56 protein-coding genes (2 of these 56 only partly in view) are annotated in these 57671 nt (G+C 35.0%); 30 read left to right on the top strand and 26 right to left on the bottom strand.

All coding sequences use genetic code 11. The features are described 5' to 3' along the window. A protein-coding gene (locus J0M15_01105; GenBank protein MBN8535624.1) for a hypothetical protein crosses the window boundary here: on the top strand, positions 1–208 show its final stretch. 284 nt of this gene lie to the left of the window's left edge; 208 of the gene's 492 nt are visible here — the last part of the coding sequence; its start codon lies off the left edge, out of view; it ends in the stop codon at positions 206–208. Between the two features lie 25 nt (positions 209–233). Here J0M15_01105 and rsmG read toward each other — a convergent pair whose 3' ends face one another. The 8 genes from rsmG to rpmH are packed head-to-tail and all read right to left on the bottom strand — an operon-like array spanning position 234 to position 7473. Beyond that, the gene (rsmG, locus tag J0M15_01110) at positions 234–896 is read right to left on the bottom strand and encodes a 16S rRNA (guanine(527)-N(7))-methyltransferase RsmG (GenBank protein MBN8535625.1); all 663 of its coding nucleotides are present in this window, start codon (positions 894–896) and stop codon (positions 234–236) included. Between the two features lie 9 nt (positions 897–905). Next, positions 906–2795, bottom strand: coding sequence for a tRNA uridine-5-carboxymethylaminomethyl(34) synthesis enzyme MnmG (gene mnmG / locus J0M15_01115; GenBank protein ID MBN8535626.1), 1890 nt, complete (start codon positions 2793–2795; stop codon positions 906–908). A 56-nt stretch (positions 2796–2851) separates the two neighbouring features. After that, positions 2852–4426, bottom strand: a complete 1575-nt coding sequence (mnmE, locus tag J0M15_01120) for a tRNA uridine-5-carboxymethylaminomethyl(34) synthesis GTPase MnmE (GenBank protein ID MBN8535627.1) — start codon at positions 4424–4426, stop codon at positions 2852–2854. A 2-nt stretch (positions 4427–4428) separates the two neighbouring features. Then, positions 4429–4983 carry a hypothetical protein gene (locus J0M15_01125; GenBank protein ID MBN8535628.1) on the bottom strand — a complete coding sequence of 185 codons (555 nt, stop codon included), beginning with the start codon at positions 4981–4983 and terminating at the stop codon, positions 4429–4431. A gap of 36 nt (positions 4984–5019) precedes the next feature. Then, entirely contained in the window at positions 5020–6693 is a 1674-nt protein-coding gene (gene yidC, locus J0M15_01130) for a membrane protein insertase YidC (protein MBN8535629.1), read from the bottom strand. Further along, the gene (gene yidD / locus J0M15_01135; GenBank protein MBN8535630.1) at positions 6671–6907 is read right to left on the bottom strand and encodes a membrane protein insertion efficiency factor YidD; all 237 of its coding nucleotides are present in this window, start codon (positions 6905–6907) and stop codon (positions 6671–6673) included. The genes yidC and yidD overlap by 23 nt, the downstream gene beginning before the upstream one ends. A 52-nt stretch (positions 6908–6959) precedes the next feature. After that, positions 6960–7334, bottom strand: coding sequence for a ribonuclease P protein component (gene rnpA, locus J0M15_01140; protein ID MBN8535631.1), 375 nt, complete (start codon positions 7332–7334; stop codon positions 6960–6962). Next, a complete protein-coding gene (gene rpmH / locus J0M15_01145) occupies positions 7324–7473 on the bottom strand; it encodes a 50S ribosomal protein L34 (protein ID MBN8535632.1) in 150 nt (49 codons plus the stop codon). Before rpmH ends, rnpA begins: the two co-directional genes overlap by 11 nt. A 287-nt stretch (positions 7474–7760) precedes the next feature. Between rpmH and dnaA the strand changes: the two genes are divergently transcribed. The 10 genes from dnaA (at position 7761) to J0M15_01195 (ending at position 19114) form a co-directional block, all read left to right on the top strand. Next, the gene (dnaA, locus tag J0M15_01150) at positions 7761–9161 is read left to right on the top strand and encodes a chromosomal replication initiator protein DnaA (GenBank protein MBN8535633.1); all 1401 of its coding nucleotides are present in this window, start codon (positions 7761–7763) and stop codon (positions 9159–9161) included. 225 nt (positions 9162–9386) lie between these two features. After that, on the top strand, positions 9387–10493 hold the full coding sequence (dnaN, locus tag J0M15_01155) for a DNA polymerase III subunit beta (protein MBN8535634.1): 1107 nt from the start codon (positions 9387–9389) through the stop codon (positions 10491–10493). A gap of 9 nt (positions 10494–10502) precedes the next feature. Beyond that, on the top strand, positions 10503–11645 hold the full coding sequence (locus J0M15_01160) for a DNA replication/repair protein RecF (GenBank protein ID MBN8535635.1): 1143 nt from the start codon (positions 10503–10505) through the stop codon (positions 11643–11645). A gap of 30 nt (positions 11646–11675) precedes the next feature. Continuing rightward, a complete protein-coding gene (gene gyrB, locus J0M15_01165; GenBank protein ID MBN8535636.1) occupies positions 11676–14108 on the top strand; it encodes a DNA topoisomerase (ATP-hydrolyzing) subunit B in 2433 nt (810 codons plus the stop codon). A 13-nt stretch (positions 14109–14121) separates the two neighbouring features. Continuing rightward, positions 14122–16581 carry a DNA gyrase subunit A gene (gene gyrA, locus J0M15_01170; GenBank protein ID MBN8535637.1) on the top strand — a complete coding sequence of 820 codons (2460 nt, stop codon included), beginning with the start codon at positions 14122–14124 and terminating at the stop codon, positions 16579–16581. Positions 16582–16652: 71 nt separating this feature from the next. Continuing rightward, a complete protein-coding gene (locus J0M15_01175) occupies positions 16653–17453 on the top strand; it encodes a hypothetical protein (protein ID MBN8535638.1) in 801 nt (266 codons plus the stop codon). Next, positions 17450–17659, top strand: a complete 210-nt coding sequence (locus tag J0M15_01180) for a hypothetical protein (protein ID MBN8535639.1) — start codon at positions 17450–17452, stop codon at positions 17657–17659. Before J0M15_01175 ends, J0M15_01180 begins: the two co-directional genes overlap by 4 nt. A gap of 1 nt (position 17660) precedes the next feature. After that, complete coding sequence (locus J0M15_01185; protein ID MBN8535640.1) at positions 17661–18056, top strand: hypothetical protein; 396 nt, start codon at positions 17661–17663, stop codon at positions 18054–18056. Positions 18057–18069: 13 nt separating this feature from the next. Further along, complete coding sequence (atpB, locus tag J0M15_01190) at positions 18070–18756, top strand: F0F1 ATP synthase subunit A (protein MBN8535641.1); 687 nt, start codon at positions 18070–18072, stop codon at positions 18754–18756. A 25-nt stretch (positions 18757–18781) separates the two neighbouring features. Next, the gene (locus J0M15_01195) at positions 18782–19114 is read left to right on the top strand and encodes an ATP synthase F0 subunit C (GenBank protein ID MBN8535642.1); all 333 of its coding nucleotides are present in this window, start codon (positions 18782–18784) and stop codon (positions 19112–19114) included. 13 nt (positions 19115–19127) lie between these two features. Here J0M15_01195 and J0M15_01200 read toward each other — a convergent pair whose 3' ends face one another. The 9 genes from J0M15_01200 to J0M15_01240 all read right to left on the bottom strand — a co-directional run bounded on the left by J0M15_01200 (position 19128) and on the right by J0M15_01240 (position 28115). Next, on the bottom strand, positions 19128–20117 hold the full coding sequence (locus J0M15_01200) for a hypothetical protein (protein ID MBN8535643.1): 990 nt from the start codon (positions 20115–20117) through the stop codon (positions 19128–19130). Positions 20118–20412: 295 nt separating this feature from the next. Further along, the gene (locus J0M15_01205; GenBank protein MBN8535644.1) at positions 20413–21780 is read right to left on the bottom strand and encodes a phosphomannomutase/phosphoglucomutase; all 1368 of its coding nucleotides are present in this window, start codon (positions 21778–21780) and stop codon (positions 20413–20415) included. Between the two features lie 109 nt (positions 21781–21889). Then, entirely contained in the window at positions 21890–22852 is a 963-nt protein-coding gene (locus J0M15_01210; protein MBN8535645.1) for a 4-hydroxythreonine-4-phosphate dehydrogenase PdxA, read from the bottom strand. Positions 22853–22854: 2 nt separating this feature from the next. Then, a complete protein-coding gene (locus tag J0M15_01215) occupies positions 22855–23787 on the bottom strand; it encodes a peptidylprolyl isomerase (protein ID MBN8535646.1) in 933 nt (310 codons plus the stop codon). A gap of 16 nt (positions 23788–23803) precedes the next feature. Beyond that, positions 23804–24736 (bottom strand): peptidyl-prolyl cis-trans isomerase, encoded by a 933-nt coding sequence (locus J0M15_01220; protein ID MBN8535647.1) that lies wholly within the window; start codon positions 24734–24736, stop codon positions 23804–23806. A gap of 52 nt (positions 24737–24788) precedes the next feature. After that, positions 24789–25619 carry a peptidylprolyl isomerase gene (locus J0M15_01225; protein ID MBN8535648.1) on the bottom strand — a complete coding sequence of 277 codons (831 nt, stop codon included), beginning with the start codon at positions 25617–25619 and terminating at the stop codon, positions 24789–24791. 82 nt (positions 25620–25701) lie between these two features. Then, positions 25702–26355: a DUF374 domain-containing protein gene (locus tag J0M15_01230; protein ID MBN8535649.1), complete on the bottom strand. Its 654-nt coding sequence runs from the start codon at positions 26353–26355 to the stop codon at positions 25702–25704. A gap of 5 nt (positions 26356–26360) precedes the next feature. Further along, on the bottom strand, positions 26361–27329 hold the full coding sequence (locus J0M15_01235; GenBank protein MBN8535650.1) for an electron transfer flavoprotein subunit alpha/FixB family protein: 969 nt from the start codon (positions 27327–27329) through the stop codon (positions 26361–26363). A 9-nt stretch (positions 27330–27338) separates the two neighbouring features. Continuing rightward, positions 27339–28115 (bottom strand): electron transfer flavoprotein subunit beta/FixA family protein, encoded by a 777-nt coding sequence (locus J0M15_01240; protein ID MBN8535651.1) that lies wholly within the window; start codon positions 28113–28115, stop codon positions 27339–27341. A 220-nt stretch (positions 28116–28335) separates the two neighbouring features. Here J0M15_01240 and J0M15_01245 point away from each other — a divergent pair, with 220 nt between their 5' ends. From J0M15_01245 to J0M15_01265, 5 genes are all read left to right on the top strand, one after another. Further along, entirely contained in the window at positions 28336–29010 is a 675-nt protein-coding gene (locus tag J0M15_01245; GenBank protein MBN8535652.1) for a succinate dehydrogenase cytochrome b subunit, read from the top strand. Positions 29011–29046: 36 nt separating this feature from the next. Beyond that, positions 29047–30954, top strand: coding sequence for a fumarate reductase/succinate dehydrogenase flavoprotein subunit (locus J0M15_01250; protein MBN8535653.1), 1908 nt, complete (start codon positions 29047–29049; stop codon positions 30952–30954). A 9-nt stretch (positions 30955–30963) separates the two neighbouring features. Beyond that, the gene (locus J0M15_01255; protein ID MBN8535654.1) at positions 30964–31752 is read left to right on the top strand and encodes a succinate dehydrogenase/fumarate reductase iron-sulfur subunit; all 789 of its coding nucleotides are present in this window, start codon (positions 30964–30966) and stop codon (positions 31750–31752) included. Positions 31753–32001: 249 nt separating this feature from the next. Then, positions 32002–33624: a S8 family serine peptidase gene (locus J0M15_01260; protein ID MBN8535655.1), complete on the top strand. Its 1623-nt coding sequence runs from the start codon at positions 32002–32004 to the stop codon at positions 33622–33624. Positions 33625–33868: 244 nt separating this feature from the next. Next, complete coding sequence (locus J0M15_01265) at positions 33869–35665, top strand: hypothetical protein (protein MBN8535656.1); 1797 nt, start codon at positions 33869–33871, stop codon at positions 35663–35665. Between the two features lie 26 nt (positions 35666–35691). Here J0M15_01265 and J0M15_01270 read toward each other — a convergent pair whose 3' ends face one another. Beyond that, positions 35692–36570 carry an alpha/beta hydrolase gene (locus J0M15_01270; protein MBN8535657.1) on the bottom strand — a complete coding sequence of 293 codons (879 nt, stop codon included), beginning with the start codon at positions 36568–36570 and terminating at the stop codon, positions 35692–35694. 60 nt (positions 36571–36630) lie between these two features. Next, positions 36631–37323 carry an FHA domain-containing protein gene (locus tag J0M15_01275; GenBank protein MBN8535658.1) on the bottom strand — a complete coding sequence of 231 codons (693 nt, stop codon included), beginning with the start codon at positions 37321–37323 and terminating at the stop codon, positions 36631–36633. 166 nt (positions 37324–37489) lie between these two features. Here J0M15_01275 and rpsF point away from each other — a divergent pair, with 166 nt between their 5' ends. From rpsF to J0M15_01290, 3 genes are read left to right on the top strand one after another with little or no spacing between them, the layout of a single operon-like run. Then, positions 37490–37939: a 30S ribosomal protein S6 gene (gene rpsF / locus J0M15_01280; protein ID MBN8535659.1), complete on the top strand. Its 450-nt coding sequence runs from the start codon at positions 37490–37492 to the stop codon at positions 37937–37939. After that, positions 37939–38874, top strand: coding sequence for a DUF2232 domain-containing protein (locus J0M15_01285; protein ID MBN8535660.1), 936 nt, complete (start codon positions 37939–37941; stop codon positions 38872–38874). Before rpsF ends, J0M15_01285 begins: the two co-directional genes overlap by 1 nt. Before the next feature lie 21 nt (positions 38875–38895). Continuing rightward, positions 38896–39339, top strand: a complete 444-nt coding sequence (locus J0M15_01290; GenBank protein MBN8535661.1) for a 50S ribosomal protein L9 — start codon at positions 38896–38898, stop codon at positions 39337–39339. 56 nt (positions 39340–39395) lie between these two features. Here the strand turns inward: J0M15_01290 and J0M15_01295 are convergent, their stop codons facing one another. From J0M15_01295 to J0M15_01310, 4 genes are all read right to left on the bottom strand, one after another. After that, positions 39396–39593, bottom strand: a complete 198-nt coding sequence (locus tag J0M15_01295; GenBank protein MBN8535662.1) for a hypothetical protein — start codon at positions 39591–39593, stop codon at positions 39396–39398. Positions 39594–39696: 103 nt separating this feature from the next. After that, positions 39697–41100 carry a replicative DNA helicase gene (dnaB, locus tag J0M15_01300; protein ID MBN8535663.1) on the bottom strand — a complete coding sequence of 468 codons (1404 nt, stop codon included), beginning with the start codon at positions 41098–41100 and terminating at the stop codon, positions 39697–39699. Between the two features lie 47 nt (positions 41101–41147). Next, the gene (locus J0M15_01305; GenBank protein MBN8535664.1) at positions 41148–41480 is read right to left on the bottom strand and encodes a site-specific DNA inversion stimulation factor; all 333 of its coding nucleotides are present in this window, start codon (positions 41478–41480) and stop codon (positions 41148–41150) included. Positions 41481–41557: 77 nt separating this feature from the next. Then, entirely contained in the window at positions 41558–42196 is a 639-nt protein-coding gene (locus J0M15_01310) for a radical SAM protein (GenBank protein ID MBN8535665.1), read from the bottom strand. Between the two features lie 105 nt (positions 42197–42301). Here J0M15_01310 and J0M15_01315 point away from each other — a divergent pair, with 105 nt between their 5' ends. The 8 genes from J0M15_01315 to J0M15_01350 all read left to right on the top strand — a co-directional run bounded on the left by J0M15_01315 (position 42302) and on the right by J0M15_01350 (position 51249). Further along, positions 42302–44605 carry a DNA translocase FtsK 4TM domain-containing protein gene (locus J0M15_01315; GenBank protein ID MBN8535666.1) on the top strand — a complete coding sequence of 768 codons (2304 nt, stop codon included), beginning with the start codon at positions 42302–42304 and terminating at the stop codon, positions 44603–44605. A 23-nt stretch (positions 44606–44628) separates the two neighbouring features. Continuing rightward, positions 44629–45474, top strand: a complete 846-nt coding sequence (locus J0M15_01320; GenBank protein ID MBN8535667.1) for a hypothetical protein — start codon at positions 44629–44631, stop codon at positions 45472–45474. Between the two features lie 228 nt (positions 45475–45702). Then, positions 45703–46590 (top strand): diaminopimelate epimerase, encoded by an 888-nt coding sequence (dapF, locus tag J0M15_01325; GenBank protein ID MBN8535668.1) that lies wholly within the window; start codon positions 45703–45705, stop codon positions 46588–46590. A gap of 35 nt (positions 46591–46625) precedes the next feature. Beyond that, positions 46626–47504 carry a 4-hydroxy-tetrahydrodipicolinate synthase gene (locus J0M15_01330; protein MBN8535669.1) on the top strand — a complete coding sequence of 293 codons (879 nt, stop codon included), beginning with the start codon at positions 46626–46628 and terminating at the stop codon, positions 47502–47504. Continuing rightward, entirely contained in the window at positions 47501–48211 is a 711-nt protein-coding gene (locus J0M15_01335) for a 4-hydroxy-tetrahydrodipicolinate reductase (GenBank protein MBN8535670.1), read from the top strand. The genes J0M15_01330 and J0M15_01335 overlap by 4 nt, the downstream gene beginning before the upstream one ends. Then, positions 48208–48678 (top strand): hypothetical protein, encoded by a 471-nt coding sequence (locus tag J0M15_01340; protein ID MBN8535671.1) that lies wholly within the window; start codon positions 48208–48210, stop codon positions 48676–48678. Before J0M15_01335 ends, J0M15_01340 begins: the two co-directional genes overlap by 4 nt. A 43-nt stretch (positions 48679–48721) precedes the next feature. After that, positions 48722–49159, top strand: a complete 438-nt coding sequence (locus J0M15_01345; GenBank protein ID MBN8535672.1) for a hypothetical protein — start codon at positions 48722–48724, stop codon at positions 49157–49159. Positions 49160–49173: 14 nt separating this feature from the next. Continuing rightward, on the top strand, positions 49174–51249 hold the full coding sequence (locus tag J0M15_01350; GenBank protein ID MBN8535673.1) for a hypothetical protein: 2076 nt from the start codon (positions 49174–49176) through the stop codon (positions 51247–51249). On the opposite strand, the gene murD is transcribed toward J0M15_01350, so the two are convergent. Then, on the bottom strand, positions 51233–52534 hold the full coding sequence (murD, locus tag J0M15_01355) for a UDP-N-acetylmuramoyl-L-alanine--D-glutamate ligase (protein MBN8535674.1): 1302 nt from the start codon (positions 52532–52534) through the stop codon (positions 51233–51235). The two genes, J0M15_01350 and murD, sit on opposite strands and share 17 nt — an antisense overlap. Positions 52535–52545: 11 nt before the next feature. On the opposite strand from murD, the gene J0M15_01360 reads away from it, so the two are divergent. Then, the gene (locus J0M15_01360; GenBank protein ID MBN8535675.1) at positions 52546–53970 is read left to right on the top strand and encodes a metallophosphoesterase; all 1425 of its coding nucleotides are present in this window, start codon (positions 52546–52548) and stop codon (positions 53968–53970) included. 70 nt (positions 53971–54040) lie between these two features. Then, positions 54041–54241, top strand: coding sequence for an NFYB/HAP3 family transcription factor subunit (locus tag J0M15_01365; protein MBN8535676.1), 201 nt, complete (start codon positions 54041–54043; stop codon positions 54239–54241). A 41-nt stretch (positions 54242–54282) separates the two neighbouring features. Here J0M15_01365 and J0M15_01370 read toward each other — a convergent pair whose 3' ends face one another. Both J0M15_01370 and ligA read right to left on the bottom strand, forming a co-directional pair. Then, entirely contained in the window at positions 54283–54834 is a 552-nt protein-coding gene (locus J0M15_01370; protein ID MBN8535677.1) for a hypothetical protein, read from the bottom strand. Positions 54835–55048: 214 nt separating this feature from the next. After that, positions 55049–57085: an NAD-dependent DNA ligase LigA gene (gene ligA / locus J0M15_01375; GenBank protein MBN8535678.1), complete on the bottom strand. Its 2037-nt coding sequence runs from the start codon at positions 57083–57085 to the stop codon at positions 55049–55051. Between the two features lie 80 nt (positions 57086–57165). Between ligA and J0M15_01380 the strand changes: the two genes are divergently transcribed. After that, on the top strand, positions 57166–57671 hold the 5' portion of the coding sequence (locus J0M15_01380; GenBank protein MBN8535679.1) for an alpha/beta hydrolase. It continues 457 nt past the right edge of the window; only the first 506 of its 963 coding nucleotides appear in the window; its start codon is at positions 57166–57168; the stop codon falls past the right edge of the window.

Below are 57671 nucleotides of genomic sequence, written 5' to 3' on the forward strand. Positions count from 1 at the left end.
TCTTAAGTATGTCAGAAAATCAAGGTTGGCCCTAGATGAAGATTCTTGGAATAAAACTTCAGAACATGAATTTGAAAAGTACTATGCAGAAAAAAAATTAATTCGATCTAAACCTTATTGGGATATTAAAGACAGATTCAAAGAAAGCGGCTATAAATTTGACCCTACTCTTTTGGGTGAAGGAATTAAAACAGAAGAAAAAAAATAAAATATCTAATGTTCCACGTGGAACATTAAATCTTCGTAGTTGCAATAATTGCAAACTTAACAGGAACAACGGGAAGCCTATATTCTTTAACTAAAGCAGGTTCCCAAATAGAGCAAAGTTGAATAGGAATCTCACTCACTTCCAGTCCCCACTGTTCGCTTTTCATATGAAAATAAGTGCCTTTTTTAGAAAAACACTTTCTAGCTACAAGGATTGATTTAGAAATATTTGCTAATCCTCTTGATACTGCAAACTTCACAGAATCCTGTGGCAAATTTTCAATTGTAGAATTAATTGTAAAAACATTATCTAGATGTAAATTAGAAATAACATGTTTCAAAAACTCAATCTTTCTGGCATCTGAATCAATCAAAGTAACCTTTAATTTTCTATTTAAAATTCCAAAAACCAAACCAGGAAAACCATTTCCACTTCCAAAATCATAAATATGATCAATATGAGGAGAGTGCTCAGCGATAATGCGTTGGGCCATAATTGAATCAGAAAAATGAAGAGAATCTAAAAAGGGAATTGTCTTCGGTCCAACCAAATTAATTGTTTTGTTAAACTTAATAAGAATATCTGCATATAATTTCAATGCCGAAATTGCCTTGTCCTCGATGTCGGGGAACCATTCTTTGATTTTCCAACTATAGGTTGAACTGTCTTCAACTGGATTTGTGCTCATAATACATCCTTAAAGAATTTGATCAGACTTTTTTGAACCGTGTCCTTTAATATATATTACAATAGCTTGAATTGCGGAAGGATTAACACCACTTATGCGTTGAGCTTGGCCTAAAGTTAGTGGCTTAATTCGAGACAATTTTTCGATCTCTTCTCTCGATAATCCTTTAACCAAACTGTACTCAATATCCTTAGGAATTTGAAAATTTTCCGACAAAGCCATCTGATTGATTAATTCAAGTTGCCTTTTAATGTAACCAGAATACTTAATTTCAATTTCAATTGATTCTAAAATTGATGGTGATAACTTTAGATCTGGAAAAAACTCAAAGATAACATCATTAGAAATTTCAGGACGTCTCAGGAACTCTTCTAAGCTAATTGATTTCAATAATACCGATGTATTTAGTTTTCTCAATTTTTCTTGCGTTTCACCAGTCGGAGTTAAGCGAAAATTCTTAATATTTTCAATAGCTTGAGCTTTATTTTGTTTATCTCTTTGAATTTGATCTAACTCATTCCTACCAAGCAAACCAATATTTTTAGAACACTCATCTAACCTATCGTAAGTATTGTCTTCTCTTAAAACCAAACGATGTTCGGCTCTTGATGTGAACATCCTATAGGGTTCACTTGTACCCTTGGTAACTAAATCATCTATAAGAACTCCGATATAAGCTTGATCCCTTTTTAACACCAATGGCTCTTCACTTAAAATGCTTCTTGAGGCATTGATTCCAGCTATTAAACCTTGGGCTGCTGCCTCTTCGTAACCAGAAGTTCCATTAATTTGCCCAGCTAAAAACAAATTTCTAATAGGCCTTGATTCTAAACTGTGTTCAATCTGAGTTGGTTCAAAGTAGTCATACTCAACAGCATACCCATACCTAGCCACTTTAACATTTTCCAATCCAGGTATAGTTTGTAGAAACTCTTGCTGAATCCCCTCGGGTAAAGAAGTTGAAATACCCTGCAAATAAATTAAATCACTCTCTAAACTCTCTGGCTCTAAGAAGGTTTGGTGAGAATCCCTATCAGAAAATCGAGTAATTTTATCCTCAATACTTGGACAATATCTAGGCCCAATGCCTTCAATAATGCCACAAAACATTGGCGATTTATCGAGGTTTTTCCTGATAATTTCATGAGTTTGTTCTGTCGTTCTGGACAAAAAACAAGTAACTTGTGGTAAGACTGGAAAATTTTTTGTTTTTAAGCTGAAGGGAAAAAACTTATTATCTCCATATTGAGGACTCGTTTTTGACCAATCAATAGAATCCTTCAAAAGTCTTGCTGGAGTGCCTGTTTTAAGTCTTTTAACCGAAAATCCAAAATCTCGCAGCTGATCAGATAACCCGATCGAAGACTTATCCCCGATTCTCCCACCTGCAATTTGTTTCAATCCAAAGTGCATAACTCCATTCATAAAAGTTCCTGTAGTCAAAATCACCCTCTTAGCATGAACAAAAGAATGATCTTCTAGAACAACCCCTTCACACAAATTACCATTGAGAATCAAAGATTTAACTTCTGATTCCAGAAGAGACAGGTTCTCTTGAGAGTCTAAAATTTCAATCATTCTTCTGGAATACTTAATCTTATCAGATTGAACCCTTGATCCTCGCACAGCAGGACCTCTAGATGAATTAAGCCTCTTAAATTGAAGACAGGTCTCATCAGCGACTTGGGCCATTTGACCACCAAGAACATCCAGCTCTCTGACCATATGTCCTTTGGCCAAACCACCAATACTCGGATTACAGCTCATGTATCCGATTCTGCTAAGATTTGATGTAACTAGCAACACCTTGTGCTGCAATCTAGAGCAGGAAAGAGCTGCCTCAATCCCCGCATGGCCTCCGCCAACCACTATAATATCAAAATCACTTTTTCTTCTCATAGTTTTCATCTCATTGAAGTCAATTTTTAATGTTAATTATTGCAAAAATCCAGAGACTATTTACCTAAACAGAATTCTTTGAAAACTTTATCTAAGATTTGATCGTCATAAACGATGCCTAATATGCTTTGAATACTCAAAAGAGCTTCCTTTAAATCAAGTGCTATAAATTCATGTCCCAATCCATTGCCAACGGCTAGCTTGGTCGATTCAATAAAATGAAGACTTTTCACTAAAGCATCTTTCTGTCTACTGCTTGTTACTGACGTATTATCAATATGACTACTCAAATCAACCCAACTCTGCATCACTGCATTTAAAATATATTTACGAGAAGATAAATCAAAAGTGCTACAAAAAATGACATGCACAGAAATCCAACTTATCAAATCTTGATATGTTTTAAAATTAAATTGTAATTCTAAATAGTTAAACAACGAAACTATAAATTGAAATAAGCATGGCTCGTTAAATTGCTGGCGAAAATCAGAAAAAAACTCTTCTTTAGAGGCAAATTTAGAAATATTCTGCCAATAATTTCTTAAAAATTCAGTTTGCTGAGGGTTAAGGCTCAAATCAATCTTATTTAAAATTAAAAATGTCGAATTCAAATCAAATTTAGAAAACAAAGAAAACGATTCTTGATTAAAGGACTTATTCCTTTCCTGAGCGGGATGACCAAAACAATCAGAAAAATCAAAAATAAACATATTAACCTGAGCTTCATCTTGTTCTCTAAAAGTCCTTTCAATTCCCATTTTCTCAATAATATCATCAGTATTATTTCTGATACCCGCAGTATCAACTAAGATAAATCGAATACCCTCATACAAAAAATCTTCTTTAATTACATCTCTCGTCGTTCCCGCCACATCAGTAATAATTGATCGATTTGTTTGCAATAGTAAATTCATCAAACTAGATTTTCCGGTATTTGGTTTACCACTTAAGGTAATTTGAACACCATCAGAAATCATCTTTCCAAATTTAAATGAATGAACTAGCTCTGTAATTTTGGTTTCTATTATGTCCAACTTGTTCAGCAATGTATGATCTTGAATAATCTCTATATCTTCTGAAGAAAAATCAATGCTTGCCTCAATATGAGCTAAACACCATAAAATTTCATCTTCAACTTTTTTAATCGCAGAAGAAAGATCCCCTTTTAGCTGACGTAGTGCCAATTTTGCAGAAAGTTCTGATTTAGAATGAATGGCAGATAAAACACTTTCTGCTTGAATTAAATCAAGTCGATTATTCAAAAAAGCCCGGTAGGTAAACTCACCACGATCTGCTACCCGCGCACCGTGAAAACAGAGCTGATCCAGTATAAGCTGACAAATAGTCGGAGAACCATGACAAGAAATTTCTACCACTTCTTCCCCAGTAAAAGACTTTCCATCTAAAAAAACAGTTATACAGACTTCATCAATAAGGACTAAAGATAAAGAGTTAATAAAATTGGCCAAAAAAACCCTATGACTTTCGACAATTTTAGGGGGGTTTTTAATCGATTTTTGAACAATTTTAAGAGCATCAATGCCGCTAATCCGAATAACTGAGATGCCGCCAATTCCATTTGGAGTAGAGACCGCACAAATTGTATCTTTATCTCTTACCCCTAAATACATACTCACTCTTGAGAAGTTAAATCGTCTTTTTGTGAACCAAAATTTTTTGCAGGAAATATTTTAATTTTTTTATATAATCCATCACCAAGAGATCTGCTTTTAACTCTTTCGTCCTTCGAAAGATACTGATGAACCACTTTTCTTTCCTTAGGAGGAAGGGCGCGGTAATAAACTGCTTTATTTTGCTCAATGGCAATTGTTTTTAAATTTTCAGCTCTTTCTATTAAAGCCTGTTCATTCTCTTCTCTATACCCACCACAATCTACATTGATATTTGTTTTATCGTCTGGAATTTGATGCTGAACCACGCGTTTTAATATAAGCTGAAAAGAATCTAAAAGCTGACCCTTTCGATCTTTAAATAACTCTTCATCGGCTCCAGAAAGCTCAATATGAATTGATTTGTTTTCAGCGTCTTCGCTTTCAGATAAAAAAGTGTATTCTAAATTAAATTGACCATACTCAATAAGACCCTCAAGAGTACTGCGGACAAGGGATTCTACAGGACCATCTTCACTCTTTTTTCCGCCTCCAAAAAGTTTTTTAAAAAAATTCATTACCTAGCTCCTCTCGTTATTACATCATTAAATAAATCAAATTTTTGTTACTACGGCCTTATTACTTTTTAACATAAAATACTGTTGAGTGATTCCAAACAATCCACTCACAAACATATAAAGAGTCAATCCGCTTGGAAGATTAAGCATAAAAACGGACATTACTAAAGGCATATATAATAATATTTTTGCCTGAGCCGGATCCATATTTGTTGGAGTGATTTTCTGTTGAGTAAACATGGTGGCTCCCATTAAAACAGGTAAAACATAAAATTTATCGTGAGAGCTTAAATCTGTTATCCAAAGCATAAAAGGACTTTGATATAACTCGATACTCGAGCCAATCACCCTATAGAGTGCAAAAAATATTGGAATTTGTAACAACATAGGTAAACAGCCTCCAAATGGATTTGCTTTATTTACCTTCATTAATGACATAATTTCTTGATTCATACGTATGGGATCTTCTTTATATTTTTCCCTAATAGCTGTCATTTCTGGTTGAATTTTTTGCATGGCTTTCATTGATTTCATTGACATCAAATTAAAAGGTAAAACAAATAATCTTACCAACAATGTTAAAAGAATAATGGCAACACCCCAGTTAGAAATCTGTGCGTAAAACCATTTCATGGTAAATAATAATGGTTTTGCAATGAATCCTAGCCATCCAAAATTAATAATACTTGTAAGTTCATCGCTGATAGCACTCAAAATTGTGATCGATTTAGGGCCAGCGTAAAACACTTGTTTTATGGAAAGTTCTGCTTTTCCAGGCAAGACGGGGTAAACAAGCTCTCCAAGTGCCGCCGATTCGTTAATTAATACATTTAGTTTTGCATCTGGCAACAAATCAGACTTATCTAATATGGCTGTTGCAAAATATTGGTTTCCAACAGAAAGAATATTAGCCGTCTTAATTTCTTGGCTTAAATTTTCTTTAGCTGAAGAAAAATTAACCGATGTTGTTTTACTCGCGTGTGAAACGTAAAAATCTTGATGTTCATAGGAAGGAAATAACCAGGATTGACTTTCTGGAACGTTAATTTTTTCAGGAATTAATACTTTAATATTTTGTATGTTTTTATCATTTAAGCCAGATAAATTAATCTGGCTATCAAACGAATTATTTGATTCGTTATAGATAATTTCCCGATTAACAATAAGGTCATCAATTTTTGCAATCCCTTTATAGTGCCCCTTTGCAATTTCACTCATTTCGAAATAAACTATCTTATTATCTGCGAATCTAAACTCAAACAAACCAGCCAAAGCAGACTGGCCAAGTAAAATTGGTTTATTTTCTTTATCCGTATAAGAATTTACTTTTAAATTAACTAGACCCATTCCTTTATTTGAAATCTCAAAAGAGAGCTCTTTATTTTCAAAAGTAAACTTCTTTTCTTCAACAAATTTGTTGTCCGTTTTAAGATCGGAATTTTGAGATTTACCATTACCACCTTGTCGATCTGCTTTTCCTTTTGAAAATTCAGCACTTGAGGAGCCACTCTCTAAATCAGAGGTCTGAGGGCGTTCTTGATTTTTGAGTTCCGTATTTATCTGAGGAGACTGGGCCGTCTGATTTTTTTTACCAAAATCAGGATACTTTTTTTGAAGATAAGAATTCCAGCCAAAATAAAATAGCGCAAAAATAATCATCGCCATTAAAAATCGACTGTTAAACGGATTAGTTTGTTGCTGTTCTTGCATTACATTTCCTTTCAGGGACAGGATCATATCCAAATGATCCAAATGGATGACATTTTGACAATCTTCCCAGTGTCATTTTTAAAGCACATAAAAAATCATGTTCATTAAAAGCCTCTTTGGCAAACTCAGAACAAGAAGGAATAAATCGACAATTACCACCTAAAAATTGAGTTCCAAAAGTTCTATAAGAACCAATAAAAAACAAAGCACACATTTTAAGTGTCTTGTTCAAAAAATTTTTGAAGGTACAAAAAAATTTTAGCTGTTTAGAGTTTCGTGAATATCCGGTTTTTTTCAAGTTGTTTGATTCCATGATTAAAAGCTTTAAGAAAAGTATCAAAACTCATATTTTTGTAAAAATCGCTTTTCATGGGTTTAATAAAAAAAGTCATTTTAGTTTGAACCAAGGGTTTACTTTTAAGATATTTAGCAATTTCAGATCTAACCCATCTTTTAATTTTATTTCGAATAACAGCATTTCCAGCTTTTTTACTTATGGAAATACCTAATTCAGAAATCGGTTTATTCGCCCTCATAAACGATATAAGCATCCAAGAAGATGCCCACACTTTTTGACCATTATTTTTTAAATCAAGAAAATCCGAGTTCTTACGGATAGATAGATAAGGTTTACTTACCACTAATTTCCACAGAAAGCTTTTTTCTACCCTTTGCTCTTCGTCTATTTAATACCTGTTGGCCATTTTTGGTTAACATTCTTTTTCTAAAGCCATGGGCTCTTTTTCTTCTAATTTTTGAGGGTTGGTACGTTCTTTTCATTTTATCTCCTTAATCAAACTTAATAGAACTAAATGTTTGTTGTTTATGTCTCTAAATCGAAATATTTTCAAGGAATAAATTAGAAAACACCTCTAGCTTTACAAACAAATTCTCTTTTAGAAAAATTAACCTATGGAATTAAAACTAGCCATGCTATTTAACCTTAATTAAAACCACTAAATGCATGTTTCCGAATTAAACCACATCGCAGCATGATGGTGAACCATTGATAAGCATTTTAAGCCTTGATAATTATGCTACTCATTGAAGATCGAGAGAGGAAATAAATGCCAATTAATTCTCATTTTTGGGATCAAATTAAAACAAATATGAAAAGCAGAAATTTAAATAACAAACTGTTAGATACTTGGCTTGACCCAATTGAATATTTAAACACCATTAGTACAAATGACCGACCAAAAATTCAACTTGGTGTCCCGAATGCCTTTCATCAATATTTTGTTATAGAAAACCTTCAGGATAAAATTTACACAGAGATTTCAAATATTTATAATTCATCTTTTGAGGTTGAGTTTGTTGTGACTGGCAACAAAAATATGGCTCATCCCGAAAGTCCACAAGCGCTCGAAGAAGCGATTTTGAATCAAAATACTCGGCAGTTTCCTCAACAAATCAGTAGGGAAAAAAATATCAATTCAGATCCCTTAAACCAAGAGCTCACCTTTTCTACTTTTGTAGTAGGAAAAAATTCGGAATTTGCCCATGCTGCCTGTTACAATGTAGCTAAACATCCTGGAGGTCATGATTATAATCCTCTTTATATTTATGGACCTGTGGGGATGGGTAAAACACATCTTCTTCATGCTGCTGGAAATTATATCCGGGATCAATACCCTCAGGTAAAAATTACATATATTTCCGCTGAACGGTATATGAATGAGTGCATAGCCTCCATAAGACACCATCAAATGGATAAGTTTAGACTTAAATACAGAGAAAATTCGGATATTTTACTTGTAGATGATGTTCAGTTTATTGGGAAAGGTGAGGCCGTTCAAGAGGAGTTTTTTCATACGATTAATACCTTTATCGATCGAAAAAAACAGGTTATTTTAGCCTCAGATAGGATGCCAAAAGATATTATAGATCTGGAGGATAGAAATAGAACGAGGCTTGAGCGTGGATTAATTGCCGATATTACCATGCCTGATTTAGAAACTCGAATTGCTATCTTAAGGTATAAAGCTGAAAAATATAACGTTAGAATGTCAGAAGATGTCGTCAATCATATTGCAAGAATTTCTAAAAGATCAATTAGAGAATTAGAGGGAAATTTAAAAAAGGTAAAAATGTTTTCTGAATTGCAAGGTTTGCAAATTGATTATGATTTAGTAAAAAAAATATTATCAAATCATGAAACTCAAACGATGATAAGTATTGAGGAAATTCAAAGAATTGTTGGTGACCATTTTAAAGTCCGAGTGCAAGACTTGAAATCTGCAACCAGATCTAAAAATATCGTTGTTCCGCGTCAGATAGCTATGCATTTTATAAAGAAATTTTTAGATAAATCTCTTGTTGATATTGGAAAAGCTTTCGGTGGTAAAGATCACACGACCGTAATGAATGCCATTGAACGAGTTAAATATCTACAACAGACGGATCAAGATATGTTTAAGAATATTGAAGAGTTAGAATCTAGAATCCACAATATCACAGGTGTGTGAATGGGGACTGTGGATAAAGCTATGGATAAAGCTAGGAGTTTAATTGTGGATGGTTTTAAAGAGGGTTTATCCAAAAGCAGGGTTGACTTTTACACTCATCTTATCCACATTAATACTCTAATAAAATCAAGTGGTTATTTAAAAAAGGACGTTATCCACGCCCCTACTACTACTACTATATATTTATATATAGTAAAAGATAATACAAAAAAGGCCGGGTAAAATATGAAAATAGAAATTGATAAAAAAGATCTTTTAAATTTAATCGGAAAAACTTTGAATATTGTGGATAAAAAAAATACCATGGCTGTTCTGGTCAATGTTTTATTGGATGCAGAAAAAGAAAGGGTTAAAGTTTTTGCAACAGATTTGGAAGTAAGTCTTACGGATGAAGTATACGCAAAGGTCATGGAGCCTGGAAAGGTTGTAGTTAGTACAAAAAGTCTTTTTGAAATTTGTAAAAAATTATCCGATGGAAAAATACAATTAATCAAAAAAGAAAATAACTGGTTAGAAATAAAACAAGGAAAATTTTCTTCAAGAATTGTTGGAGTAAGCCATGAAGAGTACCCAATATTTCCAACTTACAATCCACAGTTTTTATTAAAGCTTAAGGCAAATGTACTGAAAGAAATGATAGATAAAACCAGTTATTCTGTTTCGAATGATGAAACAAGATATCATCTTAACGGGGTCTTTTTCGAGATAACTCCTCAAGGTATTTGCAGAATGGTGGCTACAGATGGACATCGATTGAGCTTAGTAAATAAACAAATTGAAAATATAAAAATAAACTTACCTACGGGTGTGATTATTCCAAGAAAAGGGTTGTTGGAAATTAAAAAAATTGTTGAAAATAGTAATGAAATTATAGAAATTTCTATTGAAGGGTCACAGTTCTACTTGAAAAATGAATCAACGATTTTGATGATACGTTTGATTGAAGGAAAGTATCCTAATTATCAACAGTTTGTTCCACAAAAACTACCACATAAAGTTATGATTAACAGAAATGAATTTTTAAATTCTCTTGAGAGGGTGGCTCTCTTGGCTAATCAAAAATCTAAAGCTGTTTTGCTAAACATCGTCAGTGATAAAATGGAAATTTCATCTAATAATCCTGAGTTGGGTGAGGCAAAGGAAGAAATCGAAATAGAATATTCTGGGCCAGAATTAAAATTAGGTTTTAATGCTAGGTACTTGTTAGATGTACTCACCTCAATGGAAGACTCCAAAGTTGTCTTAGAAATTAATAATCATTTGTCACCAGGAGTGATTCGACCTGCAGAAGATTTGAATTATACCTGTGTTGTCATGCCTATGAGAATTTAAGAATTAAAGATGTATATTAAAAATCTTTATGCTAATAACTTTAGAAATTTTAATAAAATTAGCCTAGAGTTTTCTCCACAAGTAAATTTTTTTTTAGGCCGAAATGGTCAAGGCAAAACAAATCTTTTAGAAAGTTTATATTTATTAATTAAGGGTGATTCTTTTAGATATTCAAATAATGAAACCTTTATAAATCACAATCAGAATAAAGAGTTGTCAGAATTTGAAAAAACGAGAGTCAAATCAATTTTTATTGAAAATGATTTGTCGTTCGAGCTTGAAGTAGGTATCGAAAATAAATCAAAGTTATTTTTGTTAAATAAAAAAAAAGTATCTTCTTCTGAAATTCAAAAAAAATTTAACTGCATATTATTTTCTCCAGAGAGTTTAAGCTTTATTAAAGAATCCTCAGAATTTAGAAGGGAACTCATAGATGAGTTTTTAAAATCAATTCATTCTAAAAATGTGGATATTATTTTTGAATATAAAAAGATTTTGCGTTCAAGAAATAAGCTATTAAAAGAAAATAAAGAAGGTAGGTTAGAAAAAGATAATTTTGTTCCTTTGTTTGAAGCTATAAATAGTTTATTTATAAAAAAAGCCTGTGAACTTGTTTACGCCAGAGTTGAAGCCATAAAGGCCATAAAAGAAGACATAAATGACCATATGCGATATATAAACCAAGAAAATGTGGATATATTCGTGGATTATGTGGCCTCAGGAGAGTCTTATTTAAGTTTTTCAATAAATGAAATTGAACAAAAATTAAGTCATAGATTGAATTCTCTAAAGGTTGCAGAAATAGCTTATGGAAGTTCACTGGTCGGCCCTCATAAGCACGAAATAATATTTCTATATAATCAGAAAGATTCAAGAATTTTTTGTTCGCAGGGGCAGCAAAGAGCAATTATATTATCTTTCAAAATGGCTCAAATCGTGTATCATAGAAAAACTCATGGATGGTATCCTGTTCTGATGTTGGATGACGTACTGTCAGAATTAGATTTTGAAAAAAAAATGAGATTAATATCTTTTTTAGAAAAAATTAATACTCAAATTTTTATCACTGCTACGGAGTTAGATCGTGATACAAAATTTAGTTCTAGTACGTATAAAATTACCAATATGGTTCAAGGAAAAATTCTTGATTAAAAAATCCAATTTAAAAACTAAAGGGATCTAATGAGCTCAGAAGATATTTTAGGAACTGTTGAAGAAAATAAAAATTATGGTGCTGATTCAATTCAAGTATTAGAAGGTTTGGAAGCCGTTAGAAAAAGACCAGGTATGTACATTGGTGATACGGGATTTCGTGGATACCATCACTTAGTTTATGAAATTGTTGACAACTCAGTGGATGAAGCTTTGGCGGGATTTTGTAAAAATATATCAATTACAATCAATGCAGATGAATCAATAACTATTGAAGATGATGGACGTGGAGTACCTGTTGATGGCCATAAATCGGGTAAATCTGCTCTTGAAGTAGTATATACAGTACTTCATGCGGGGGGAAAATTCGATGGTTCTTCATATAAAGTTTCAGGTGGACTTCATGGGGTGGGGGCTTCCGTAGTAAATGCGCTGTCGTCTAGGTGTATCGTAGAAGTTCAACGTCAGGGATTTATTTGGCAGCAAAAATTTGAAAAAGGAAACCCCATATCTAAAGTTGAAAAAATGGGTGAAACTCATAAAACAGGAACAAAGGTTAATTTCAAACCAGATAGAGAAATCTTTAAAGATGAAACAATAAATTTCGATTTTACTTATTTGTGCAATCGTTTTAGAGAGCTTGCGTTTTTAAACGCTGGCTTAAGAATTTTAGTTAGCGATGAAAGAACTCAAAAGAAACAAGAGTTTCAGTTTTCTAAAGGGATTGCAGAATTTGTTGAATACATGAATCAATCTAAAAAACCTTTACACAACGATGTTGTTTATTTTAAGGCAGAAAAAGATACGGTTGAAATTGAAATTGCGATGCAGTGGAATGATTCTTATGCAGAATCGATTTTTACATATTGTAATAATATAAACACTCATGAGGGGGGAACTCACCTTATGGGATTTAGAGCTGCTCTCACAAGAACAACCAATAGTTATGCAACGGCAAAAAACCTCTTAAAAGATTTAAAAGAGAATCTTGAGGGGGAAGATATTCGTGAAGGTTTAGCCGCTGTGATTTCAGTTAAGGTAAGGGAGCCTCAGTTTGAAGGGCAAACAAAAACAAAACTTGGTAATACTGAAGTTAAAGGAATTGTTGAATCATTGATCAACGAAAGACTTGCAGATTGGTTAGATCGCAATCCAGCACAATCAAAACAAATTATTCAAAAATGTGCAGATGCCGCTAGAGCGCGAGAGGCCGCGAGAAAAGCGCGTGAATTGACAAGAAGAAAAACGGCTTTAGATGGAGGTTCTCTTCCAGGAAAAATGGCAGATTGCCAAGAACGAGACCCTGCTCTTTGTGAAATATATCTGGTGGAAGGTGACTCGGCAGGAGGATCTGCGAAACAAGCGCGCGATAGAAAAACTCAAGCTGTTTTGCCTTTAAAGGGAAAAATTTTAAATGTAGAAAAAGCTAGATTTGATAAAATGTTATCAAATGAAGAGATTCGTATGATGATTTCTGCCTTGGGTACAGGGATTGGAAAAGAAAATGTAAGTGCTGATAAAATTAGGTATCATAAAGTGATTATTATGACCGATGCCGATGTGGACGGATCTCATATTAGAACCTTATTGTTAACTTTTTTCTATCGACAAATGCCAGAGGTTATTGAAAAAGGATATATTTATATTGCCCAACCCCCTCTTTACCGAGCGAAAAAAGGACAAAGTGAAGTTTATCTAAAAGATGACATTGCTCTAACGGAATATTTGCTGAGTATGGGGGTTAATAATTTTAAAATTATTGGTAAAAATTTAACAGAGATAGATTTTAAAAAAATGATATTTAGTATTCAAAAACTAACTCACTTATTAAAAATTTCAGCTCATAAACATGATCCTGATTTCTTATATTTCTTAATATCCAAAGTAATTGAGTGGGAAAAGGTTGTCAGTACAGAGGCTCAATGGGATGAGCTTGTCTCTGATTTTAAAGCCTGGGTTAAAAACAATACTCAGCTAGGAATTACGGAAATTGAATCTGCAATTAAAGTTAATGAGTTGGGAAATAATTTTTTAGAATTAATAACAACTCGTTATGCAGATAAAAAAATAACAAAAATTTCTAATGCTTTAGTGAGTGCTCCTGAAATATTAGAACTGCAAACCATTTGGAAAACGATACAAAGTTATTCAATGTTGCCGATCAATGTGCAAATTGGAAACGAGACAGTTTCTTTTGATAGCTATGCTGATTTCTATGCTCAAATGATGGAAACAACTAAAAAAGGAATCTATATTCAACGATATAAGGGATTAGGCGAAATGAATCCCGAACAACTTTGGGAAACAACATTGAATCCAGCAAATAGAAGGTTGTTAAAAGTGACGATTGACGACGCTGTTGCGGCAGATGAAACGTTTAGTATTTTGATGGGTGAACAAGTTGAACCAAGAAGAAAATTTATACATGATAATGCTCTGCTTGCTAGAGCTTTGGATGTATAGAAGAAGGTAGATAATGGAAATAGAAAAAGGAATTTCAACGATAGATATAAATAAAGAAATGAGAGATGCTTACTTACAATACTCTATGTCGGTAATTGTAGGAAGAGCACTTCCGGATGTCAGAGATGGTTTGAAACCAGTTCATCGTCGTATCTTGTTTGCTCAAAGTGAAATGAGCAACACACACGATAAACCGTATAAAAAATCAGCTCGTGTCGTTGGGGATGTTATTGGTAAATATCACCCTCATGGCGATACAGCTGTGTATGATACGATGGTGAGAATGGCTCAAGAGTTTTCATTGCGCTATCCCCTTGAGGATGGGCAAGGTAACTTTGGATCTATTGATGGAGATTCACCAGCGGCAATGAGGTACACAGAAGTTCGAATGACCAAATTAGCGGAAGAACTTTTAAACGATATTGAAAAAGAAACCATTCCTTTTGGTCCAAATTATGATGACTCTTTGGAAATTCCGTTGGTTTTACCAGCAAAGTTTCCAAATCTTTTAGTAAATGGTTCGGCTGGTATTGCTGTAGGAATGGCTACAAATATTCCACCTCACAATTTAGGCGAAGTCATAGATGGTTGCATTCATTTAATTCATAACCCCGATTGTCTTATCGAGGAGTTAATTCAAAGAATTCCAGGGCCCGATTTTCCCACCAATGGTGTTATTGCTGGAAGGGAGGGGATTCTTCAGGCTTATTTGAAAGGTCGTGGAATTATTACTCTTAAGGCTGTTACTGAGGTTATTCAAAATAAAGACCATGAAGAAATTATTGTGACTGAAATTCCATATCAGGTAAATAAGGCTAAGCTTATTGAAAGTATTGCCGATCTTGTAAGAGAAAAGACAATCGAAGGAATCTCTGATATCCGTGACGAGTCTTCAAGAGAAGGAATGAGAATTGTGATCATTCTTAAGCGCAACGAAAACTCAAGCGTTGTCTTGAATAGACTTTTTAAATTTACCCAAATGCAAGTGAGCTTTGGTATCATCATGTTGGCTTTAGATAAAAAAAATCAGCCAGTGACGTTTAACCTTAAACAAATGTTAGAAGCTTTTGTTGATCATCGAAGAGATGTAGTTACTAAACGGTGTATTTTTGACTTAAAGAAAGCTCAAGAAAGAGCTCATATTCTTGAGGGTTTGAAAAAAGCTCTTGATAATATTGATGAAGTGATTGCTACCATTAAAGCCTCTAGCGAAGCCCAAGTTGCTAGAGAAAATTTAATGAAAAAATTTGACTTTAGTGAACGCCAAGCGGTGGCTATTTTAGAAATGCGCCTTCAAAGATTAACGGGTTTAGAAAAAGAAAAAATATTAACTGAACTCGCCGAGCTGATGAAACAAATAGACTGGTTAAAATTTGTCTTAGCTGATGTGAAAGAAATTTTTAAAATTATTGTTCAAGAACTAGAAGATATTAAGAAAAAATATGCAGACCCAAGAAGAACGCAAATAACAGGAGATCTGACAGATATTGAGGATGAAGATTTAATTGCTGATGAAAACATGGTGGTTACTATTACCAATACAGGTTATATAAAAAGAATTCCTACCGATGAATACCGAACTCAAAAACGAGGAGGAAAAGGTTTAAAAGGTATGGAAACACGTGATGAAGACTATGTTACCGATATTTTTACAGCATCAACAAAGACCATGTTGCTGGTCTTTACAGATAAAGGGAAAATATACTGGTGCAAGGTTCATAAATTACCATTGGGTAATAGGACTTCTAAAGGTAAGTCCATAAACAATGTTGTTCAAACGGATGCAAAAGAAAAAGTAAGAGCTATTCTTCCCGTCGAGGAATTTAGTGAAAATAAATACGTTGTTATGATTACAGAAAAAGGGATAATTAAAAAGACATCCTTAGACGCCTTTTCAAATCCAAGAACGGCTGGAATTATTGCCCTGACTACGGATTTAGATGATGGTGTTATTGATGCTCAAATCAGCGATGGAAATAGTGATATTTTTATAGCAACCAGGGAAGGAATGTCGATTCGTTTTGATGAGGGCGATGTGAGGGCTATGGGTCGAAGCGCTCGTGGGGTTAAAGGGATATCTCTTTCAAAAGATGATGTTGTTGTTGCCATGGAAATTATTGAAAAAGATTCAAAAGCATCGATACTTATGGTGACCAGTAAGGGTTATGGAAAAAGATCTTCGTTAGAGGAATACCGCACTCAAGGCCGTGGAGGCGTGGGGATTATTACTCAGAAAACTACGGATAAAGTGGGTATAGTTATTGGAACCAAAAAAGTTTTTGATGATCAAGATTTAATTATTTCAACTGATAATGGACAAATTATAAGGATGGCTATTAAAAATATTTCCTTAATTGGAAGAAACACTCAAGGTGTTCGGTTAATTAACTTAGATGATAAGGACGAGGTTGTTTCTGGAATAGCAGCAATTAAAGAACAAGAAGTCGATGAGGTTGAAAAATTAGAAATATAGAAATATAGAAGTATAATTTCAATTTTTCGACCTATCAACCTCAAAGACATGAGGAGCTAACTATTAAGTGTTTGTGTCGTTTTATAACTTTATTTGTAGTTTTCTCGTTAGTATCATGCTCACCTCCGGATCAAAAAGAATATTATCGTGGAATGACAGAAGTAAAAAAGAAAAACTTCATAAACTCTCTTTTACATTTTGAAAACACAATAAAACTTTCGCCAAACTCGATGTGGGCAGTAAATGCATCTAGAGAAGCTGCGAGAGTGAGTTTGTATGAAATTAAGAATTATAAAAAGGCTATTTTTTTTAATAAACAGTTAGTTCTGTATTCAAATGATTCAGAAGAAAGAATTAAAGCACAAAAAGAAATATCCTATATTAATTTTGATAATTTACAAAATTATCAACAGTCCATTATTGAATTTAATAAATTATTACAAATGACGGAAAAAGATTCTGACATAGCCACATATAAACTCACTATTGCAAGAGCATTTTTTTATCTTAATAATTTTAATCAGGCCCAAAGTGAAATCAATGAAGCCTCTCGTTTGAAAATACCAGACGAAATCATGTTTGATCTTTTAATTTTAAATGGAAATATTTTGGTTGCTCAAAAAAAATTTCCTAAAGCCATCATTGTTTATAATGATATTTTAAAAAAATTTCCTATGTTGTCGCAAAAAGAAAATGTGAAATTAACTTTAGCTGTTTGTTATGAAGAAAACCTTCAATTTAAAGAATCTATTGAAATTTTAGAAAAGCTAAAAGATATTTATAAACCACCAGAATATATTGAGTTAAGAATTAAAAAGCTAAAAGAACGGCTAAAAAATTTACCTGGAGCCAAAGGATTATATAGAAAATGAATAAGTATATTTTATTTGTAGGAATAGGATTTGAACTTATAGGATTGATTATAGGTGCCCTTGTTCTTTCTGCTTGGTTAGAAGAAAAATACCCTTCCAAGGGGACCCTTACAGCAGGCCTTGTTGTTTTGGCTTTAATAGGTTGGTTTATACATATTTTTATTCTTTTAAAAAATATTGAAAACCAAGGAAAAAAAGGTAATTAGAGTGCTTAAGCGAAGTGGTTTTAAGCCAAAACAGAATAATAAGTTTATTGACAGATTTTTAAAAACAACAAGCTATATCCTTTTGTCGCAGATAGTTCTTAGTATTTTTTTTATAAGCTTTCTAAGGACTCATTTGCTATCTTTTATACTTGGGGGATTGATTGCCTACTTAAACTTTGTCGTTTTAACCATTCTTTGGAACTTGATAATTTTTAAAAAAAGAGTTGCCCCTCCGCTCATAGTTGTTGTAATAAAGTATGGAATTTTGATTTATCTTTTTTTAAAAATACCTCAAATAAACTGGATCAACCAAAATGATTTAGTTTATGGGATTCTGATGAATCCAGCAGCTATCATACTGGGTGGGTTTTTTCTTAAAGATAAGAAAAGCAGATAACTAAGGAATTAAAATGTCTTTTAATTGGACCCAGTTGGTCGTCGGTCATGAAAATGCGCACATAGCAACCTTAGGCTTGGCCAGCCTAGCAAGCATTGGTCTTGGCCTGGCAGCTAGAAAGCAATTAGGGTCTGGTGAGTCCGCGGTTATTCCCGCTGGAAAATTTTCATTAAGAGGTCTTTTTGAACTTAATGTTGAATTTATCGATAAATTGGCAAATTCAATAATTGGTCGCGAGGGACATAAATATGTGCCTTATTTCTCTGCCTTGTTTGGATTTATTTTCTTGAATAATTTAATAGGAGTTATTCCAGGAATGACCCCGGCAACTGAAAACATCAATACCACATTTGCATTTGGCGTTTTCTCCTTTTTAACGTATAATTTAATTGGATTAAAAAAAGGTGGCGCTCATTATTTAGCACACTTTTTAGGTCCGATTTGGTGGTTAGCCCCATTGATGTTAGTTATCGAACTGATTGCACATCTTATTCGTCCGTTAACTTTAGGCCTTCGTTTGGCTAATGTTATGACTGGCGACCATACAGTTCTGTCAGTATTTTTGTCGATAGTACCCTACCCTATTTTAATACCGATTCCATTTTATATTTTAGGTTTATTAGTTTGTTTTATTCAAGCGTTTGTTTTTACATTATTATCTATGGTTTATGTGGCATTGGCTCAAGCCTCAGATCATTAAAGATTAAAATTAAAGGAGAAAAAAAATGAAAAAATATTCTATCGTTATTGCTACAGTTTTAGCATCAGCATCTGTTTTTGCAGAGGAAGCTGCCACCCAAGCAACGACAGTTGCAGCTGCAACAAGTTCTGACAAAGGAATGCTTGCTTTAGCTGCTGCACTTTGTATGGGTATAGCTGTGTTAGGCGGTACTTTTGGTCAAGGAAAAGCAGCTTCTGCTGCATTAGAGGGAATTGCAAGAAATCCAGCAGCTCAGGATAAAATCTTTACCCCTATGTTGTTATCACTAGCTCTTATCGAGTCTTTAGTTATTCTTGGATTCCTAGTAGCCTTTGTAAAAATTGGTGGATTATTATAAGCCCTTGGTTGTTTTAAAGAAGTGATTCTTTTCGAGTAATAGAATTTTTTAAATAAAAATGAAAGCAGCCGTTCTTTTGTTCGGCTGCCTTCATTTTTTTAATGTCTTCATAAATATATTTTTCTCTGTGATTATCGTCTGATAATAAAAAAATAGGAACACCAGTTAGGGAGTTTTTTCCTGATACGATCATTTTTAGTCGTTCTATATAAATAATTTGATTAATTATAGAAAGTTGCTTATGCGAGTATCGCACAGCATCTCCAGACAATTTATAGGGAAAGTATAGCAGAATTTCCCAAATAGGATTTTTTGTTTTAACAGTGAGAGGTTCAACCTTACCTTCTAATAAATTGGCATGAACGAAATCAAGCAAAATCCATTTTTCTCCATCAAAAACAACTTGATCTGTCCAAAAATCTCCAATTTCAATAAAGGGAGCTAATTTTTCTGAAAATTCAAGCAAAGCATCTTCTGCAGCAGTTCTAATGTTATCACCTATTGGAATGGAAAAATTTAAAAATTGAGTTAGGTTAAAGTCTAAATTTACTTTATCAAGCAGTACATATTGTCCTGCTAATTCACTATGAACTTGTGGGATCAATTTAGCTTTTTCTAAAGGAGCCTTATTGCGCATAAAAAAATTTAAAAATTCATAATATGGCAGTTCAAAAACATGGTTGTGAAAAATCCCATTTGCCTTCGGAAGTCTCATTGCAAAAGGGCCAGGGTTAGTCGGATTATCTATTGCTGCTACCTCAATAATTTGAGTTGTATTACCGGCTCCAAGGTAATCGATAAATTGATATCGAGTTTGATTGTCAAAAGTTAAAATATCTCCGCTTTTTAAAGATTTTAACAGATGATTATAATTAAATACGGGCTGTCCTTCAGAAAATAAATATACCTCCTGGTGAGGTATTGCACCTATGATTTTAGCTATAAAGATAAAAAATAAAACAAACTGAACTAAGAACTTGGAAGTGGTATTAAATGGGCCCATCAAGCGCATCTTTCTCGTTATTCAATATTACCATCCTTGTCACAAAAGAGGTCTCAAAAGAAGTCTGGTAAAGAGGTTAATATTTGAATATGAAAGAAAGGTGCCAAAGGAAGCCGTCGTAGGACAAAATAGACTATTTAAAGGAATGATAGTTAAAGAAAATCAATGAAGACGAAATTGAGCTTTACAGCTGTCAAATTAGTATTCATATCTGTAGAAGTCTAAACCGCTTTAACCTAATACTCTTAAAAAAACTCGTTACAAACTGGTGAACCTTGATTTTTAATAACCGTATTTATAAATACTTGTTTACGACTTCTTCCACTCGATGTTTGATTCTATTTAGCCCATCCTGGGTTGAGGACTCGTATCTTAATACTAAGACAGGTTGAGTATTAGAATACCGGCATAGGGCCCAGCCATCTTCGAAAGAAATTCTAATTCCATCTGTTAAATTGACTTTGAAATCAGAGCCACCCTTACCAAAGGACTGAATCATTTTTTCTACAATAAGTATTTTTTTTTCTTCGGTCGTGTCGATTCGAATTTCTGGGGTATTAAAAGCCGTTGGCAATCCTTCCAATAGTTGAGGAATGGTTTTACCCGTTTCGGATAAAATTTCAATTAATCTGAGGGCGGCATAAGGGGCATCGTCGTAACCATAGTTTCTATCAGAGAAAAAAATATGACCGCTCATTTCACCTCCAAAAGGAGCTTTTTCTTCTTTAATCTTCTCTTTGACCAGGCTGTGACCTGTTTTCCACATAATGGGAATTCCTCCATTTTTTTCGATGTCTTGATACATTCTATCTGAACACTTTACGTCACCAATAATTTTGGCGTTTTTAGTCTTTTTAAGAATACTTCTAGAGATAATGACCATGAGCTCATCCCCATAAAGCATTTTTCCAGTATGATCAACGACACCAATGCGATCAGCATCTCCATCGAATCCAATACCACACACAGCTCCAGTTTTTAAGACGGCATTTTTTAGATCAACAAGGTTTTTTTCAACCGTAGGATCTGGGTGATGATTTGGAAAGCTTCCATCTGGAGTTTCAAACAAAATAACGGGATCTAACCCAACAGCATTAAAAAGTCCCCTCACAACAGAGCCTCCAGCCCCATTCCCACAATCTAAAACAACCTTGATGGGTTTGAGATTTCCAAATTCATTTTTATATCGTTGATAATATGTAGGCTTGATATCTATTGAACTTTCCTTTGCCGATCCAGAAATAAAGTCCTTTTTCTCCATAATCTCGCGAAGTTTTTGAATTTCAGACCCAAAAATAGTGCTCTTCCCAAAAGAAATTTTAAAACCATTATATTCTGGAGGATTGTGCGACCCAGTTACTTGAATAGCTCCATCTACATTAGGAACTTCGAAGGTTGAAAAATAGCAGACAGGTGTTGAGACAAGACCTAAATGAATAACATTCACTCCAGACTCAATAAAAGCTTTTGACAGGGATTTTATAATACTTGAACAAGAGTTTCTAGCATCGTGCCCCAAGGTGATGGTCAAATTTGATTTATTAAGCCGTCGAGACAAATAACAAGAGAAAGACTTTCCAAGAAGATAAGCAAAATCATCATCAAAATCTTTGTTATACACTCCGCGAATGTCATATTCTCTAAAAATCACTTTGTTATACATAAGATGGGTCTCCTTAATTTAGAAAACGAAATACAGTGAAATATCCGGGTTAAGCAGTGAATTATTGATGTAAAATCGATGAAAAATCAAGCAGGAAAGAGTAAAAATTCTAAATTGTAAGCTTAACGGCCCACAAGAGCGCATCAATCATTGAATTGGGATTGGCGCGATTGGAACCAAAAAGTTCTTTAGCTGTTCCGTGATCTACGCTGGTTCTTATGAAGGGCAATCCAAGCGTTATATGAACTCCAGAATCTTGGCCATGAATCATTTTGAAGGGAATTAAACCCTGATCATGATAAGCAGCAATATAAACCGAAAACAGGGGCCAATTTTTTTTAAGAAAAGCAGCATCAGGAACCAGACTACCGACAAAATTCAATTTTTTTCGTGTAAAAAATTTTTCTAAATGGGTTTCAGTATAACCTCCAATAATTCCTTTTTCTCCAGCGTGGGGATTTACACCGAGTAAAGCAAATGGCTTGTCTTTAATGGGTTGAGGTAAAAATTTTTGAATGTTCTGTAATGAGCGAATAAAATGAGTGTCATTGAATTTATTAAGACTTTTAGAAACTTTTGCAAGCGGAAGGTGGCCGGTTAATAAAACAACGTTAAAAAATTTTCCTAAAAACAACATGTATAAGTTCTTACAACCAGATACTTTTTGCAAAATTTCAGTATGACCAATCTCTGTATACCCAGAAGATTTAATCAAAGTTTTAGATAATGGTGCCGTAACCATGGCTTGAAAAAAATAAATTTTACTTAGTTTGGCTGCTGAGAAAACCCAATCCGCTGGCGAACGTAGGGAAAAAATAAAAACAATTTTTACTTCAGCAGTTAAATCAGCTGGATTGAATTTGAGAAATCCTTTCGTGTCTTCTTTTATAATTACGAATTTAAAATTATTTTTTAACCTTGCAACAATAGATTTCTGTGAAAAAGGTCCAATATATATAAAAAAAATATAATTTTCAAAAATAGATGGGGGTATTTTTTTAAGAGCTTTGTAGGTTATCTCAAGGCCGATCCCATCAAAATCTCCGGTAGTAATAACAATTTTTTTTTTCATACTTATTCGTTAATTTTTATAAATGAGTCTTCTCTTTTTGCTTGTAACCAAATTTTTAGTTGTCTCTTAAAGTTTTTTTCAACAAGCATCGCGGTAAGTGCTGCTCGTTCTTTTTCAAATTTTGGATCTTTAACTGATTTTTTTTCTAATAGTTTAAAAATATGCAGTCCTTGCTTTGTTTTTAATATAGGGGTGAATTCATTTAATTCAATATTTCGAATAGAGTCTTCGATTTCTTTTGAAAAATCACCTGCCTTAAAAGTTCCTAATAACCCCCCTTGGGAGAATTCAGGATCTTCGCTAAACTGTTCCGCCAGAGTTTCAAATTTTTCGCCTTTTTTAAGGCGATTAAAAACCAACAAGGCTTTTTCTTGAGCTGCTTGAATACCATTTTTTTTGGGGTTAAACAAAATATGAGAAATTTTGTACTCTGCAACTGAATTTTTAGCATGAGGGTTTTTCTTCATAAACTCAGAGAAAGCATCTTCTTCAGTAACACGAATTTTTGAAATAATTTCTGCTTCTAAAAGGCTCTGACGTTCCATCCTAGTTTTTTGAAAATTTTGATATTCAGAGACAGACATTCCTTGAGCTTTAACGGCGGATAATAATTCATCAACGGAGATGTTGTTTCGTTTTGCCATTTCTTTAATATCCAGTTGAACTTTTTCCATGGTAACATTGAGACTTAATCTCTTCACTTCAGAGTCAAGAATTTTTTCGTTGATGAGATAGTCCAACTGAGCTTTTCTATTATTAAGAATTGTCGAAGGATCTCCAGATTCAATCAATGAGTCATCAATCATTGTTGAGGACTTAATTTTTCCTTGTAGAGTTTCAAAATCTGTTTCTAAGATAATTTCTGAATTCACAATGGCCACAATCTTTTCCACAATGGCTGCACTTGAAAAAACTGCGAAATAAAACAGGATCATAAAGAAAACGAGTACACTATTTTTTTTCATTAGATTGTCCTTGGGTTTCTATTTTAAGCGAGTTAATTAACTCGAGATCTTTATAAACCTTACTGCTCCGTAGTTGAGTATCCATCCAAGAAACATACTCGGACTTTTCTTTTAGTTCAATTATTCTTCTTTCAAGTTTAGTTTTAATTTCACTAAATGAGGGAATTGAGTCTGGAGTTTTTTTTTCAACTTTAACAATTAAAAAACCAAAAGGTGTTTTAATTGGAGCGCCAACCTGATTTAGAGGCCATTTAAAAACAGGGTCATAAAAATCAATACTCCCTTTTTCCACCCAACCAAGGATTCCACCATTTTGCCCCTCAGGACCGATAGAGTATTTTTTAGAAAGATCAGAGAATTTTTCTTTTTTTAAGAGTTCCCTGATAAATTCAGCCCGAGCTTCATCTTTTAATACAATTTGGTGAATAAAAACACTTTCTTTTTTGCGAAAGGACTCTTTATTTTCTGCATAAAATGTTTGAAGTTCTTCCTCGGAAGAGGGCTTGATCTTTTTATTAATTTCTTGGGAAACTTTTTTTTCTAATAGATTCATTTTAAGGTTTATTTTCCAATCAGCAAAAGAAATGCCCTCCTCTGCTAAAACCCTACGAAAAGAAAGATCATCGGGGTAAAGACTACGAATATTTTTAACTTCTCTTTCAACGTCTTCTTCCAAAACATCAATTTTGTTCTTAATGGCCCAATCAAGCATGAGACTGCGAACAATAAAGACATTGAGGATTTCGTTTTTTGTTCTTTCATTAACACGAGGATCTTTGGCAGCTAAAGAATCTAAATCTTTTAAACGAATAGCCAGTAAATTTGAAAATTCTTTGACCGTGAGAATATTATTATTCACCTTGGCTACGGGCTTATTTGAGACGAAAGACGATTTATGGAAGCAGGACGACAAGAACAAACTAGAAAATAAACTTATTAATACTGAAAAAAAGAATGAAGAGCTAATAAAATCACTCGAGAAGTGAAGGGTTTGATTTAATAGTATAGGACTTTTTTAATTTTTCCATGTACTCGTCAAAATATCTTTTCCTTTTCTCTTCAAAAACAGCAAGTCTCACGGCACGTTTATTCGCGTTTGAATAGTTTCTTTTATCAGTAAGTTTAATAATATGAAATCCAAATTGAGTTTCAATAATCCCTTTGATTTCACCTATTTTAGAGTTAAGGGCCGCCTCATATAACTGAGGAACAATGGTTATTCGTGATTGCCAACCAGCGTCTCCCCCAACTTGTTTTGAGAGAGGATCATCCGAATAGAGCTTAACAAGTTCAGGAAAGGGTCTCTTTGATTTTTTAACCTCTTCAAAAATAGTTTTTGCTCTGTCCAAAGCCTCAGCCCTTTGTTCGTTATTAGGATTTGGTTTTAATTCAAAAAGGATGTGACTGAATCGCAATTCAGGATTTGATTTGTAGTAGGTCTCCATTTCTTTTTCAGAAATGGGCATATCTTGAATTTTTTGTCCTAATTCTTTTTCGAGTAGGCCTTTATACAATTCTCGCTTCATGGCCTCTTGAACAATGGGATCATTTTCTAATTTTCTTTTTTCAGCCTCTTGGACACCAACTTCAAAACGAATCAATTCTTCCAAAAACTGTTTTCTTGTTGGTGGTAGATTTACAGAAAATTTAGTTGCCCGTTGATATTTTTCAGTAAATTCTTTAAAGGTAATTTTTTTTGAACCAATAGTAGCAACGGTTTCATCAGGACCAGCGGCTGCCAAAGAAGGAATATTGTCGAAATGAAATAGGACCAAAGTTGTAAGCAAAAATAGACGATTCATTTAAAAATCCTTTTTTAAATTAAAATTCAAATCATTACCATAAAACACGAATAACCTAACTCCAAAAATCCTAGCATTGAAGTTATCTTTGAGCAAACAATTCCTGGGCCATTTTTTGCGCTTGAAAGAGAGCCTTCTCTGCGGATTCTGCTAACTCTTGACTTCGCGGGTCCATATCTTTGGAAATTGGCCCAATTGGTCCAGACCAAACAATTTCAATTTTAGCAAATGGCTTTGGCAAATAGGTTTTATTCCACGATTTTGGAAAATGAAAAGCATTATTACAGTAAATACCAGAAACAAATATAGGAGCTTTCATCAACCTAGAGGTCTCAAAAATTCCAGGCTTAACCTTGTGGAGAGGGCCCTTTGGTCCATCAACAGCAAAACTGCAATTTCGATGTTGCTCCTTCATTAAACGAATAAGTCCCTTGAGAGCCTGAACCGCTCCGCGAGTCGAAGATCCTCTAGAGGTTTTTCCACCAACAAGGTGGACGAGGGTGTTCATTATTTCTCCATCCTTGCTTTGAGAAGAAATAGTGGCAATGCGATAGTAGCCGATCAAGGAGAGAAGAACAATTTCATCACCATGAAAATGTCCTAAAATAAAAGGTTCTTTATTGTGAAGGGAATATTTTAATGCTTCTGGCTCGTGAATGCGAATTTTCCAGGTAACCCAGAAAGCACGGTAGATAATCCAAATTATTACGGGAAGGATATATTTTCTTAAAAGCATGAGAATTATTTATTTAAGACTTTTTTAAATTCTTCAATAAGCTTGGGAACGATTTCTGCGAAGTCTCCAACAATGCCGTAGGTTGCTTTTTGAAAAATCGGGGCATTGCCATCATTATTTATAGCCACAATGACTTTACTTCCTGTCATTCCTGCCAAGTGCTGAATAGCTCCAGAAATTCCAACAGCAATGTAGAGAGTGGGCGCCACTGTTTTTCCCGTTTGCCCTACTTGCATAGAATGAGGCACCCATCCGGCATCCACCACAGCCCTTGAGGCGCCTACAGTAGCACCCAAAACTTGGGCTAAATCTTCTAGAAGTTTAAATCCACCCGCTTCTTTTAAACCTCTCCCGCCTGAGACAATAATATTTGCTTCAGTTAGATCCAATTTTTCAGAAGTTCCCTTGACGATTTCTTTTAAGAGAACACCCAGGTTAGGCTTAGCAAAGGAGAGCTCTTGAATTGGTGCTGTTTTCGTTGTGTCCGCAGGGTTCACATTCAGCTGGTTGGCCCTCATAAGTACGATTTTAAGAGTTGAATTCTGGAATTGATGGGTTGAAAAACATTTTCCAGAATAAAGAGGTTTTTTGGCTGAAATGATGTCGTTAGACAATGTCAACTCTGTGGCATCGGAAACAATTCCTGTGTTTAGCCGAGCCGCCAACTTGGGAAATAAATCTTTACCGGTCGCAGAAGCGTTGGCTAATAAAATTGAAGCTTGCGAAGTTTTATAAGCTCCTTCAATAGCGCAAGCGTAGAGTTCGGGATTATAACCATCCAAGCTTGGATCAGAGAAGGTGTACACAAGACTGGCGCCATGCTGAGCCGCTTGTTGAGCTACCGTTTTGGCATGCGCGCCTAAAACAATACCAATAACTTCAGTTTGCTGCCTGCTAGCAAACTGAAGTAGCTCTTGAGAGCTGCGTTTTAATAATTGATTTTGATGTTCACAAAAAACAAGAATTTTATTCATAATTTTCTCCTACAATACCTTGGCATCGTCTCTTAAAAGTTTAACTAGTTCTGTGACCTGGGCATCCGCATTTCCTGAAATCATTTTTACTGGACTTTTGTCTGCGGGAAAAGAAAAAGTCGTTTGTTTAACCTTGATATCTGTTGGGCCCATATCCAATTGCGAAAAAGCATATTCTTTTAAGACCTTTTTCTTTGCTTTCATAATTCCAGGTAAGCTGGCATATCTTGGTGTATTTAATCCTTTATTTGCAGTGACAAGACAGGGAAGGGAAATTTCAAAAACTTCCTTAGCTCCCCCATCTACATCTCTTTCTACCTTAAGTGATGTACCGAGATATTCTATTTTGCTGACCACGCTGACATGGGGAATTTTTAAAAACTCTGCTAGCATGGGCCCAACAGAATTCCCATTATCATCAATGGCAAGTTTTCCGGTGTAAATTAAATCAGGAGCACCTTCAGCTTGAATAACCTTAGCCAAACATTTAGCCGTGGCATAACCGTCAACATCTGTTGGAGCATCAATTAAAATACCTTCATCAGCACCCATAGCCAAAGCTGTTCTTAATACCTCGGAGACACGTTGTTTGGGGCCCAAAGTTAAAACAAAAACTTGGGTTGAGGGATTTTTTTCCTTAAATTTAACGGCCTCTTCAACAGCGTATTCATCATAAGGATTTAAAATCCACTTAATGCCTTGAGGGTCAACAGAGGAATTATCGGGTAAAAATTTAACCTTGGTTTCCGTGTCTGGCACTTGCTTTACACAAACAAAAATTTTCATAGACCACCTACTTTACAAATATAATTTTTTAGAGCTTGGTTATGTTACCGCTTAACGTTCACATTCTAACCACACCCTAACATAGACATCAAACTTCTAAAAAAAACAAAAAAATAGAAAAATTAACGTTCTGCAAAACCAAGCGATTTGCATCATATTATTTTAGACAATTTTTAATTATGGAAGTAATAATTAAGTTTGCAAAAAAGGAAAAAATAAGATGAAGAAGTTTTTTTGTTCCACAGTGGGGAAGAAATACCTAATGGGCTTGTCTGGTTTTGTATGGGCAGCATTTATTTTTGTTCATATGGCTGGCAATATGCTTATTTTAATTAGCTCAGATTTATACAATGCCTATGGAAACGCCATTGTTACCAATAAGCCCCTTTTATTTTTAACAGAGGCTGTTTTGATCGGCGCGCTACTCACCCATGTTTTGTGTGCTGTTTCCTTAACAAAAGGCAATCGTGCAGCTCGAAATTCAAGATATGCAATCTCTCCCAACGGAGAAAAAGCTCCCTCTTTTGCTTCTCAATGGATGGCGGTCCACGGTTCGATCATTTTGGTTTTTATTATCTCTCATTTGATCACTTTTAAATATGGAGCCTATTATGAAACCACAGTTCATGGGGTCGTGATGCGTGATTTAGCTCGTTTAATCTATGATGTTCTTCACCAACCAGCGGCATTTAGTTGGTATCTTGTTTCTTTAGTTCTTCTTGGTTTTCATTTGACCCACGGAGTGAGATCTATTTTTCAATCCTTCGGTTTGTTACATCCAGCTTATCAACCCCTCATTCAAAAAGCAGGAATCGTTTATGCGATTGTTGTGGCTGGGGGCTTTATTTCACAAGCGGTTTTTGTATTTTTCACGGCCACCATGACGGCGTCTTAACGTAACTAAAATTTTATCGGAGATAAAACAATGGCAATAAATTTAGATAGCAAAGTTCCTTCAGGCCCTATCGAGTCAAAATGGACCAACCATAAATTCAATATGAAGTTAGTAAATCCAGCCAACAAAAGAAAACACTCGGTCATTGTTGTTGGAACAGGTCTAGCTGGGGCTTCTGCAGCTGCTGCTCTTGGAGAATTGGGTTACAAAGTCAAAGCTTTTTGCGTTCACGAGTCCCCAAGAAGAGCTCACTCCGTAGCGGCGCAGGGCGGAATCAATGCGGCTAAAAATTATCAAAATGATGGAGATTCGGTTCACAGATTGTTTTATGACACTATTAAGGGCGGAGATTTTAGAGCACGTGAAGCCAATGTTCATCGCTTGGCTGAGGTTTCTGCGGCAATCATCGATACCTGTGTTGCTCAAGGCGTGCCCTTTGCTCGTGAGTATGGCGGCTTGCTTGCCAATCGATCTTTCGGAGGGGCTCAGGTTTCAAGAACTTTCTATGCTCGAGGGCAAACAGGACAGCAGCTTTTAATAGGTGCTTATTCAGCAATGATGAGACAAGTCGATCTAGGTCAGGTGGAGCTTAACACCCGAAGAGAAATGCTAGATGTTGTTGTGATTGATGGTAAAGCTCGTGGCGTGACCATGAGAAATTTGCTCACAGGTCAGATTGAATCTTACGAAGCCGATGCCGTCATTGTTGCCACTGGCGGTTATGCAAATGTTTTTTATCTATCAACAAACGCTATGGCCTGTGCGGTAACTGCAGCGTGGAAAGCTCACAAACGCGGGGCTTTGTTTGCTAATCCTTGCTACACACAAATTCATCCAACATGCATTCCTGTTCATGGTGAGAATCAGTCAAAATTGACCTTGATGTCAGAATCATTAAGAAATGATGGACGAGTTTGGGTACCAAAAAATAAAAATGAAAAACGACAAGCTTATGATGTTCCAGAAACAGATAGAGACTACTTTTTAGAAAGGATCTATCCAAGCTTTGGAAATCTAGCACCTAGAGATGTAGCCTCCCGGCAGGCGAAATTTAGATGTGACGAAGGTTTTGGAGTGGGTGAAGGTCAGGCCGTTTATTTAGATTTTAAAGATGCAATTCAAAGATATGGTGAAGATAAAATTTCTGAAAAATACGGAAATCTTTTTCAAATGTATGATAAAATAACTGGTGAAAACCCCTACAAAACGCCGATGAAAATTTATCCAGCTCCCCATTACACTATGGGAGGTCTTTGGGTTGATTACAATTTAATGAGTACAGTTCCAGGATTATTTGTTGCTGGAGAGGCTAATTTTTCTGATCATGGAGCCAACCGATTGGGAGCTTCTGCTTTGATGCAAGGTTTGGCTGATGGATATTTCGTTCTTCCCTATTCTGTAGGTGACTATATTGCTAGCACCAAACTTGAAAAAATAAATACGGATCATCAAGCATTTAAAGATACTAAAAATGAAGTGGAAACTGAAGTAAGTCGATTAATGAATATCAAAGGCGCACGAACTGTAGAAAGCTTCCATAAAGAGCTTGGTCGTGTGATGTGGGATAAATGTGGTATGTCTAGAGAAAAACAAGGCCTTCAAGAAGCCATTGTAAAAATTGGTAAAATCAAAGAAGAATTTTGGACCAACGTAAGAATTCCAGGCGATGCGAATTATTTAAATCCTGAGCTTGAAAAAGCAGGGAGAGTTGCAGACTTTATCGAGTTGGGTGAATTGATGTGCAAAGATGCTCTGGAGCGAGAAGAATCCTGTGGGGGGCACTTCCGCGAAGAACATCAAGAAAATGGAGAAGCCAAAAGAAATGATGAAAAATTCTGTCATGTTGCCGCCTGGGAATGGAATGGGGACAAAAAACCACAAACCAGACATACAGAAGAGCTTAAGTTTGAAAATGTAAAACTATCAACTAGAAGTTACAAATAGGAAGTGAGTATGGCAGGTAAAACGATTAATTTAGTTTTAAAAGTATGGCGACAAAAAGGATCTAAAGAAGAAGGTCAGTTTAAAGAATATGAAGCAAAAAATATTTCAACAGACGCCTCTTTTTTAGAAATGTTAGACGCTGTAAATGAAGAGCTGATTTCAAAAGGTGATGATCCCATTGCTTTTGACCACGACTGTCGTGAGGGAATTTGTGGTACTTGTGGATTTATGATTAACGGAAATGCTCATGGTCCACAAAAATCAACAACAGTCTGTCAACTACATATGCGTCACTTTGTTGATGGAGAAGCTGTGACCCTTGAGCCTTGGCGAGCCACCGCGTTTCCAATTATTAAAGACCTCATGGTCGATCGCTCTGCCTTTGATAGAATTATCAAATCTGGTGGGTATATTTCTGTAAATACAGGGAATGCTCCAGATGGAAATGTGTTACCTATTCCCAAACAAGATGTAGACGAAGCTTTTAACTCAGCTGCGTGCATTGGTTGTGGTGCCTGTGTGGCCTCTTGTAAAAATGCCTCAGCCGCCTTATTTACGTCAGCCAAGATCACTCACCTGGCTTTATTGCCCCAAGGAAAAGTGGAAAAGGATCAGCGAGCACTTCGAATGATTTCGCAGATGGATGAAGAGGGTTTTGGAGCCTGCACGAGCACGGGAACTTGCTCTGCTTCCTGCCCAAAAGATATTAGCCTTATTAATATTGCCAGTATGAATATGGATTATTTAAAAGCAAGTATTACCAAAAAACCAGAAATTGAATCTGGCGGCGGTGCTTAAGATCGTTTTTTGAAAAATATCGATTCATAGACCTTGGTCCTTTTTATTTCTATAGACAAAAGTATAAATCAGTACTTTCTAAAGTATTGATTTATCTACACGCATCCGCTCTTATCTTATTCCTAAGTCTAATTTTTTATTCTGCTTAAGAAACAATCATTACAAGTAACCCGCTGACCTATACCGTAAATAAATAGATTTATAAATAAAATGAAAAAAATCTCTAAAAAAAAATCTCAAGGAGGGGAAATGAGACTTTTAGTAGGATTTGTATTATTATCATTTGGGGCGTTAGCGGGCAAACCAGAGTCTGTTCCTGGAGAGTTTATTGTTACTTTTAAAAATAACAAAAATGCGGTCAAATTACTTGCAGAGAATTTCGGGAAAAAAATAAATAGCGAAGTAAATATGATTTCGCCTACTTTAAGGATCGCACATATTAGATCAAACGCTGTCATCACATCTGAAGCTTTTGTTTCAAGTATTAAAAATGATCCCAATGTTGACATTGTTGAACCCAACTATATCTATCACGCCAATTATTCCTTTGGGAACAAAGCTAATGATCCCTTATTTGGAAAGCTTTGGGGTTTAAACAACACAGGTCAGCCTGATCCGAGCGGTCAAGCTGGTGAGCCTGGAATAGATATTAATGCTTTAAAGGCTTGGCAAGTCCAAACAGGTTCAAAAGATGTTGTTGTGGCGGTCATTGATACAGGAGTTAATTATAAAAGTCTTGATTTGAAAGAAAATATCTGGACTAACGAAGCAGAAAGAAAAGGAAAAAAAGGGATTGATGATGATAAAAATGGTTTTATTGATGATGTCTATGGTTGGAATTTTGTAAAAAACAATAATAACCCCATCGACGATCAAGGCCACGGGTCTCATTGTTCAGGAACTATTGGGGCCAAAGGAAACGATGGTAAAGGTATCGTAGGAGTCAATTGGAACACACGAATCATGTCACTCAAATTCCTAGATAGCGGTGGTTCTGGAACTCTTGAAAATGCTCTTAAAGCCATTGATTATGCAACTAAAAACGGAGCTCGAGTGATGAGTAACTCTTGGGGCGGTGGAGGATTTTCTGAAACCTTGAAGCAAGCAATTGAAAGAGCTCATAAAGCAAACGTCATTTTTATCGCTGCTGCTGGAAATGAATCAAATAACAATGATGATAACCCGTCCTATCCCGCAAGTTATGATGTTCCTAACGTTATTTCTGTAGCGGCCATTGATAACAAAGGCGTTATGGCGAGTTTTTCAAATTATGGAAAAAACACAGTTCATATCGCAGCTCCCGGTGTAAATATTTTTTCAACTACCAACAAAGGATATGACTCATGGTCTGGAACATCCATGGCAACTCCCCATGTCTCTGGGGTTGCGGCTTTGGTATTGGCCCAATATCCAGAGATGACAAATCTTCAATTGAAAGAACTAATATTAAAAACAGCACGACCTTTAAAAACGTTACGAGGAAAAACAAAAACAGCTGGACTTGTTGATGCCTATGCCGCTCTCATGCAAATAGTTCCAGCTCCTGATATGGAAGATCCAGCCAACTGGCAAACGGTCTCCTATCAATTGTCTTCAGAGCATCCGTACAAAACAGAAAGCAAATCCACTTGGGAAGTCACTGTTCCAGATGCTAAAGAAATTTCCTTATACTTTCAAAAATTTGAAACAGAGTATAATTATGACACTTTAAAGTTATATGATATTGATGGAAATTTGTTACAAACAATTTCAGGAAACCAAACAGATTCATTTAGTCCGGCGATCAAAGGAAATTATGTAAAAGTAGTCTTAGAATCAGATAAATCACAAGAAAAATACGGTTTTGATATCAGTAAAGTGGCGTATAGGTAAGCAAGATTATACTGGCATCAAAAAAATTATGAAATAAAAACAAATCATTGCAAAGGCAACTGAGGCATAGGTCTGTGCAGGCAATCCTATGTCATATAGTTAACCAGATGGTTCCAATTAATGTTCTGCATGGATTCTCTATTATGCTATAAGCATGTAAGATATCGAATTCTTTCATTTAAATCAAATTATTTTCTTTTTTGAGTCAAGATTTTTTGGCATCAAACTTGTATTTATTATGAGGATGAGTAAAGTTTTCCAAGTATTATTAATGATGTTGTTTTTTACTTTTAATGTTTTCTCTGAAGATTTGTGTAAAAGAAATTATAAAAAGTCATCCGAAAAAATTGATCAATATAAGGACGCTAACAGTAAAACGTCTTTTGCCTCTAGATATAATTTATCAGAAATGGACCCTTTTTATGGATTAGATTCAAATTGGGTTGAATTTTTGAAATATGAAAGAGAAAAAAATGTTTATCTTTTAAATGCAAAAAATATAGAAAAAGACGAACTTTCAACATTTGTACTTTTGAAGTTTAAAGTGCCTCGTGATCAAAATGAAAATGATGTCTTTACGTCTATACAACTAAATAGAAATGAAAAATTAGTATTATTTGATTCTGAAACCGAAACAGAGACAATTTCCTATTTCGTTAAAGCCACATCCAAAAAAGAAGTAGCTTATTTAATAGAAAAATTTGGTATGCCAACAAAAGAGTTACTTGCTGTTAAATTATCTGGTAGGTCGTCGATATTAATTTGGGATCCTCAAGGTAGTTTCACTCCAATTGTTTTAAAGATGGATAGTTATTCGAATCGACATATGAAACAAGGAGTTATTGGAACTGACATACTTGATGAGTTAAATTCATCAGAGTTTAGAATACTGAAAGAGAAGTCGGTTGTAACTATTAGGGTTGGAAATTTTTATAATCGTTATTTACTTCGTGATGTTTCTGAAATAACAGCTTCATTTTCTTCTGCAAGAAAAATATACCCACTTCATGGTTTTATTGGATCAGATTTAATTGAACAAATGGCAAGTTTAATGAAAATAAATAAAGAGGAGTGGGTTAAAAGAGAATACTTACCAGCACTGGCTAAGAAAATTGCAAATCAGAACTTTAAATTAGGAGTTTACCTTCAAAATCACACCCAAAACACATTAATTGAACTTGATCCGTTAACAGGAAAAATAACGGATTTTGTTTTCAAAGATATACAAGACATGATGGTCGATAATTATGTTTTTGATCAAAACGCAAATTTAAATTTAACGAAGTCGATAGACATGGTGTTAAATAAATATTTTCAGGATAATTCATATTTAGCTAGAAAAAGGGGGAAAGAAATTGGAATACATTTCGCGCTATATGATTTTCAGTCAATTATATCTTTAACCCAAGACCCGGTTCTTTCAAGAAAATATGTTGGAATATATCTTAAAAATTATATTGAAGAGGTTGATAAATTAACGAATAGAAAATTAAATCTAAGTGATGAAAGTCAAAGTTTATTGGAAAACTTAGAATATGGATTAGAGGCAAACACCATTGAGTCTTCGAAACTAAGTCATCTTCAATCTGTGGCAGCTCGAATTTTGAATAATGTGTACGAACAATATATTCGTTCTGAGTTTTATGGTCTTAATATGGAAAATTTTAAATATGATCAAGGAAAGTTATATAGTCTGTTCTATCTTTTTCATTTACAGGGTAAGATTATTCAAACTTCTCCTGAGGCCAGCATAACCGCAAAATATGGTGTTTATGGGAATAGATTGATATTATTTGACCCTAAAAAACAAAAAGTCATTGCTGTTTCGATAAGGCTTTCAGATAAACAAATTTCTGAGATCAAAGAAGAGGTAATGGGAAGCCCTAAAAGATTAGATGTTGCCAAAGTTGCGTTGAAAAAAATGGAAAATGTAGCAAAAACAACAAAAATTGAATTAGAAGTCGAGGCAGGGATTCTGAAAAGGGAAATGAATGAATTATTAAAAGAGATAATTAAAGTATTTAAATTTTTCAAATTTTAATGGTTTAATACACACTTATCCGCAGGTTATTCTTTGGTCTTATTAATAAAATTTTCAATCTTAAGGTTAATATAATCTGGAAAATCTAATTGAGTGCAGTGACTGCCATAAGGGACTCGAACGAGTTCGGAGCCTTTGATTTTCGTGGCCATTTCTGTTTGGAAGGTTTTAGGGGTTACATTGTCTTCATCGCCGGAAATGATAAGAGTTGGGACGTCGATCTTTTTTAAAATCATGTCCCCATCAAAATTCATCATGTCTTCAAAAAATGAGAGGAAGACGTGGATGTCCAGGTGAGCCACTCCTTTTGCATAGACTTCAATATCTTTAAAATGTGTTAATTTTAAATTAAACCCGCCGAGCATGGCGGCGGCCCTCATGGAGATAGGATTATAAACAGCCCACTTCCATAGTTGAGTAAAAAATATGGGTGATTCTTGAAATTGTTTTCGAAAGAAATGAAAAAAAGGCTCGATGACGTCGAGACCAAACATTCCTTTTATAGGGTTTCTAGAAAAACCATTTATGAGGCTAATGGAGAGAAACTTTTCTGGAAACTGATTGAAGGCTGAAAAAATAATGGGAGCCCCAAAGCTGTGGCCAACAAAATGAGCCGCATTGATTCCTAAGCTTTCTAAAAGGGAGTTAATGTCTTTTGCGGCAGAGGATATATTGATGTTTTGTGGATTCGTAATGGGATTGCTCTGATGGTGACCACGAATATCAAAAGTGATCACACAAAAATTTTTGGAAAAATATTTAATTTGATGATGCCAATGGTTCATTAAACATGCGATCCCATAGACAAACACAATAGCCTCGCCTTTTCCTCTTGTTTCATAGTAGATGGTACTTCCATCAAATGATTTGATCTTGCCTGATGATTTCTCAAAAATTTCAACCAAGTTTGTTTCCTTGTTTCTGTGTTTTCAGGGGTAAAAGCGGTATTCCTTCCCGAACTTGCGTTAAGCAGTTAGGAAAAGAACATTTATTACTGTATCCCCGATTTTGATTTTATCACCACTAATCAATATTGAGGATTCAAAAACATCGTCGTTTAGAAAAACCTTGTCTAAAGAGCAGTTTAAAATTTTCGCTCCTTCGGTCGTTGGAATTAGCTTAAAAGCTTGCTCAGGACAGGCTTCATCATGAATGGCTAGATCTAAAGAATAGAGACCAGCGCTTCGAGGCCCATAACCAACAAGATAAGTTTCCTCAAACTGTAAACCTTGCATAAAATGGAGTTCAATTTTGGGAACAAATGGGATTAATTGCTCAGATTTATGAAAAATAGGTTTGTGGGAATTCAGATAATTAGAAAAACGCTCCTCCCAAATTTTAGTAGGTAGCAGACGCTCAAGCTCCTTGTCTGTGACCTCAAATACTTTAAATGGAGTGTCTCCAACAATAAACTCTGTGTCATTTTGGAGCGTAATTCTGGAGACAACAATTCCATTTAAAATGAGTCCATTTCGTGAGTTTTGATCCACGATAATGGGTGGTTGATTCGGAACCATTTCAATTTTAGCATGAAGGGAAGAGACATTTGGATCTTTAATCGCAATATCCGCTTTTCTTCTTCCAAGGGTCGCGCCATTAACTACCCGAAAGCGCTCACCTTTTTGAATTCCTTCTGTAATTTCGATAAGAAAGGCCATTTGAATATTTGATCACCGAAGGTCTCATCACGCAATTAACTTTATCTTGAGGTTAGACCAAAGACATGGTATTTGAAACAATCCTTGCTCATGTTATGCGCAAAAAATTGGTAATAATGAATTAAATTACCAGCCATGAATGTGAGCTTTAACCGGAAGGAAGCAAATGAAATTAGACCTTAAGAGGCCAAAATTAATCAACAATTATGAAGTTGTTGTACTTTTTCACCCTGATACTTCTCTTGAAGAGCAAAAAGAAGTTTTTAGAAAAAATAAAGAAACTCTAAAAAATTATACGGGTGAGTTTTACTCTATGGAAACATGGGGAAAAAGAAATTTAGCATACCCAATTAATAAATTAAAAAAAGCTTATTTTGTTCATGCTTTATTTCAATCGGAGCCAAGCGCTGTGGCCGAGCTTGAAAGAACCATGCGTATTAATGATAAGGTTTTAAGATTTATGCACACGAGATTAGATTCTAGAAAAAATTTGGCTAAACATCTTGAAGCCTTTAAGAGTCAATTAAAGATCTCTGCAGAAAAGGAAAGAGAAAAAGAAGCCAAGATTCAAGCTAGAAAAGCGGCAAGAGCGGCAGCAGCTTCATCAGGAGATTAATGTCCAGAAACAGTAGAACACCAAAGAAACTGAGTCTCCTGTTGCTGTTTTCACTGTTATCTTCTTTGGTGACAATGTTTTTTGGGGGTCCATTTTTAAGAGTTTTGAGAAAAAGTTATGGCCCTTTAATATATTGGTTTTTTTTTAGTTTGATTTTAGTTTTAACCCTAATAGCAAAAACATATTTGTTATTATTTATATTAGGTTCTTTGTGGTTAGCGGTTGGAATGAGTGTTGAATTAGAAAAATTAAAAATATCTTTTTCTTGGAACATTTTACTTAGTTCTTTACTTGGTTCCGTCATTTCTATTTTAGGATACGGATATGTTTTGAATGAACAGGGAGTTAATAATTTAGAAAGATTTAAGGATTATTTTAAAGAGACTATCGATAAAATGATTAATTCTAAATCTGGCGCTGAAATAGATATGGAAGCTTTGATTTTTCAGATTCCTTCCGTGGTGATTTTATTATTTTTGGTGAGTTTGGTTGTTAGTTTTTTGTTTGAAAGAAGAGTTTATTTTTGGATGAAACTTCCAAAACAAGTTTCAAGTTATAAATTAAACTTCTTAGAATATAAAACCAAAGAAGCTACGATTTGGACGGCTTTGGTAGCGCTTTTAATAAGTGTTATAGATTTAAAGAATTTTAATTTTGAAATGGGCACTCGAGGTTTTGAATATTTTAAAATAATTCAATCCCTGAGTTCAAATTTAATTAATATTTTTGTTGTTGTTTTTTTCTTTCAAGGTTTTGCGGTTTTGGAAGTTTTTTTAAAAAAGATAAGAGCAAGTATTTTTTTTAGGGCGTTTACGTATTTTATTTTTATTGGGCAACTATTTTTAGTTCTTTCATTTATAGGTTTTATCGATTTTTGGATCGATTTTAGATTTAGATTGGAAAAAACAGGTTGGCTGAAAAATGAGAGTATATAATTTATTAGAAGAGAGGATGATATGAAAGTCATTTTACAGAAAGACATTAAAGATCTTGGAAAAGCCGGAGATCTTTTGAGTGTATCAACAGGGTATTTTAGGAATTTTTTGTTTCCCAGAAGCTTAGCTTTAGAGGCGACTGAGTCTAAAGTGAAAGAGTGGGACCATTTAAAGAAGGTTTCTGAAGCCAAAAAGAAGAAAGCGTTAGAAGAAAAGAAAACCATGATTGCGAAATTAAGTGGCTTATCTTTAACTTTTAAAGCCACAGCTGGAGAAACGGACAAGCTATTTGGGGCTATTACTCACTTGGAAATTTCAAAAGAATTAGAAAAACATGGATTTTCAGTAGATAAAAGAGACATCGTTCTTGACGAACAAATAAAAATACTTGGAAAACACAAGGCTCATGTTAAATTTGCCGAAGGTTTAGTTGCTGAGCTTTCTATTAATGTCGAGAGGGCATAATTCAAAAAATAATGAATTTATAAACTATTGTAAGTTCTAACAAAAAAGGCTAAAAACTAGCCTTTTTTGTTAATTTCTAATATCAAATCTTGTAAATAATTCGAGAGGATTTCTCTTAGGTCATCGAGTGATAATTCTTTAGGATCTAAATGATAGTTTTCAAGAATTTCTGAAAAATGATAATCAAAGTTTTTGCTTTCAATTCCAGAATGAAGACTCAGTTCTGAAATTAATTCTTGTCCTTTTAGATCCATTCAAGCCTCCATGCTATCATAAATATAGACTTTATAATTGGACCAAAGGGTTAGAAACTAAACAACAATAGAAAATAATTTATTCCTTAGTCTGGAGAATGGTCTAGGCCTGAGGGGCAAAGTTTTTAGGTCTATTGCTAAATTGATTTGGGGGCAACTGTGGTGGCGGAAGAGGATTAATGACCTCGGGATCTGCATCTCTAAATCGGTTAAACTTAGCATCGAAACGAAGCTTTACGGTGCCAGTGGGGCCGTTTCTTTGTTTACCAATAATGACTTCTGCATGTCCTTGTTTTTCTGGATCTTCTTTATCGTAATAATCATCTCTATATAACATCATGATGACATCGGCGTCTTGTTCAATAGAGCCTGACTCCCGCAAATCAGATAACATAGGTCTTCGATCGGAGCGGCCTTCAACACCTCGATTTAGCTGGGCTAGTGCCAATACGGGAATGGAGAGTTCTTTGGAAATAACTTTCAATGCTTTTGAAATTTCCGAAACAGCACGCTCTCTACTTTCCACTTTTTGTTTTAAGTCCATCAATTGAAGGTAATCGATCATGATACAATCAATACCGTGCTGTGCCTTTAAACGACGACAACGAGCACGAATTTCATAGGGAGAAATTCCCGAAGTATCATCAATAAAAAGTTTGGCCTCGCTCAGTTGGGAGGCCGCAGATATTAACTTAGGCCAGCTGGTGTCTTGGATACGTCCCGTTCGAACTTCAGACATCGAAACTTTAGATTCAGCAGCGAGGAGTCTCATCATCACGGCTTCTTTGCCCATCTCCAATGAAAAGTAGGCTACCGTTCTTTTTTGCCTTAAGGCCATGTGCGAGGCCAAGTTTAAACTGAAAGCTGTTTTTCCCATGGAGGGACGGGCCGCGATGATGGTGAGTTCGCCAGAGTGAAATCCAGCGGTCATTTTATCCAGATCTGCAAAACCACTTGAAATACCTGTAACATCTTCTTTGCGTTGATAAAGTGATTCAATTTTTTTAATACTCTCTTTAACAATATCCATGGAGTTGACTAAACCCTGGGTGGTTTTTTGTTCTCCAATTTTAAAAATATCAGACTCGGCTTTATCTAAAATAAAGTCTACGTCTTGTTTATCACTATTATAGGCGCTTTCAATAATTTGCGAACTGGTATGAATAAGTCTTCGTAAAGTTGATTTTTCCTTAATTATTTGAGCATAGGTAGCAATATGAGCCGCAGAAATAGTTTTTTCTAAAAGATTAGCAAGATAAACATAACCACCAATGGCATCGAATTCATTTCGAGACTGAAGGGCATCCGTAACAGTAACTAAATCGATAGGTCTTGCTTTGGCGTGCAAATCCACAATGGCTTGATAAATTTTTTGATTAGCTGGAGAATAAAAGTCATCAACAGAGATGACATCGCTCACTTGATCATAAGCTTCACGCTCAAGCATCAAGCCACCGATTATAGATTGTTCTGCCTCTAAATTTTGAGGCGGTAACCGTGTGCTCAATTCCCCTCCCGAGCCATAAATAAAAAAGTAACTTTAAAAAAGAAAAGCTACTGAGGAGTTGTTGTTGGGATTGCAGTTAAAAGAGAGTTTCTTTTAACTTTGATTTTATAATTATCAATTTTTTTCTTAAGAGTATTTCTATTAATACCAAGCATTTGTGCAGTCTTCACTTGATTTCCATTATAAGCCTTCAAAGCTAGCTCAAGGAGTGGTTTTTCAACCTGTTCAAGGACCACGTTATATAGACCATTTAGTTCAACTTGAGCTTCTTTTTGTTGTTGGAACAAAACTTCGAGTTTGCTTTTTACTAATTTTTCTAAACTAACAGATTGAAGGTTTGCAACGAAGAGATTGTCTGAACTATTCAAATTGGGCGTCATGGAGCTCCTAAAAAATCGAATTGTTAATTGTTAATGTTTTTTGTAGGTGATATACATACAGGAGGAAATCATGGAGGTCAAACTCCTCTTTTGTTTGGATCCCAAATAATTTTATGTAATTGGAGTTGAAGTCTTGCGGAAGAATTTTCATTTAAAATTTTCTCTGCCAACCATCGTTCTGAAACATTTCCATAAGAAGGACTGTATAACACAGTGTATTTTTCAAACAAATCATGTTGACGGCAAAAATTTTCTGACCAGTTAAAATCATTTTCAGAACAAATAACAAATTTTAATTCAGTCAAGGTATTTGCAAAATTTAAATTTTCTAACAAAAAACTATTTTTAGCACCACTGTCTGGGGTTTTAACATCTAAAATAATTTTAACCCTAGGATCAACTTGGTCAATAACTTTTGATCCACTTGTTTCTAAAGACACCTTATAATTTAAGTCACATAATAAACTCATCAAAATAAGGACTGATTTTTGTAATAAAGGTTCTCCGCCAGTGATGCAGACATAGTTAGTAGAATACTTTTTTATTTCTGATAGAATTTCTGAACTATCTTTAAAACGACCCTCATAATAAGAATACTGAGTGTCGCAATAGGTGCATCGAAGATGGCAGCCCGTGGTTCTAACAAAAACAGTGGGAAGGCCTGAATAAGTTGTCTCGCCTTGAATGCTATAAAAAATTTCATTTATTTTTATCATTAATTTACTTCGTTACGGTCTATAGGTCTGGACTTAAATCATCCAAAAGTCAAGCTAGCCCAATGGGAGCTACCCTTAGTGAGGAAAAAAAAGTAAATTTTATAGATGACTGCATTTTTTAAAAAATTTAGGCAAGACGTAAAGACGATATTATATTTTGGTTTGGGTGTGTTTTTTGCCTTAGCCATCTATAGTTATAACCCCAAAGATCCCTCACTTAATTCCATTGGTAACAAACTAATACCAGAAAATTATTGTGGATGGATAGGCTCCTTTTTATCAGATTTTGTTTACCAGGCCTTTGGGGTTTCTTCCTGGCTTATCGTGGCGGCTTTTCTCAAATTAAGTTGGAATAGTTTTCGTGGCGGCGAGACCCACAATAGGAACACCAATTTAATTTGGTTAAGTTTTTTAGTAATAAATTTTTCGGCCCTAATCTCTTTTTATTATCCAGATACAAAAATATTTAGCGGAAAAATTTATTTATCTGGAATTGTGGGGCTTTCGATTGCACACGCTTTAGTAAAAGTTTTAAATTTTGCAGGAGTGCAAATATTTTTATGGTGTAGCGCTGTTATTTTATTTATTTTTTATTCAGAAAAAAGCTTGAATCAAATTGCCTATTCACTAAGAAAAACAGCAGAAGGTTTAAAGGATTTTTTTTCAAAACAATCTGAGAAATTAAAAACTAAAAAAGAAATGGAAATAGAAAAAAAAGCAGAAACGGATTTAAACTTTAGACAAAGTTTTAAATCTGACAAATTTGACAAGCCTGACAAATCTGACAAACAAGATGAAAAGCCCATAGAAGAAAAAGCTAAATCTATAAATGAGATAGAGATTGAAGACTACTTACCAAGAAGGAAAGTTATTCTCAAAGTAAAAACTCCGAAGAGGGTCGAAAATTGGGAAATGCCAAAACTTTCCTTATTAGATGACCCGCCCTTAACGAGAGTTAAAATTGAAGAGAAGGAAATAAGAAGAAAGGCAGATATTTTAACAGATAAGCTAAGACACTTTTCTGTAGAAGGAATGATTGTTGATGCCAAGCCGGGACCCCTAGTAACCATGTTTGAATTTAAACCAAATGCGGATGTGAAACTTAGCAAGATCACAGAATTACAAGACGATCTAGCCTTGGCGCTTTCGAGTGAGTCCCTTCGCGTGATCGCGCCTATTCCCGGAAGAGACGTTGTTGGTATTGAGACCTCTAATTCCAAAAGAGAAACGGTATACTATAAGGATTTATTAGAAGAAGAAGCTTTTTGGTCAGACGAGTTTAAACTACCTATTGCTCTTGGAAGACAAGTAAATGGAGAGCCAAAAATAGTGGATCTTAGAAAAATGCCACATTTGTTGGTGGCAGGAACGACAGGTTCTGGAAAATCAGTACTGATAACTTCTATTATTGCGGGACTGATATTTAAACATTCTCCCAAAACTTTAAGACTAATTCTTGTAGATCCTAAGCAAGTGGATTTGGCCGCATATGCTAATATTCCACATTTATTAATGCCTCCTGTAACCGACCCAAAGAAAGCCGTTACGGCGCTGAAATGGGCCATCAGAGAAATGGAAAAACGATATAAATCCATGAGTAAGTTTGGAGCGCGAGGCCTTGAGGGTTTTAATGAAACAGTATCAAAATTGAGTGCTGAAGAGATTTTAGAACATGAAAAAATTAATAAAGAATATGAATCCCAGGGGGTGATGAAGCTTGAGCAATATTATTATGCCCCCCTACCCTATGTCGTTATTGTGGTTGAAGAGTTTGGTGATTTGATGGCAGTAGATAAGCAAAATGTGGAGCATGGTGTGGTACGGTTGGCGCAAATGGCCCGTGCTTCTGGAATGCATTTAATTTTAGCGATGCAATCTCCCAGAAAAGAAGTTGTCACAGGATTAATAAAAACAAATATTCCAGGCAGAGTCGGACTCAAAGTGGCATCAAAAATGGATTCTCGAATCATCTTAGATGAAGGAGGGGCTGAACGGTTATTACCAAATGGAGACATGTTATTTTTAGCCCCCGGAATATCCAAACCGATGCGCCACCATGGACCTTATTTATCTGAGAAAGAAATAAATGGATTAGCAGAACATTGGTCCATACAAGGGGCCCCTGAGTACGATGCGATGGCATTAAAAGCTTTGGAAACAAACCTCGAAGGAAGCGAAGGGGACTCTTTGGCGACCACTGGGGATGAAGATATAGATGAAATGTATGATCAAATTTTATCTTGGACTGCAGAGCAAAAAGAGGTTAGCGCTTCTTTGTTACAGCGGCGGTTTAGACTGGGATATCCAAGGGCGGCAAGAATAATTGAAATTTTTGAAAAAGAAGGCGTTGTGGGACCATCAAATGGAAGCAAACCCAGATCTGTTTTGGTAAACAGCTTGAACCATTAACAATATTCTGACACACTTTCTGAATGTTTAAGAAAACAAAATCAACTCCTTTTATCATTTATATCGTTTGCTTTTTTGGAGTCCTTCTTTCGGAGGGGAAAGAGAAACTCATTGCGGGTCTTAAAGAAAAAAACAAAGAATACAGGTCAGAAATTAAAGAAGCAGAAGAGCTCATTATAAAAAAAAACAGATTGGGTGCGGTCAAGTTATTATTAAAGACCCTTGAAAAAGAAAAATTGAACAAAGTTGCTACCTTAGAAATAAAGAAAATTCTGAAAGAAATCAATGGCCTTTTTTTAAACGAAAAAGTGCAACAAAACTATGAGTTAGCATTAAACCTAAAAAATTCAGACATCAATCAATCAAATCAAAAATTGGAAGAGGCCCTTAGTTGGGAGCCCGATAATTTTAATATCATTTCTGAACTCGCTCGTCAAAAAATTAAAGCAAAAGATTGTAAAAACATAATAGGAGTGTTGGAAAATGCTGCTGCCATAAATCCTTGGGATGAGGCTATTAACTTAACCCTGGGGCAGGGATACTTTTGCAATAATGAAATGGCCAAATTGGCTCAAATTATATTAAGGAATAAAGATTCTAAAAGAAAAAAATTTAGCTCCGAATGGTTACAATTAGAATTTTTAAATAAACTGAAAAACAAAGAAATTAATAAATGTAAAGAATTATTGAAAGAATTCAAAGATAAAGATCCTAACAATCTACAAATTGAGGTTTTAGAAACTTTGCTTTTTAAAAACAATCCTGCTTCTTTAGCCTGCAAGTCAATGAGTCCTAATTTGTTATGGAAGTATCAATTCGATCCTTATTTTTGTGAGCTGGAAAAATTAGTAGAACTTATTGAAAAGTAAATTGATCTTTATCGTAAAAAAGAATAGACAAAGACATGACTAAAAACAGATATTGTTTTGTTTTATTATTGATGTGGCAGCTATTTCTTAGCGCGTGTGGGGTCAAAGGCAAGCCACTGCCACCACTTCAAGAACCATTTATTTCAAGTGGGAATAGGCAAGAGGATTTGCAAAAGCGAGAAAAAAATCAAAAAAAACAACAACTATTGCCAAACGAAAAAAATGCTAATGGACGTTAATATATTTTTTAAATATTCTGGAGCAGGAAATACTTTTTTGTTAGCAAAAGCAAAACCGTCAACAGAATTTTCTGCAACTCAAGAATTTGTAAAAAGAATTTGCAATCCAACGGAGGGCTTTGCGGCCGACGGGGTGTTATTTCTAGAAAAAAAAGAAGATCGTATCGTTTGGACTTTTTATAATGCCGATGGATCTAGTGCAGAAATGTGTGGGAATGCCGCAAGGTGTGCCTATGCTTTTTCGCGTGATCATTTTTTTGGTGATGCAGAAGAAAACAAGCCGAAAATTATTTACTTTCAAACACTTGCAGGAATTATAAAAGCAGAAAAAATAAACGATAAAATTTGCATTGAAATGCCTGAAGTTAAAAATGAATTAGGTGAAATTGAGTTTGTAAAATTTCAAAATCAATTCATGAAATATATCAAAGATCATTACCCTACTGAGATACTTGAAATGCAAACTATTTTTGACAAGAGCTTGGTGCAGGAATCTTTTTTATCTTTAAACACAGGTGTTCCTCATTTTTTAATTCAGGTAAAAGAATATTCTGAATATTTAGAGTTAAGAAAATTTTGTTCAAGAGTCAGAAGTCTTCCTCTTTTTCCAAGAGGTACAAATGTTACCTTGCTAAAAATTCAAGATATTAAATCAGAGGCTGTGGCGGTAACGTTCGAGCGAGGAGTCGAAGACTTTACCGCTGCTTGTGGAACCGGGGCTGTCGCTGTGGGTATTTTTTTGGAACAAAAATATCATCAAAAAATTTCGACAATAAAAATGCCTGGCGGTAGGCTTGTCGTAGAAACCAATCAGGCGACAACGAAAAAGCCTTTTTTAATAGGCGAAGCCCACTTTGTAGGGAAAATTGTTTTATAAAAATCTGTATAAAGAAGTAAGGAGATGGTCATAAAATGGAAAAATTCAAAGGTATTTTTACAGCTTTAATAACACCATTCAAAAATGGTAAGATTGATTTTTCGTCTCTAGAAAAACTGGTAAAGTTTCAAATAAACAAGGGAGTTAATGGTTTTGTAATTAATGGAACAACGGCAGAGTCTCCGAATTTGTCCAGTGAAGAAGTGAATGAAATTTTTAAAAAGGTAAAAGGTTGGGCTGGTTCTTTGCCCTTAATTGTTGGCACGGGTACGAATTCAACAAGTCAAACTATAGAAAACACTAAAAAGGCTCAGCTCATGGGTGCCGACGCGGCCCTTGTTGTTGTGCCTTATTACAACAAGCCTCCTCAAAGAGGACTAGAATTGCATTTTAGGGCTGTTGCTAAATCAACCAATTTACCAGTGATCCTATACAACGTGCCCGGCCGAACGATTACTTCTTTAGACCCAGAAACAGTAAAAAAGATTTCTCTTGAACCCAATGTGATAGGGATTAAAGAAGCATCTGGAAAAATGGATGTCGCAGAAAAAATCTTGGATTTAATGAGTCAATCATTTCTTATGCTTTCAGGTGATGACGCTAGTTACGTAGATTTTCTTGGCGTTGGAGGGCATGGCGTGATTTCAGTTGCAAGTCACATTATACCCAATCAATTTGTGGATTGGACAACTCTTGTTAAAAATAATCAATTAGAACAAGCTAGAAAAGAAATAAAAAAATATGAAAGACTTATTAACTTACTTTTTGTTGAGGCAAATCCTATTCCAGTAAAAAAGGCTCTGGAATTTATGGGAATAATTGAAAGCGCTGAATGCCGTTTGCCATTGGTAGAACTCAAGGAAGTCTATTCAGAAGCATTAAAAGAAGAAATGAAAAATGTGGGTTTATTATGAAGTCATTAAATATCGGAGTTATTGGTGCCTCTGGTAAAATAGGGAAAGAATTAATTTCTATAATTGAAGAGAAGCAACATATCCCTTTCTTTGGTATTTATGCAAAAAACAAACCTACGGGATACTTGAATAAGGCTTTAGATATTACTTCTGAAAACAATTATTCTTTAGCAGAAAAGGTTGATATTTGGATCGATTTTTCTTTGCCTGAAAGTTTTGAAAAATTTATTCCTCAGGTGGCTAGCTTTCATAAACCTATTATTTCGGGAACTACGGGTTTGACTCCAGCACAAAAAGAAATTCTTAAGGAGGCTGCAGGAAAGTGTCCCATTTTGTGGTCTTCAAATATGAGTATTGGTATTGCTGTATTAGCAGAAGCCCTAAACGTCTTTAAGAGAATTAAACATTTTGATTTTCAAATAGAAGAGCTTCATCATCGAAGAAAAAAGGACGCACCCAGTGGCACGGCAGTAACATTACAAAATAAATTGGTCGATGTTATTGAAAAAGAAGCTCCTCCTCCGGTTTCGATAAGAGGTGGTGGTATTTTTGGAATTCATAAGATATGGGCTATGTCAGAGCAAGAGGTTATCACATTTGAGCATCAAGCGCTTAATCGTCGAGTTTTTGCTGAGGGAGCTATGTTCGCAGGATTAAAACTGTTAGGGAAACCAAATGGCTTTTATGAGTTGAAAGATTTGTTGTGAACAGTTGCCTGATTCGCTTTCAGTTTAGTACCTTGGATTCAAAAGATAAAATCAAAGCATTTATTCAAGATTTTAAATCAAAATTTGATATCGAAAAAGTTTCTTCTGTTTTTAAAAGAAGAACGAATAAGCTCTCTGACCTCTATGATCTTCAAGAGTTTGTTGCCAAAGTAAGGACGACTATCCCTTCAATGGAATTAAAAGTAAAAATCAATATTCAAAAATTAAATAGCTATAACTCCTTTAAAATAGAATTATTGGCCTATGATGGAGAAACGAAAATAACTCCGCAATTAACTCTTCCACATCCAAATCTCTATTTGGACTCTTTGATTCTTCACTGTTCAGCAGAGATCTGGCCGGAATACATTCATCCTATTTATCGTAAAACTTTAAAAACATGTGATCTGGAGAGAAATATTGAGGGTTTAGATTTTTTATATCAGGGTAAGTTTTTTTTAGATTGATTCTGTCTTGACATTTTTAAGAGCTAAAGACTTAATTGTTTTAATGTTTAAAAATTTTATTATCTTCATTAATTTTTTTTTTCTAATAAGTTGTGTGACTCCTACGGGAGCTGTTATTAATGAATCAGATATAAGTTTAACTGAGACAAGAAAAGTTATTTTTAAAATGTTTGGAGAACCCAAGTCGATTTCTCAAAACGGAAGAGAATTAATTACAGAATTCATGGATAAAAAGGGAAGAATTCTTGAGTCTGCTAAAAAAGGTAAAGAAAGACGTTACGCCCATATCACCATCCTAGGCGAAAGGCGACCCTATAAAATTGTTGTTAATGCGGTTGTTGAGACTCTTGTCGAGGGAAATGAGTATGAATTGGCAGGAGATGATGAGGTTCTTTCAGAATCCCTAGCTAAGGACCTGAAGAAGGAACTCCTCAAAAGTCTCGATAATCGCAATATGTTTGACGATTTTAAACCTTTCTAAGATTCTGATAACAGATGAGTATTTTAAATATTGCTCTTATCATGGGCGTTTTTTTAACGACTTGGCTTTTTCCATCAACGATGGATCGACGAAAATTTATTTCTCTCACCCAACAGGTAACAATCAAAACTAATAAAAACAGTCCTCCGCGAATTGCATTCGACGCAATTCAAACAGAGACTCATAAAGATGAGGAGAAGAAAAATTTAAATTCGAATATTATTTATCTTTCAACACAAAACAACCAGGCCCCAGAAGAAGATCCTAGGCCACTTTTAAGGAAGATGGTTTTGTCACCGATAAATGTTATCAAGGAAAAACAAGTTATTTTTCAAGCTCCTACTGAAGAAGAGGAAACCGTTGGATATAAAACGGAGCCTGCTGGTTCTGATAATTCATGGATGCAAGAATTAAGACCCTATTTAAGAAAAAAACTTTCTGAATCTTCAAACATACAAGGGACAAATAAACCTTTGCATGAAAGTCTAGAGGATGAGGCTCTCTATTCGGAAACGGCAGTCAATTTATTGGACAAAAAAAGAATTACAAAGAGCCGATCAAAAAGTCGTGATGAAAGAATTTATCAAAATGTGAGTGATCAAAGTCAAGCAAGTGTAGATAAAGATTCAGTTGATTCTGAAAAAAACGTTGTTGTGGGATTGCTTGAAATAAAAGATGGACTGGCAATTACAAACGATCACCACATTGAGATACGAAGATATGAAGAGGGAGCCTTTCAAGAAAAGGGTAGTTTTGATTTAATTCAGGGAACCTATCAGCTCGAGGTTGCAAAACCCAGAGGCTATATTCTGGCCAGATTACTGAATGAAAATGGAAAAATTCTAGGTGAAGGGGTTGGTAGAGTATCGGATGTCAAATGGAATAAATTTCATACTCATGCGGGACCGAAAATATACATTACTAAAAAGGTGGATATAAAGGGAAGAACCGTGAGTGCCTACAATCTTGAAAAGGTAGAGGCCCTAAGCACGCCAGGAAAGGCCGGTGTTTTTAAGGGTTACGTTTCTCAGTCCTTAGATAAGACAGGTCGAGTGGCTTTAGATAATATTGTCGCTGGTTCATCGACTAATTTGGTTTCTCGGGTAAAAGGCCATTTAACAACTCAACAAATTATTATTGCCGGAGCCGAATTTGAAAATATTGTTTACCCTCAGAAAATGATTGAATCATTAAAAGCAATGGTATCAGAGCAACGACAACAAAATTTGAATGATCCAAATTTATCAGTCATCATGGGTCAAGTTCTTTTCGATAAAAAGTCCATGTCGGGAGTGAGGGTACATTTAGAAAACTACAATGAGCTAGAACCAATTTATTTCAATACATTGATGTTGCCGGATTCAAATTTAAAAACAACTTCTGAAAACGGATACTTTGCTTTCATTGGAGCGCCCGATGAATTACATCATCTGGTGGCCTTCAGAGGTGAAAACTATTTTGGACATGTTAACACGAAGGTGAATGCAGGAATTCTTTCTTATGCAAAGATTGAAAGTACTGTTAAAACGGAAGAAGTTGAAATTAAAGTTTACGATGCTTTTAGAGGTCAGGCTCAGAGTGCTGAACTTACCCTGCAAAGTTTAAGTGAGAAAGTGCAAGTGGATCAGGGCGCTCAATCTGTTTTTTTACCAGCAGTTGAAAGGTGGAGCTTGTTGCATGCCAAACCAAGTCTTGATTATCAACCCGCTTACTATACTTATGTTGATAAAACAGATTACATCAATGTCCCGCTGATTTCTAAGGCTTGGTTATGGCAGATAGTTTCTCAACTAAATATCAAAGTAGATCTTAAAAGTGGAATGGTTTTAGGTTTTGTTCATGATGAGAACTTTTCAGTAGAGATTCCCAATTATGAAAGCATGAATAAAAACGTAATTTATTTTGATTATGCGGGGAGAATCTTAAAACAACCCAGTGGGACAATGGGCGGAGGCTTTATTATTTTTAACCTTCCAGAAGATTCTTTAGAAATTTTAGTACTTGGGGCGAAATCTCAGAAAATATATTCAAGAATGACGCCATTGAAGGCTCAGGATTTATATGTTTTTAACTTCAAATTGGATAATTAGTTTTAACCCAGTTTTTAAAAAATTCACCGCGCTCCTCAAAATTTTTAAACTCATCATAGCTTGTACCCCCTGGGCTTAAAAGAACGACATCTCCCTTATGTATTAAAGAGTTTAAGTTTTTTAAAAGCTCTGATAAAGAAGGATAACAAGGGCCATCAACTAACAGCTGAGCTTTTATATTAGAACCACTTTCACCAAAAAAGAGAGGAAAAATTTTCTTATTCATGAGTTTTGGCCTAAGTTCAGGCCATGGCAATTTTTTATCCTTGCCGCCCAGAAGCACAACAACTCTTTGATAATTTTTTTTAAACAAACAAGACTCAATGGCGGTTTCTACACTATCGATAGTTGTGGCTTTGCTGTCGTTGATAAATAAAAGCCCCTCGCAGCTACCAAGAACTTCTAATCGGTGCGATAAGCCAGAAAATTTTTTAATCTCTTCAATGCAAGATTTTGGGATTTCAGCAGCGAGAACTAAGTTTATGGCCAAAGCTAAATTATCCTGATTGTGTTTTCCAAGAATAACCGCCTCTTCCGGAGAAAATAATTTAATATGATGATCATGGGGGTCAGACCAAATCACATTGGACAAATTTTTGGTGGAAGCAAATGATTTTAAATCTCCCCCATGAGTGTTTAAAATCATTTTATTTTTTGTAAGAGATTGTATATGCCATTTCGTCTCATAATAGTGAAATAAATGATGATAACGTTCCAAATGATTCGGAGTTAAATAAGTTATAATGGAATAATCTAATTTGAGTTTCTCAGAGTTTTCAAGTTGATAGCTAGAAAGCTCAAGGACAATCCAGTTGGCCTTATTTTGAGGGTTTTGGATTAATGACAAGGCATACTCACAAAAAGGCGTTCCCAGATTTCCACCAACAAAGGCATTTCTATCAATAGACTTAAGTCCAGCTCCAATAAGAGAAGTGGTTGTGCTTTTCCCCAAAGATCCCGTGATTCCAATAATTTTTTCATCAGTTAAAAATGAACACGCCAAGTTAATTTCACTAGTGACGAAAGCACCTTGATCACGCCAGATTTTTATCAATGGATCGCTCAATGGAAAACCAGGGGAAACGATGATCGTTTTTGGAAGTATCCTATTAAGCACCTGATCACGGTTTGTAAAGTCAGCTTCGGTAGACTTCTCATCAAAAGTAAATATGTCGTTAGGACCAAAGCCTGAGGCTAGCAAAAGGTGTTTGGCACTTAGGCCACTAAGACCTAGGCCGATGATACCTATCGGAGGTAGTAATTGAGTTTTTAAATTTATTAACATAGATTTGTATTATGTCGGATCTGGATTTCAGTAAAGCAAAATATACAGCAATTATAAGTGATTTACATTTGTGCGAGGCCGAACCGATTCACTTAAAATATCCGCTCTGGAAAAAATATAAAACAAAGGAATTTTTCTTTGATGATGAGTTTGCTTTATTTCTAAAGAAAATCCAAGCTCAGGCGAACTATGAGCCGGTAGAGCTTGTTCTTAATGGCGACATTTTTGATTTTGATTCCATTACTAGCTTCCCCGAAGATGCCATTTACAAAGTGTCCTGGTTAGAAAAGATTAGAGGCTTAAAACCACGGGAAGAAAGATCCCTTTATAAAATTACAAAAATTATTGAAGATCACCCTCAGTTTTTTCAAGCCTTAAAAGAGTTTTTAGAAAGCGACAATAAAGTTATTTTTATTTTTGGAAACCATGATATCGAACTTCATTTTGAAAAGGTACAGGCAGAAATTTTAAAATCACTAAATCTAAAGGATATGAAAGCTCAAAATGTACGGTTTAATGAATGGTTTTATATTTCAAATCAAGACACCTTGATTGAACATGGAAATCAATATGATCCTTATTGTGTTTTTGATGATCCTATAAACCCGTTAGTTCGTGGGTATAATTACTTGTATATGAAGTTGCCATTTGGAAATATCGCGAGTCGATATATTATGAATGGAATGGGTTTCTTTAATCCCCATTCAGACGGTAATTACATTATGAATTTTTCTGATTATGTTAAGATGTTTACGAAATACATGTTGAGGGCTCAACCGTTTCTTATCTTAACCTGGTTTATGGGCGCTGTCTGGACTTTGTTCTATACGATTAAGGATCAATTTGCTGAACCTATAAAAAATCCTCTTTCGACAGAAGAGAGAGTCAATTTCATTGCGCATAAAGCGAATGCCTCGCCCAGACAAGTTCGTGAGCTCAAAGAATTGTTTGTTGAAAATGCAAACAAAGATCCGATGCTCATCATGAAAGAATTGTGGCTGGACCGAGCTTTTATTATTCTTATTTCTTTTTTGATCATCTACTGGTTTTTTTCAAGCCTAAAAGATGTTTTTGGAATTTCTTTGTTTTGGGGTTTTATTCCGCTTTTTCTAATGATTCCTTTCTTTTTGTTCTATACAAAATCAATCGTCTCTTTAGTTTCTGGTTACAAAGAACCGGATGATAAAATTTTGGCAATTGCAGGATATATTGCGGGGGTTTCCAGAATTGTCTTTGGTCATACACATATTAGTCGCCATGAAATGATTGGCTCTATCGAACATCTAAATTCGGGAACCTGGTCGCCAAGCTATTTAGACATAGAATGCACCCGACCAACGGGGCAAAAATACTTCGTCTGGCTTGGGCCTAAAAGTGATGGAGAAGGTCGTTGCGCAAAACTTTCGACCTATGTTTCGCATCGCATTGTTGAATAAGATTCCTTTGTCTGGACTTGGTTCGGTATGTCAACATCTATAAGTTAATATATTCAACATGGAGGCCAGGATGTCAGAAGATTTAGTATTAGTAGTAACTAGCAAAGTAAAAAAATTAATTAAAGAAAAAGGCGAAATGAACACATCGGCAGCAACGGTAGAGGTTTTAAGCAAAGCGGTTGAAAGACTTTGCTTAAAAGGAATTGAAAGTGCGAAGGCAGATGGAAGAAAAACGGTAATGGATAGAGACATTATCATTGATCACATATAACTGAGAATATAGTCCGTAACGGACTATAAATCTTTTGGTAGTTATTTTAAAATGCTATTTGGAATAACTACCAATGCAGAGTCACGAAAAGACTCACCTGTATTTGCAAGGCTTCCAATAAACATATCAATACTTAAGGTTGTCGTATCAAAACTCTTTGAAACTTGTGATATATGCATTTTGCCGATAGCCTCGTCATCAATAAGAGACCTTGATAAAGTCACTTTTTTAGAAGAATTAGAACCAGGTATCCAATTAATAAGGTTAAAGCCGCTTTTTTCAACAGAAAATTGAGATATGGAAAATTTTGAACATATCCACATAGAGTACACAAGTGTATGTTGGCTTTGTGGATCATAAGTTGTTAGAAAATACCCAACTTGATTTTCTCCCTTAAACAAGGTGTGGAGTTTAGAGTTTTTGGTTTTTTGGACGGCATCGAAGGCATCATTGCTAACATATTGATCCATGGAACAGGATCTAAAAGTATTTGGCAAATTTGCAAATGAATTAGAAGTGAACAGTAAGAAAACGAAAGTGGTAAGTGACAAAATTTTAAAAGATTTATATTTTTCTAGAGACCTATAGTTCATAAAAAACTCCCTATTAACTGTTTCTATGGTTTGTGCCGGGATTACGCATTTGCGCAATCCCATAGTTAGTTAAGCCGTTAAGTATTGTTTTACGTATCTTTGTTTAAGTAGTTAAGTGTTGTTTGTTGCGGGTAGTTTACAACAAAACTGTGGAACTTGAAATGTCGAAGATTTAGACAGTAAAAAAGTAATAGTTTTTAAAAATTAATCGAAATTAAGAAATCATTTTTACAAGTTCATCCCAAGAAATAATATGGACGCCAAGGTTCTTGGCCTTTTCAAGTTTGGATCCCGGATCGTTGCCAACAACTAAATAATTTAATTTAGACGAAACAGAGCTCAAAAGCTTGCCGCCATTTACTTCGATGAGTTCTTTGGCCTGATCCCTAGGTATTTCAAGGGTTCCAGTAATTAAAAAACTCTTGTTTTGCAGAGGTCCGTCGTTGGTGCGTTTGATTTTTTCAAATGTAATTCCGACTTGAATTAAATTTGAAACCTCTTCAATATTAGCTGGAGATTGCAGCCAATTCAAAATAGCCATTGCGACCTTTGGGCCAATTTCTGGAATTTGCAAAAGGTTAGTTTCCTCTGTTCCAAGAAAATTTTCAATTGTTAAAAAATGATTTGCCAAGTGTTTGGCGGTGGTTTCTCCAACAAAACGAATGCCTAAACCGAAAAGCAATCGAGCCAAGGTAGTTTTTTTACTTTTATTCAGACTTTCAAGAATATTTTGAGCTGATTTCTCGCCTTGTCTTTCTAAGGTGAGAAGATCTTCCTTAGTTAGTCTGTAAAAATCAGAAAACTTACGAACAAACCCTTTATCAACCAAAATATCGATCCATTTATCACCGAGCTTTTCAATATTGAGTGCTTTTCTTGAAGCAAAATGTTTTAGAGATTCTTTCAGTATGGCTGAGCAGTTCATATTAACACAACGGAAGACAACCTCCTCTTCGGCAGCTAGTAGAGGCTCGCCACAGGAAGGACAGTGGGTTGGCATTTTGAAGGGACTTGAATTCGAATTTCTTTTTGACAAAACCACATCCACAACTTCCGGGATAACATCCCCTGCCCGCTGAACGACAACGGTATCACCAATGCGAATATCCTTACGGTCAATTTCTTCTTGATTGTGGAGAGTGGCGTTGGTAACGGTAACCCCGCCGACTGATACGGGACTCATAATGGCGACGGGAGTGATAGCCCCAGTTCTTCCAACCTGACAAATAATATCTGTAATGATTGTTTGGGCTTGCTGTGGAGGGAACTTAGCAGCCGTAGCCCACCGAGGGCTTTTAGAGATCATTCCGAGCTCGGCTTGGAGTTTAAAAGACGAGACTTTAATAACGATGCCATCCACATCAAAAGGCAAACGATGTCGTTTGCTTTCAAACTCATGATAAAAGTTAACAACTTCTTGAGCGTTTTCACAAACACGAGTTAATGAGGGAAATGTAGGGATGCCAAGCTGGGAAAACTTCTCATAAAGTTCAAGCTGAGTCTCGAAACCGATGCCAACAAAATCTCCAAGAGTATAGGCATAAAATTTCAATGGTCTTGATGCTGTGATTTTTGAATCTAACTGACGAATGGTGCCAGCAGCAGCATTTCTAGGGTTAGCAAAAGCAGGCAAACCTTCTTCTTGTTGAGAGTTATTAAGCTCAAAAAAATCTTCTTTATGGATTAAAACCTCACCGCGAACCTCAAGCAATTCAGGAGGTGCCGTCGTTTTCAGTTTGAGAGGAATGGATTTAATGGTTTTTACATTTTGCGTGACGAGTTCCCCTGTAAGGCCATCACCCCGAGTCAGGGCTTTGGTGAGAAGGCCGTTTTCATATACCAATTCCATGGATAATCCGTCAAATTTGGGTTCACAAAAATAGTGAATATTTTCTTTCGTGTTTAAAAACTTTTTGATTCTCTCATCAAAGGAAAAGATATCATCTTGGTTATAACTATTGGAAAGGCTCAGCATGGGGGCGCGATGATTTGATTTTTCAAAATGAGAAAGAGTTTTTCCACCAACTCGATGGCTGGGGGAATCTGGCCGGATCCAATCAGGGTGAAGTTCCTCGGTATGTTTTAACGCAAGAAATAACTGATCGTATTCAAAATCCGTAATAACAGGAGCGTCCTTAGAGTGGTATAGATCATCATGATATTGAATCAATGAAACAAGTTGAAGGTAATTTTCAAGAGTGAGAGGTTGATGGATAGGCTGGTATGAAGGCTTAAAATGAGAATCATTCATGGTAACAATACACAATAAAAGTTAAAACTTTGCAACTTAGATATTGGCCTATTTCAAATGATCAGGTACAAATAAAAAGAATGAAAAATATAGTAGGGAAAGCATTTACAGCTCTAGTTATCTTTTGCGCACTGGTCATTGCCCTGCTTGCGATCGTTTTTAAAATAAAATATTTTGTACCAGAACTAAAAGCTCCAGAAATAAAAAACCCTGAGCTTTATATTAAAAATTCTGAAGGAAAAATTAATACAATAAAACAAGATTGTGAAAAAAAAATTATTTGGGCAAATAAAAATAAAGATAAAACTAAATTTAGTTTGGTCTATATTCCTGGTTTTTCAGCAACAAGAAAAGAAATTTTCCCCGTAATGGAAACTCTGGCAAAAGATTTAGGGCTTAATCTTTTTTTATCAAGATTCCCATATCATGGCGAAAACAATCCTGAAGCCTATAAAAATCTGACGGCTCAAGACTTATTTGATACCGCAGTGGAGGCGTATGAAATCGGTAAAGAATTAGGAGATGAGGTTATTATGATTGGAACCTCTACAGGAGCCGTCATGATCTCTCAACTTTCGGTATGGCA

The organism is Deltaproteobacteria bacterium (assembly GCA_017302835.1).
In the GTDB taxonomy this organism is placed as follows: Bacteria; Bdellovibrionota; Bdellovibrionia; order Bdellovibrionales; family Bdellovibrionaceae; genus UBA2316.

Coding starts and splice junctions, on each gene's coding strand:
- rsmG (MBN8535625.1), bottom strand. CDS start 896: ATGAGCACAAATCCAGTTGAAGACAGTTCAACCTATAGTTGGAAAATC.
- mnmG (MBN8535626.1), bottom strand. CDS start 2,795: ATGAGAAGAAAAAGTGATTTTGATATTATAGTGGTTGGCGGAGGCCAT.
- mnmE (MBN8535627.1), bottom strand. CDS start 4,426: ATGTATTTAGGGGTAAGAGATAAAGATACAATTTGTGCGGTCTCTACT.
- J0M15_01125 (MBN8535628.1), bottom strand. CDS start 4,983: ATGAATTTTTTTAAAAAACTTTTTGGAGGCGGAAAAAAGAGTGAAGAT.
- yidC (MBN8535629.1), bottom strand. CDS start 6,693: ATGCAAGAACAGCAACAAACTAATCCGTTTAACAGTCGATTTTTAATG.
- yidD (MBN8535630.1), bottom strand. CDS start 6,907: ATGTGTGCTTTGTTTTTTATTGGTTCTTATAGAACTTTTGGAACTCAA.
- rpmH (MBN8535632.1), bottom strand. CDS start 7,473: ATGAAAAGAACGTACCAACCCTCAAAAATTAGAAGAAAAAGAGCCCAT.
- dnaA (MBN8535633.1), top strand. CDS start 7,761: ATGCCAATTAATTCTCATTTTTGGGATCAAATTAAAACAAATATGAAA.
- dnaN (MBN8535634.1), top strand. CDS start 9,387: ATGAAAATAGAAATTGATAAAAAAGATCTTTTAAATTTAATCGGAAAA.
- J0M15_01160 (MBN8535635.1), top strand. CDS start 10,503: ATGTATATTAAAAATCTTTATGCTAATAACTTTAGAAATTTTAATAAA.
- gyrB (MBN8535636.1), top strand. CDS start 11,676: ATGAGCTCAGAAGATATTTTAGGAACTGTTGAAGAAAATAAAAATTAT.
- gyrA (MBN8535637.1), top strand. CDS start 14,122: ATGGAAATAGAAAAAGGAATTTCAACGATAGATATAAATAAAGAAATG.
- J0M15_01180 (MBN8535639.1), top strand. CDS start 17,450: ATGAATAAGTATATTTTATTTGTAGGAATAGGATTTGAACTTATAGGA.
- atpB (MBN8535641.1), top strand. CDS start 18,070: ATGTCTTTTAATTGGACCCAGTTGGTCGTCGGTCATGAAAATGCGCAC.
- J0M15_01195 (MBN8535642.1), top strand. CDS start 18,782: ATGAAAAAATATTCTATCGTTATTGCTACAGTTTTAGCATCAGCATCT.
- J0M15_01200 (MBN8535643.1), bottom strand. CDS start 20,117: ATGGGCCCATTTAATACCACTTCCAAGTTCTTAGTTCAGTTTGTTTTA.
- J0M15_01205 (MBN8535644.1), bottom strand. CDS start 21,780: ATGTATAACAAAGTGATTTTTAGAGAATATGACATTCGCGGAGTGTAT.
- J0M15_01210 (MBN8535645.1), bottom strand. CDS start 22,852: ATGAAAAAAAAAATTGTTATTACTACCGGAGATTTTGATGGGATCGGC.
- J0M15_01215 (MBN8535646.1), bottom strand. CDS start 23,787: ATGATCCTGTTTTATTTCGCAGTTTTTTCAAGTGCAGCCATTGTGGAA.
- J0M15_01225 (MBN8535648.1), bottom strand. CDS start 25,619: ATGAATCGTCTATTTTTGCTTACAACTTTGGTCCTATTTCATTTCGAC.
- J0M15_01230 (MBN8535649.1), bottom strand. CDS start 26,355: ATGCTTTTAAGAAAATATATCCTTCCCGTAATAATTTGGATTATCTAC.
- J0M15_01235 (MBN8535650.1), bottom strand. CDS start 27,329: ATGAATAAAATTCTTGTTTTTTGTGAACATCAAAATCAATTATTAAAA.
- J0M15_01240 (MBN8535651.1), bottom strand. CDS start 28,115: ATGAAAATTTTTGTTTGTGTAAAGCAAGTGCCAGACACGGAAACCAAG.
- J0M15_01245 (MBN8535652.1), top strand. CDS start 28,336: ATGAAGAAGTTTTTTTGTTCCACAGTGGGGAAGAAATACCTAATGGGC.
- J0M15_01255 (MBN8535654.1), top strand. CDS start 30,964: ATGGCAGGTAAAACGATTAATTTAGTTTTAAAAGTATGGCGACAAAAA.
- J0M15_01260 (MBN8535655.1), top strand. CDS start 32,002: ATGAGACTTTTAGTAGGATTTGTATTATTATCATTTGGGGCGTTAGCG.
- J0M15_01265 (MBN8535656.1), top strand. CDS start 33,869: ATGAGTAAAGTTTTCCAAGTATTATTAATGATGTTGTTTTTTACTTTT.
- J0M15_01275 (MBN8535658.1), bottom strand. CDS start 37,323: ATGGCCTTTCTTATCGAAATTACAGAAGGAATTCAAAAAGGTGAGCGC.
- rpsF (MBN8535659.1), top strand. CDS start 37,490: ATGAAATTAGACCTTAAGAGGCCAAAATTAATCAACAATTATGAAGTT.
- J0M15_01285 (MBN8535660.1), top strand. CDS start 37,939: ATGTCCAGAAACAGTAGAACACCAAAGAAACTGAGTCTCCTGTTGCTG.
- J0M15_01290 (MBN8535661.1), top strand. CDS start 38,896: ATGAAAGTCATTTTACAGAAAGACATTAAAGATCTTGGAAAAGCCGGA.
- J0M15_01295 (MBN8535662.1), bottom strand. CDS start 39,593: ATGGATCTAAAAGGACAAGAATTAATTTCAGAACTGAGTCTTCATTCT.
- J0M15_01305 (MBN8535664.1), bottom strand. CDS start 41,480: ATGACGCCCAATTTGAATAGTTCAGACAATCTCTTCGTTGCAAACCTT.
- J0M15_01310 (MBN8535665.1), bottom strand. CDS start 42,196: ATGATAAAAATAAATGAAATTTTTTATAGCATTCAAGGCGAGACAACT.
- J0M15_01315 (MBN8535666.1), top strand. CDS start 42,302: ATGACTGCATTTTTTAAAAAATTTAGGCAAGACGTAAAGACGATATTA.
- J0M15_01320 (MBN8535667.1), top strand. CDS start 44,629: ATGTTTAAGAAAACAAAATCAACTCCTTTTATCATTTATATCGTTTGC.
- dapF (MBN8535668.1), top strand. CDS start 45,703: ATGGACGTTAATATATTTTTTAAATATTCTGGAGCAGGAAATACTTTT.
- J0M15_01330 (MBN8535669.1), top strand. CDS start 46,626: ATGGAAAAATTCAAAGGTATTTTTACAGCTTTAATAACACCATTCAAA.
- J0M15_01335 (MBN8535670.1), top strand. CDS start 47,501: ATGAAGTCATTAAATATCGGAGTTATTGGTGCCTCTGGTAAAATAGGG.
- J0M15_01345 (MBN8535672.1), top strand. CDS start 48,722: ATGTTTAAAAATTTTATTATCTTCATTAATTTTTTTTTTCTAATAAGT.
- J0M15_01350 (MBN8535673.1), top strand. CDS start 49,174: ATGAGTATTTTAAATATTGCTCTTATCATGGGCGTTTTTTTAACGACT.
- murD (MBN8535674.1), bottom strand. CDS start 52,534: ATGTTAATAAATTTAAAAACTCAATTACTACCTCCGATAGGTATCATC.
- J0M15_01360 (MBN8535675.1), top strand. CDS start 52,546: ATGTCGGATCTGGATTTCAGTAAAGCAAAATATACAGCAATTATAAGT.
- J0M15_01365 (MBN8535676.1), top strand. CDS start 54,041: ATGTCAGAAGATTTAGTATTAGTAGTAACTAGCAAAGTAAAAAAATTA.
- J0M15_01370 (MBN8535677.1), bottom strand. CDS start 54,834: ATGAACTATAGGTCTCTAGAAAAATATAAATCTTTTAAAATTTTGTCA.
- ligA (MBN8535678.1), bottom strand. CDS start 57,085: ATGAATGATTCTCATTTTAAGCCTTCATACCAGCCTATCCATCAACCT.